Source organism: Thermomonas sp. (assembly GCF_019104945.1).
Lineage (GTDB): Bacteria > Pseudomonadota > Gammaproteobacteria > Xanthomonadales > Xanthomonadaceae > Thermomonas.
Genome location: NZ_JAHRWW010000045.1, coordinates 1 through 55,949, shown reverse-complemented (window position 1 = coordinate 55,949; position 55,949 = coordinate 1). Strand labels below are relative to the sequence as shown.

The 55,949-nt window shown below is 58.4% G+C and carries 48 protein-coding genes, 2 tRNA genes and 1 pseudogene; 35 read left to right on the top strand and 16 right to left on the bottom strand.

Annotated features, from left to right (window positions below; translation table 11 throughout):
* Window positions 1-339: 339 nt before the first annotated feature.
* The 7 genes from rimP (at window position 340) to pnp (ending at window position 9,162) form a co-directional block, all read left to right on the top strand.
* Window positions 340-957: a ribosome maturation factor RimP gene (gene rimP / locus KUL77_RS10615; protein WP_297146803.1), complete on the top strand. Its 618-nt coding sequence runs from the start codon at window positions 340-342 to the stop codon at window positions 955-957.
* 5 nt (window positions 958-962) lie between these two features.
* On the top strand, window positions 963-2,450 hold the full coding sequence (gene nusA / locus KUL77_RS10610) for a transcription termination factor NusA (RefSeq protein ID WP_297146801.1): 1,488 nt from the start codon (window positions 963-965) through the stop codon (window positions 2,448-2,450).
* Between the two features lie 65 nt (window positions 2,451-2,515).
* Window positions 2,516-5,152, top strand: coding sequence for a translation initiation factor IF-2 (infB, locus tag KUL77_RS10605; RefSeq protein WP_297146798.1), 2,637 nt, complete (start codon window positions 2,516-2,518; stop codon window positions 5,150-5,152).
* A 15-nt stretch (window positions 5,153-5,167) separates the two neighbouring features.
* Window positions 5,168-5,539, top strand: coding sequence for a 30S ribosome-binding factor RbfA (gene rbfA / locus KUL77_RS10600; RefSeq protein ID WP_297146795.1), 372 nt, complete (start codon window positions 5,168-5,170; stop codon window positions 5,537-5,539).
* Window positions 5,523-6,491, top strand: coding sequence for a tRNA pseudouridine(55) synthase TruB (gene truB / locus KUL77_RS10595; protein ID WP_297146817.1), 969 nt, complete (start codon window positions 5,523-5,525; stop codon window positions 6,489-6,491). The genes rbfA and truB overlap by 17 nt, the downstream gene beginning before the upstream one ends.
* Before the next feature lie 149 nt (window positions 6,492-6,640).
* Window positions 6,641-6,901 carry a 30S ribosomal protein S15 gene (rpsO, locus tag KUL77_RS10590; protein ID WP_297146792.1) on the top strand — a complete coding sequence of 87 codons (261 nt, stop codon included), beginning with the start codon at window positions 6,641-6,643 and terminating at the stop codon, window positions 6,899-6,901.
* Between the two features lie 161 nt (window positions 6,902-7,062).
* Entirely contained in the window at window positions 7,063-9,162 is a 2,100-nt protein-coding gene (pnp, locus tag KUL77_RS10585) for a polyribonucleotide nucleotidyltransferase (RefSeq protein ID WP_297146814.1), read from the top strand.
* 78 nt (window positions 9,163-9,240) lie between these two features.
* Here pnp and can read toward each other — a convergent pair whose 3' ends face one another.
* The 5 genes from can to KUL77_RS10560 all read right to left on the bottom strand — a co-directional run bounded on the left by can (window position 9,241) and on the right by KUL77_RS10560 (window position 15,262).
* A complete protein-coding gene (gene can, locus KUL77_RS10580) occupies window positions 9,241-9,906 on the bottom strand; it encodes a carbonate dehydratase (protein WP_297146789.1) in 666 nt (221 codons plus the stop codon).
* A gap of 48 nt (window positions 9,907-9,954) precedes the next feature.
* Window positions 9,955-12,972 carry a ligand-binding sensor domain-containing diguanylate cyclase gene (locus KUL77_RS10575; RefSeq protein WP_297146787.1) on the bottom strand — a complete coding sequence of 1,006 codons (3,018 nt, stop codon included), beginning with the start codon at window positions 12,970-12,972 and terminating at the stop codon, window positions 9,955-9,957.
* Between the two features lie 107 nt (window positions 12,973-13,079).
* Window positions 13,080-13,166, bottom strand: a tRNA-Leu gene (locus KUL77_RS10570).
* 33 nt (window positions 13,167-13,199) lie between these two features.
* Window positions 13,200-14,351 carry a homoserine O-acetyltransferase gene (locus tag KUL77_RS10565; protein ID WP_297146784.1) on the bottom strand — a complete coding sequence of 384 codons (1,152 nt, stop codon included), beginning with the start codon at window positions 14,349-14,351 and terminating at the stop codon, window positions 13,200-13,202.
* Window positions 14,352-14,437: 86 nt separating this feature from the next.
* Window positions 14,438-15,262, bottom strand: coding sequence for an inositol monophosphatase family protein (locus KUL77_RS10560; RefSeq protein ID WP_297146782.1), 825 nt, complete (start codon window positions 15,260-15,262; stop codon window positions 14,438-14,440).
* A gap of 96 nt (window positions 15,263-15,358) precedes the next feature.
* On the opposite strand from KUL77_RS10560, the gene KUL77_RS10555 reads away from it, so the two are divergent.
* The 3 genes from KUL77_RS10555 to KUL77_RS10545 are packed head-to-tail and all read left to right on the top strand — an operon-like array spanning window position 15,359 to window position 19,263.
* Window positions 15,359-16,141 (top strand): RNA methyltransferase, encoded by a 783-nt coding sequence (locus KUL77_RS10555; protein ID WP_297146779.1) that lies wholly within the window; start codon window positions 15,359-15,361, stop codon window positions 16,139-16,141.
* Between the two features lie 51 nt (window positions 16,142-16,192).
* On the top strand, window positions 16,193-17,128 hold the full coding sequence (locus KUL77_RS10550) for a phosphate/phosphite/phosphonate ABC transporter substrate-binding protein (RefSeq protein WP_297146776.1): 936 nt from the start codon (window positions 16,193-16,195) through the stop codon (window positions 17,126-17,128).
* The gene (locus tag KUL77_RS10545) at window positions 17,125-19,263 is read left to right on the top strand and encodes an EAL domain-containing protein (protein WP_297146774.1); all 2,139 of its coding nucleotides are present in this window, start codon (window positions 17,125-17,127) and stop codon (window positions 19,261-19,263) included. Before KUL77_RS10550 ends, KUL77_RS10545 begins: the two co-directional genes overlap by 4 nt.
* A gap of 6 nt (window positions 19,264-19,269) precedes the next feature.
* Here the strand turns inward: KUL77_RS10545 and KUL77_RS10540 are convergent, their stop codons facing one another.
* Complete coding sequence (locus tag KUL77_RS10540) at window positions 19,270-20,580, bottom strand: hemolysin family protein (protein ID WP_297146771.1); 1,311 nt, start codon at window positions 20,578-20,580, stop codon at window positions 19,270-19,272.
* 265 nt (window positions 20,581-20,845) lie between these two features.
* Here KUL77_RS10540 and KUL77_RS10535 point away from each other — a divergent pair, with 265 nt between their 5' ends.
* Both KUL77_RS10535 and KUL77_RS10530 read left to right on the top strand, forming a co-directional pair.
* The gene (locus KUL77_RS10535) at window positions 20,846-21,472 is read left to right on the top strand and encodes a DUF47 family protein (protein ID WP_297146768.1); all 627 of its coding nucleotides are present in this window, start codon (window positions 20,846-20,848) and stop codon (window positions 21,470-21,472) included.
* An 11-nt stretch (window positions 21,473-21,483) separates the two neighbouring features.
* A complete protein-coding gene (locus KUL77_RS10530) occupies window positions 21,484-22,608 on the top strand; it encodes an inorganic phosphate transporter (RefSeq protein ID WP_297146766.1) in 1,125 nt (374 codons plus the stop codon).
* Window positions 22,609-22,617: 9 nt separating this feature from the next.
* On the opposite strand, the gene KUL77_RS10525 is transcribed toward KUL77_RS10530, so the two are convergent.
* Window positions 22,618-23,028, bottom strand: coding sequence for a hypothetical protein (locus KUL77_RS10525; RefSeq protein WP_297146763.1), 411 nt, complete (start codon window positions 23,026-23,028; stop codon window positions 22,618-22,620).
* A 42-nt stretch (window positions 23,029-23,070) separates the two neighbouring features.
* On the opposite strand from KUL77_RS10525, the gene KUL77_RS10520 reads away from it, so the two are divergent.
* The gene (locus tag KUL77_RS10520) at window positions 23,071-23,418 is read left to right on the top strand and encodes an MGMT family protein (protein ID WP_297146760.1); all 348 of its coding nucleotides are present in this window, start codon (window positions 23,071-23,073) and stop codon (window positions 23,416-23,418) included.
* Window positions 23,419-23,459: 41 nt separating this feature from the next.
* Complete coding sequence (locus KUL77_RS10515; RefSeq protein WP_297146758.1) at window positions 23,460-24,128, top strand: rhomboid family intramembrane serine protease; 669 nt, start codon at window positions 23,460-23,462, stop codon at window positions 24,126-24,128.
* Here KUL77_RS10515 and KUL77_RS10510 read toward each other — a convergent pair whose 3' ends face one another.
* The gene (locus KUL77_RS10510; protein WP_297146756.1) at window positions 24,129-26,129 is read right to left on the bottom strand and encodes a M13 family metallopeptidase; all 2,001 of its coding nucleotides are present in this window, start codon (window positions 26,127-26,129) and stop codon (window positions 24,129-24,131) included.
* 104 nt (window positions 26,130-26,233) lie between these two features.
* On the opposite strand from KUL77_RS10510, the gene KUL77_RS10505 reads away from it, so the two are divergent.
* On the top strand, window positions 26,234-27,631 hold the full coding sequence (locus tag KUL77_RS10505) for a class II fumarate hydratase (RefSeq protein WP_297146754.1): 1,398 nt from the start codon (window positions 26,234-26,236) through the stop codon (window positions 27,629-27,631).
* Between the two features lie 8 nt (window positions 27,632-27,639).
* Here the strand turns inward: KUL77_RS10505 and KUL77_RS10500 are convergent, their stop codons facing one another.
* Window positions 27,640-28,275, bottom strand: a complete 636-nt coding sequence (locus KUL77_RS10500; protein ID WP_297146751.1) for an energy transducer TonB — start codon at window positions 28,273-28,275, stop codon at window positions 27,640-27,642.
* A gap of 94 nt (window positions 28,276-28,369) precedes the next feature.
* Between KUL77_RS10500 and serS the strand changes: the two genes are divergently transcribed.
* Window positions 28,370-29,650: a serine--tRNA ligase gene (gene serS, locus KUL77_RS10495; RefSeq protein ID WP_297146747.1), complete on the top strand. Its 1,281-nt coding sequence runs from the start codon at window positions 28,370-28,372 to the stop codon at window positions 29,648-29,650.
* Between the two features lie 9 nt (window positions 29,651-29,659).
* On the opposite strand, the gene KUL77_RS10490 is transcribed toward serS, so the two are convergent.
* The gene (locus KUL77_RS10490; RefSeq protein ID WP_297146746.1) at window positions 29,660-30,244 is read right to left on the bottom strand and encodes an NAD(P)H-dependent oxidoreductase; all 585 of its coding nucleotides are present in this window, start codon (window positions 30,242-30,244) and stop codon (window positions 29,660-29,662) included.
* Between the two features lie 114 nt (window positions 30,245-30,358).
* Here KUL77_RS10490 and KUL77_RS10485 point away from each other — a divergent pair.
* Window positions 30,359-31,276: pseudogene (locus tag KUL77_RS10485) on the top strand (LysR family transcriptional regulator); the annotation flags it as partial.
* A gap of 55 nt (window positions 31,277-31,331) precedes the next feature.
* Here the strand turns inward: KUL77_RS10485 and KUL77_RS10480 are convergent.
* Window positions 31,332-31,421: transfer RNA gene (locus KUL77_RS10480), tRNA-Ser, on the bottom strand.
* Between the two features lie 57 nt (window positions 31,422-31,478).
* Here KUL77_RS10480 and KUL77_RS10475 point away from each other — a divergent pair.
* Together KUL77_RS10475 and KUL77_RS10470 are read left to right on the top strand one after the other, a co-directional pair.
* Window positions 31,479-31,967, top strand: coding sequence for an 8-oxo-dGTP diphosphatase (locus KUL77_RS10475; RefSeq protein ID WP_297146745.1), 489 nt, complete (start codon window positions 31,479-31,481; stop codon window positions 31,965-31,967).
* Between the two features lie 16 nt (window positions 31,968-31,983).
* A complete protein-coding gene (locus KUL77_RS10470; RefSeq protein ID WP_297146742.1) occupies window positions 31,984-33,030 on the top strand; it encodes an NAD(P)-dependent alcohol dehydrogenase in 1,047 nt (348 codons plus the stop codon).
* Between the two features lie 267 nt (window positions 33,031-33,297).
* On the opposite strand, the gene KUL77_RS10465 is transcribed toward KUL77_RS10470, so the two are convergent.
* Window positions 33,298-33,963, bottom strand: coding sequence for a response regulator transcription factor (locus tag KUL77_RS10465; protein WP_297146740.1), 666 nt, complete (start codon window positions 33,961-33,963; stop codon window positions 33,298-33,300).
* Window positions 33,964-33,966: 3 nt separating this feature from the next.
* Window positions 33,967-34,776 carry a 3-hydroxybutyrate dehydrogenase gene (locus tag KUL77_RS10460; protein WP_297146737.1) on the bottom strand — a complete coding sequence of 270 codons (810 nt, stop codon included), beginning with the start codon at window positions 34,774-34,776 and terminating at the stop codon, window positions 33,967-33,969.
* Between the two features lie 109 nt (window positions 34,777-34,885).
* Between KUL77_RS10460 and KUL77_RS10455 the strand changes: the two genes are divergently transcribed.
* From KUL77_RS10455 to KUL77_RS10440, 4 genes are read left to right on the top strand one after another with little or no spacing between them, the layout of a single operon-like run.
* Complete coding sequence (locus tag KUL77_RS10455) at window positions 34,886-36,676, top strand: 3-hydroxybutyrate oligomer hydrolase family protein (RefSeq protein WP_297146734.1); 1,791 nt, start codon at window positions 34,886-34,888, stop codon at window positions 36,674-36,676.
* Between the two features lie 55 nt (window positions 36,677-36,731).
* Window positions 36,732-37,793, top strand: coding sequence for a poly(R)-hydroxyalkanoic acid synthase subunit PhaE (locus KUL77_RS10450; protein WP_297146732.1), 1,062 nt, complete (start codon window positions 36,732-36,734; stop codon window positions 37,791-37,793).
* Window position 37,794: 1 nt separating this feature from the next.
* Window positions 37,795-38,865, top strand: coding sequence for a class III poly(R)-hydroxyalkanoic acid synthase subunit PhaC (locus KUL77_RS10445; protein ID WP_297146729.1), 1,071 nt, complete (start codon window positions 37,795-37,797; stop codon window positions 38,863-38,865).
* Between the two features lie 3 nt (window positions 38,866-38,868).
* Window positions 38,869-39,315 (top strand): hypothetical protein, encoded by a 447-nt coding sequence (locus tag KUL77_RS10440; RefSeq protein WP_297146726.1) that lies wholly within the window; start codon window positions 38,869-38,871, stop codon window positions 39,313-39,315.
* Window positions 39,316-39,322: 7 nt separating this feature from the next.
* On the opposite strand, the gene KUL77_RS10435 is transcribed toward KUL77_RS10440, so the two are convergent.
* The 3 genes from KUL77_RS10435 to KUL77_RS10425 are packed head-to-tail and all read right to left on the bottom strand — an operon-like array spanning window position 39,323 to window position 43,583.
* Window positions 39,323-40,528: an acetyl-CoA C-acyltransferase gene (locus KUL77_RS10435; protein WP_297146723.1), complete on the bottom strand. Its 1,206-nt coding sequence runs from the start codon at window positions 40,526-40,528 to the stop codon at window positions 39,323-39,325.
* Window positions 40,529-40,564: 36 nt separating this feature from the next.
* Complete coding sequence (locus KUL77_RS10430) at window positions 40,565-42,937, bottom strand: 3-hydroxyacyl-CoA dehydrogenase/enoyl-CoA hydratase family protein (RefSeq protein ID WP_297146720.1); 2,373 nt, start codon at window positions 42,935-42,937, stop codon at window positions 40,565-40,567.
* Window positions 42,938-42,956: 19 nt separating this feature from the next.
* Window positions 42,957-43,583, bottom strand: a complete 627-nt coding sequence (locus KUL77_RS10425) for a TetR/AcrR family transcriptional regulator (protein ID WP_297146718.1) — start codon at window positions 43,581-43,583, stop codon at window positions 42,957-42,959.
* A gap of 207 nt (window positions 43,584-43,790) precedes the next feature.
* On the opposite strand from KUL77_RS10425, the gene ndk reads away from it, so the two are divergent.
* The 12 genes from ndk to KUL77_RS10365 all read left to right on the top strand — a co-directional run.
* Window positions 43,791-44,216: a nucleoside-diphosphate kinase gene (gene ndk / locus KUL77_RS10420; protein WP_297146716.1), complete on the top strand. Its 426-nt coding sequence runs from the start codon at window positions 43,791-43,793 to the stop codon at window positions 44,214-44,216.
* 14 nt (window positions 44,217-44,230) lie between these two features.
* Entirely contained in the window at window positions 44,231-45,457 is a 1,227-nt protein-coding gene (gene rlmN / locus KUL77_RS10415; RefSeq protein ID WP_297146713.1) for a 23S rRNA (adenine(2503)-C(2))-methyltransferase RlmN, read from the top strand.
* On the top strand, window positions 45,447-46,259 hold the full coding sequence (locus KUL77_RS10410) for a tetratricopeptide repeat protein (protein WP_297146710.1): 813 nt from the start codon (window positions 45,447-45,449) through the stop codon (window positions 46,257-46,259). Before rlmN ends, KUL77_RS10410 begins: the two co-directional genes overlap by 11 nt.
* On the top strand, window positions 46,256-47,074 hold the full coding sequence (locus KUL77_RS10405) for a helix-turn-helix domain-containing protein (RefSeq protein ID WP_297146708.1): 819 nt from the start codon (window positions 46,256-46,258) through the stop codon (window positions 47,072-47,074). Before KUL77_RS10410 ends, KUL77_RS10405 begins: the two co-directional genes overlap by 4 nt.
* Before the next feature lie 78 nt (window positions 47,075-47,152).
* Window positions 47,153-47,797 (top strand): tetratricopeptide repeat protein, encoded by a 645-nt coding sequence (locus KUL77_RS10400; RefSeq protein ID WP_297146705.1) that lies wholly within the window; start codon window positions 47,153-47,155, stop codon window positions 47,795-47,797.
* A 14-nt stretch (window positions 47,798-47,811) separates the two neighbouring features.
* Window positions 47,812-48,981 carry an outer membrane protein assembly factor BamB gene (gene bamB / locus KUL77_RS10395; protein ID WP_297146808.1) on the top strand — a complete coding sequence of 390 codons (1,170 nt, stop codon included), beginning with the start codon at window positions 47,812-47,814 and terminating at the stop codon, window positions 48,979-48,981.
* Between the two features lie 24 nt (window positions 48,982-49,005).
* The gene (gene der / locus KUL77_RS10390; protein ID WP_297146702.1) at window positions 49,006-50,403 is read left to right on the top strand and encodes a ribosome biogenesis GTPase Der; all 1,398 of its coding nucleotides are present in this window, start codon (window positions 49,006-49,008) and stop codon (window positions 50,401-50,403) included.
* 84 nt (window positions 50,404-50,487) lie between these two features.
* Entirely contained in the window at window positions 50,488-51,537 is a 1,050-nt protein-coding gene (locus KUL77_RS10385; protein ID WP_297146698.1) for a DUF2272 domain-containing protein, read from the top strand.
* A gap of 36 nt (window positions 51,538-51,573) precedes the next feature.
* A complete protein-coding gene (gene folD / locus KUL77_RS10380; RefSeq protein WP_297146696.1) occupies window positions 51,574-52,440 on the top strand; it encodes a bifunctional methylenetetrahydrofolate dehydrogenase/methenyltetrahydrofolate cyclohydrolase FolD in 867 nt (288 codons plus the stop codon).
* 34 nt (window positions 52,441-52,474) lie between these two features.
* Entirely contained in the window at window positions 52,475-53,932 is a 1,458-nt protein-coding gene (guaB, locus tag KUL77_RS10375) for an IMP dehydrogenase (protein ID WP_297146693.1), read from the top strand.
* Complete coding sequence (gene guaA / locus KUL77_RS10370) at window positions 53,929-55,488, top strand: glutamine-hydrolyzing GMP synthase (protein WP_297146691.1); 1,560 nt, start codon at window positions 53,929-53,931, stop codon at window positions 55,486-55,488. The genes guaB and guaA overlap by 4 nt, the downstream gene beginning before the upstream one ends.
* 301 nt (window positions 55,489-55,789) lie before the next feature.
* Window positions 55,790-55,949 (top strand): Arm DNA-binding domain-containing protein (locus KUL77_RS10365; RefSeq protein WP_297146805.1); only part of this gene is annotated, 160 nt, incomplete at its 3' end.

Here is a 55,949-nt window from a genome sequence, read left to right as displayed (position 1 = left end):
ATCCAGTGTCAGGCGGCGCTGCGCAAACGGTTTCTGGTGATTTGTGGCTTGCCGACTTCGTGCTAAAGCCAGAGGAGTAGGCTGGGGCGCTGGCGTATCGATATTGCATTTATCCTGTAAATACAGTACTCTTCGCGCCTTCAGTGGAGGCATTTTGCGAAAATTGCCTTCGCTGCCTTATCGATAATGCAGCGGCTGCCGTGGGCAGTAACGCGGATCGATTCGGGCTCGTGGTTTTCGGAACTTTAGAAACCCACACTCCAGCTTTATTGGAACAGGGCCCTTTGGGCCTTTTTTCGTTTTAGGTGTTCGCACTTTTTCTTTTTAAGTAGGCAAGACGTGACAGATAAGGCTGACGAAATCGCCGCACTGCTCGCGCCCACGGTGTCATCACTTGGGCTTGAGTTGTTGGGTATTGAATACCTGCCCGCCCCGGGTGGCGCCACCTTGCGTCTGTATATCGATGTGCCGCCGGCTGAAGCCGATGCGCGCTCGGTGGGCATCGAAGATTGTGAAGCGGTGAGCCGTGAAGTCTCGGCCCAGCTCGATGTCGAAGACCCGATTACCAGCAATTACACACTCGAAGTTTCATCACCCGGTCTTGATCGCCCACTATTTGGCGCAGTGCAATTTGCGCGCTTTGTTGGTGAATCGGCCAAAGTGACGCTGAAGCTGCCGCAAGACGGACGTCGCCGCTTTCAAGGCGCCATTGCGCGCGTTGACAACAATCAAATTGTGTTTGCGATTGACGGCGTCGAGTTCGTTGTGGATGCCGCCAATATCGACAAAGCCAAGCTGGTGCCCGATTGGGTGGCTTTGGGGCTAGCGCCAGCACAAGACAAATCCGGGCGCGATGCGCGGCCGGGCAAGCAGAAAAAACCTGCGGGTAAAACACCTGCGTCCAAAAAAAATCCCACCACCAAGACGGCGGCCGAGCAGTCGCCTGATGCGGAGTAAGCGGTATGAGCAAGGAACTGTTGCTAGTTGTCGATGCGGTAGCTGCCGAGAAGGGTGTGCCGGAGTCGGTGATTCTGGAAGCCATTGAAGCGGCGCTCGCCTCGGCGGCAAAGAAACGCTACATCGACCAAGACGTGTTGGTGCGCGTGCAGATCGACCCCAAGGACGGTAGTTACGAAACGTTCCGCCGTTGGGAAGTGGTGGCCGACGATGTAGTGATGGAATCTCCGGATCGCCAGTTGCGCCTGATGGACGCACTGGACGATAGCGACGAAGTGGAAGTGGGCGACTATATCGAAGAACAAATTGAAAACCCCGGGTTTGGGCGCATTGCTGCGCAGGCCGCCAAACAGGTGATCGTGCAGCGCGTGCGCGAGGCCGAGCGTCAGCAGGTGGTGGACGCGTGGAAAGACCGCGTGGGCGAGCTGGTAACAGGCGTGGTGAAACGCGTTGAGCGCGGCAATATTTATGTGGACCTCGGCGGCAACGCCGAAGCCATCATTGCGAAAGATAAGGGCATCCCGCGTGACGTGCTACGCACCGGCGACCGTGTGCGCGGCTACCTGTTTGACGTGCGCTCCGAACAGCGCGGCCCGCAGCTGTTTATCAGCCGCGCCGCGCCTGAGTTCATGATGGAGCTGTTTAAGCTGGAAGTGCCAGAAGTGGGCCAAGGCTTGGTGTCGATCATGGCCTGTGCCCGCGATCCGGGTGACCGCGCCAAAATCGCGGTGCTGGCGCACGATAACCGCACCGATCCGATCGGTGCCTGCATTGGTATGCGCGGTTCGCGCGTACAGGCGGTCACAAATGAGTTGAACGGCGAGCGCGTGGACATCGTGCTATGGAGCGATAACCCGGCGCAGTTCGTGATCAACGCGATGGCCCCGGCGGAAGTGCAGTCGATCATCGTCGATGAAGACAAGCATGCAATGGATCTGGCGGTGGCTGAAGAAAATCTTGCCAAGGCCATCGGTCGCGGCGGCCAGAACGTGCGTCTTGCTAGCCGTCTGACCGGCTGGCAGCTCAACGTAATGACCGCAGACCAAGTGCAGGCGAAGTCTGAAGCCGAGCAGGGCGCGGCGCGTAAGCTGTTCGTCGACAAGCTGGAAGTGGACGATGAAATCGCCGGTATCTTGGTGGGTGAAGGCTTCTCCACTGTTGAAGAAATCGCGTATGTGCCGGTGGCCGAACTGCTGGCAGTGGACGGTTTCGACGAAGACGTTGTGGAAGAACTGCGTTCGCGCGCGCGCGATGCCTTGCTAAACGATGCGCTGGCCGCAGAGGAAGGCTTGGAAGATCGCCAGCCCGCAGCAGACCTTCTGGAGCTGGCAGGTATGAACGAAGCAACCGCCTATGCGCTGGCCGAGCGCGGCGTTTGCACGCGTGAAGATTTGGCCGAAATGGCGACGGACGAAATCGCCGATATTGAAGACATGGGCGAAGAACGTGCCGCCGCGCTGATTATGGAAGCGCGTAAGCATTGGTTTGAATAAACCCGTCTTCCTACAATTCACATATGTTGGCCATCTTCCAAGATGGCCTAGGACAACGAAATCGAATGTCGCAGCAAACTACCATCCGCAAGCTGGCCGAACTGGTGAATACACCGGTCGATAAACTGCTCGAGCAGCTGGCTGAGGCCGGCATGAAGTTCAGTGGTCCAGATCAGGTCATCACGAGTGCTGAAAAGCTCAAGCTACACGGCTTTTTGCGTCGTGCGCACGGGAAAGCCGAGAGCAGCCCAGACGAAGCAATCGCGCCGGGTAAAATCGTTCTGAATCGCAGCCGCAAACAGGAAATTACGGTTGGCGCAGCGGGTAAGAGCGGGCGCGGTAGCAGCACGGTTGAGGTGACCACGCGTAAGAAAATCACGCTTAAACCGGGCGCTGGTAAGGCGGGTGGTTTAAGCACCGCTGAAAGGCTGGATGCTGAGCGCGCCGATGCGCTGCGTAAGCTTGAAGAATCGCGCGCGCGCAATTTAGCCGAGCAGCAAGAGCTCGCAGAAAAAGACCGTGTGCGTGCTGAAGCACAGGCCGAAAAGCGTCGTCTTGAACAAGAGGCGGAAGCACGTGAAGCCGCAAAGGCCGCAGAGCAGGTCGTAGAAGCCGAGGTTGAGGCCGAGGTGAAACTGGAGGCCGCTGCAGCAAGCAAAACGAAATCGCACGGGCATGGCCATGCGAAACCCGCAGCACCTGTACGTGAGGCCGAGCGCTCCAGTACAGCGGCGAAGCCGAAGCCGCACCGTGGTTCGCACTCAATGCAATCGGGGGCGGAAGAAAGTGATAGCGCCTCGCGTTTTGCTGGCAAGCTGCATTTAAACGACGGCGATCGTTCGCGCCGTGGTGGCGGTGGTGCGCGCGGCAAGGCGAAGCCGGGCAAGCGCGCAATGGATCAGTCGCGCACGGGTACTGGCTTCAATAAGCCAGTGGATCCTGTGGTGCGTGAAGTGGCGATCGGTGATGCGATCACCGTGGCCGATCTTGCGCAGAAGCTTGCGGTAAAGGGCGGCGATGTGGTCAAGGCGCTGTTCAAGATGGGCGTGATGGTGACCATCACCCAAACCATCGACCACGATACCGCGGTGCTGGTTACCGAAGAACTGGGCCATAAGGCGGTTGCAGCAGAAGCCAACGACGCCGAGTCCGAATTGCTGGCTTTGACTGAAGAAGTACAGGGCGATTTGACGGTGCGTCCGCCGGTAGTGACCATCATGGGTCACGTTGACCACGGTAAAACCTCGCTGCTCGACTACATTCGCCGCACCAAGGTGGCGCCGGGTGAAGCCGGTGGCATTACTCAGCACATCGGTGCGTACCATGTTGAAACGCCGAAGGGTGTGGTGAGTTTCCTCGATACCCCCGGTCACGCCGCGTTTACCCAAATGCGTCAGCGTGGTGCCAAGCTCACCGACATCGTGGTGTTGGTGGTGGCCGCCGATGACGGTGTGATGCCGCAGACGGTGGAAGCCATTCAGCACGCCAAGGTGGCGAAGGTTCCGTTGATCGTGGCGATCAACAAAATTGATAAAGCCGATGCCGATCCGTCACGCGTGAAGAGTGACCTGCTGGCGCACGAAGTGGTGTCCGAAGATTTCGGTGGCGACGTGCAGATGGTGGAGCTGTCGGCGAAAACGGGTCAAGGTGTTGACGACCTACTGGATGCGATCTTGCTGCAGGCCGAAGTGCTCGACCTCAAGGCAGTGCCGGAAGGCCGCGCCACGGGTGTGGTCATTGAATCGGCACTCGATAAGGGCCGTGGCCCGGTGGCTACGGTGCTGGTGCAGCAAGGCGAGCTCAACAAGGGCGACTATCTTGTCTGCGGCATTCAGTATGGCCGCGTGCGTGCGCTGTTTGATGAAACGGGCAGCCAAGTGCAGTCGGCTGGCCCGTCGATTCCTGTGCAGATCCTTGGTCTGTCCGGTGTGCCGGAAGCGGGCGACGATTTCGTGGTGGTGGCCGATGAACGCCTCGCCAAAGATGTGGCCCAGCAGCGTGATACCAAGCGCCGTGAGCTGCGCCTTGTTGCATCGGCAGGCAACCGCATGGAAGACATCTTGGCGCAGATGGGCGATGGTGCAAGCCAGCTCAGCCTGAACTTGGTGGTGAAGGCCGACGTGCACGGCACCATGCAGGCCCTGCGTGAAGCACTCACGGGCCTGTCGAACGATCAGATCAAGATCAACGTGATTGGCTCGGGCGTGGGTGGCATCACCGAATCCGATGCACAGCTGGCGGCAACGTCGAAGGCGGCGGTGATCGGCTTCAACGTGCGTGCCGATGCCTCGGCGCGTAAGTTGATCGAAAACAACGGCATTGATCTTCGCTACTTCTCGATCATCTATGACGTGATCGATCAGGTGAAGCAAATTGCGTCGGGCGTGCTGGGCAAGGAAGTGCGCGAAGAAATTATCGGTACCGCCGAAGTGCAGCAGGTGTTCCGTCATTCCAAGTTTGGCTCGATTGCTGGCTCGGTGGTGGTGGAAGGCGTGATCCGCAAGGGCAAGCCGATCCGCGTGCTGCGCGACGACACCGTGATCTTCTCGGGCGAACTCGATTCGCTGCGCCGCTTCCAAGACAATGTGGACGAAGTGCGCAACGGCACCGAGTGCGGCATTGGCGTGAAGGGCTACGATCAAGTGAAGCCCGGCGATAAGATCGAGTGCTTCGAGCGTATCGAGGTGCAGCGCACGCTGTAAGGCGTGGGTGAGGCTATGGCACAAAAATCTTTTCATCGCACCGACCGCGTTTCTGCCCAGCTCCGTCGTGAGCTGGGTACGTTGGTACATGCGTTCGTGCGCGAGCACGGCTTGGCTTCGTCCAGTGTGTCCGACGTTGAAGTGACCCGCGACATGGCGCATGCCAAAGTGTTCGTCACCGTGCTGCAGTCTGAGCGTGCGGCAGAAACAGTGAAGGCGCTTAAAGCACTGGCACCGGAGATTCGCTACCAGTTGGCGCGTGCAGTCAAGCTGCGGCACGTGCCGGAGCTGCACTTCCACTACGATGAGTCGGTGGATCGCGGCGAACGTATCGATAATTTGCTGCGTGATCTCGACGATCTGCGCCCCCGTGGCCAAGACGAATAATTCGCGCGAGCGTCGTTCGCGTACTGTCTTTCGTCGCTTAGACGGTTTGCTGCTGCTCGACAAACCACAAGGCTTGTCGTCTAACCAAGCCTTGCAGCGCGTGCGCCATTTATTTCGCGCTGAAAAAGGCGGCCATACCGGCAGCCTTGATCCGCTTGCTACAGGCTTACTTCCCGTGTGTTTTGGTGAGGCCACCAAAATTGCGGGTGGGCTGCTCGGTGCGCGCAAAGCGTATGAAACAGTCGCACGCTTGGGCGTTGTGACCGATACCGACGACGCCGAAGGGCAGGTGTTGCGTGAACGGCCTGTGGCGGCGTTAACGATCGATATGATCGACGCTGCGCTGCGCCAACTCACTGGGCGCATCCAGCAGCGCCCGCCGATTTATTCTGCGCTCAAGCGCGGCGGCGAGCCGCTGTACCTAAAAGCGCGACGCGGTGAAGTGATTGAAGTGGACGCACGCGAGATTGAAGTGCACCGCTTCGATTTGCTCAACGCGGCCGACCTGCTCGATGGTGATGTTCCGCAATTGCGCTTGCATGTGGAATGTGGCTCAGGCACGTATGTGCGCAGCCTTGTGCGTGATCTCGGTGAACTGCTTGGCTGCGGCGCGCACGTCGCGGAGCTGCGTAGGCTGTGGGTGGACCCATTTCGCGAGCCTAGGATGTGGACATTAGACGCATTAGAAGCGCTGCGCGAACAGGCTGGGGAGCGCGTACTAGAAGCCTGCCTGCTGCCGATTGAAGCGGGCATGGCGTCGTGGCCAGAAGTGCGTGTGAACACTGTTCAAGCGCAGCGTTTGTGTCACGGGCAAGGGCTGCGCGGGCCTTATTCGCCACTGGGCCAGCAGGTGGCGATACTGGATGAGCACGGCCGTGGTCTGGGTCTTGGCGAGGTCGATGCCGATGGCGGCTTGCGCCCGGCGCGGATGTTTCGCCCGCAGCCTGAATAGGCAACACCCAGGTGCGTTGCCCGTCTTGGCAGAGTCGCGTTATAATTCCGCTGCTCATTTGAGCACATTCAATTTTTTATCACCCCGGCGAACCGGGCGGTGCGAGGCGTTTCTTCGTTCCTGCCGGTTATGCGACTACGAGGCACAGCATGTCCATCGATACACAAAAAGTTATTAACGAACACAAGCGCGGCGACAACGACACCGGTTCGCCGGAAGTGCAGGTCGCTCTGCTGACCGCCCGCATCGAACAGCTCACCGAGCATTTCAAGGCGCATAAGCAGGATCACCACAGCCGTCGTGGTCTGCTGATGATGGTCAACCGCCGCCGCAGCCTGCTCGACTATCTGCACAAGAAAGACGCAGAGCGCTATAAGGCGCTGATTGGCAAACTTGGCCTGCGTCGTTAATCGATCTACCCACCGCGGCGCAGCGATGCGCCGCGGTTCGTTTTAGAAGTACCTGAAAATTTTATCGGCGCGGCCTAGCCGCATTTCGCATCGTGACGAGCGATGCAGCGCAGCAAGCGGGGCTTGCCTGCGTTAGCGCACCAGACATCAAGGATTCCATCGTGGCAAAGATTAGTAAAACCTTCCAATACGGCAACCATCAGGTCACCCTCGAAACCGGCGAAATCGCCCGTCAGGCTGGCGGCGCAGTGCTGGTCAAGGTTGATGGCACCGAAGTGCTGGTCACCGCCGTTGCCGCGAAGTCGGCGCGTGAAGGTCAAGACTTCTTCCCGCTGACTGTCGATTACCAAGAAAAGTTCTACGCCGGTGGCCGCATCCCGGGTGGTTTCTTCAAGCGCGAAGGCCGCGCAACCGAGAAGGAAACCCTGATCAGCCGCCTGATCGACCGCCCGATCCGCCCGCTGTTCCCGGAAGACTACAAAAACGAAGTGCAGATCATCGCCACGTTGATGTCGCTGAACCCGGAAATTGAGGGCGACGTTCCTGCGCTGATCGGCGCTTCGGCTGCGTTGGCGCTGTGCGGCACGCCCTTCCAGGGCCCCATCGGTGCGGCCAAGGTGGGCTACAAGAACGGCCAATACATCCTCAACCCGAGCGTGACCGAGCTGAAAGACTCCGAGCTAGAGCTCGTTGTTGCCGGTACCGCGAGCGCCGTGCTGATGGTGGAATCGGAAGCCAAGGAACTGTCGGAAGACGTGATGCTGGGCGCGGTGGTGTTTGGTCACCGCGAAATGCAAAAGGCCATTCAAGCCATCAACGAATTGGTAGCAGAAGCCAATACCCCCGCCAGCACCTGGCAGGCTCCGGAAAAGAACGTAGCGCTGATCGCTGCGCTGAAGGAAGCTGTGGGCAGCAAGCTGGCCGAAGCGTTCCAAGTGCGCGACAAGCTGCAGCGCCGCGACGCCATCTCGGCGATCAAGAAAGACGTGATGGAAACACTGGCGGGCCGTGCGGAAGCCGAAGGCTGGGCCTCGGCGGAACTTGCCAAAGAATTTGGCGAGCTGGAATACCACACTCTGCGCGACTCGGTGCTGTCCACCAAGGTGCGTATCGACGGCCGTGCGCTGTCGGACGTGCGTGCGATCAGCTGCAAGGTGGGCGTGCTGCCGCGCGTGCACGGTTCGGCGCTGTTCACCCGTGGCGAAACCCAGGCGCTGGTGATCACCACGCTGGGTACCGCGCGCGACGGCCAGATCATGGATGACGTGGCGGGCGAGTGGAAAGAACACTTCCTGTTCCATTACAACTTCCCGCCCTATTCGGTGGGTGAAACTGGCCGCTTTGGCGCGCCGAAGCGTCGCGAAATCGGCCACGGTCGTCTTGCTAAGCGCGGCGTGCTGGCCATGATGCCGGGGATGGAAGCCTTCCCGTACACCATTCGCGTGGTATCGGAAATCACCGAGTCGAACGGTTCTTCGTCGATGGCCTCGGTCTGCGGCAGCTCGCTCGCCCTGATGGACGCCGGTGTGCCGCTGAAGCGCCCGGTGGCTGGTATCGCCATGGGTCTGGTGAAGGAAGACAGTAACTATGTGGTGCTGTCGGACATCTTGGGTGACGAAGATCACCTCGGCGATATGGATTTCAAGGTGGCCGGTTCCGACCACGGCATCACCGCGCTGCAGATGGATATCAAGATCCAAGGGATCACCGAAGAAATCATGAAGACCGCGCTGGCGCAGGCCAAGCAGGGTCGTCTGCATATCCTTGGTGAAATGTCCAAGGCCATCACCGAAGCGCGTCCGGAATTGTCGGATTACGCGCCGCGTCTGATCACCATCAAGATCCACCCCGACAAGATCCGTGAAGTGATCGGCAAGGGCGGTTCGGTGATCCAAGCGATCACCAAGGAAACCGGCACCCAGATCGATATCCAAGACGACGGTACGATTACCGTTGCCTCGGTCAATGCTGCTGCTGGCCAAGCCGCGAAGCAGCGCATCGAACAGATCACCTCCGACGTTGAACCGGGCCGCATCTACGAGGGCAAGGTTGCCAAGATCATGGACTTCGGCGCGTTCGTCACCATCGCACCGGGTAAGGATGGTCTGGTACACGTGTCGCAGATCTCCAGCGAACGTGTGGAGAAGGTCTCCGATGTGCTGAAGGAAGGTGATCTGGTCAAGGTCAAGGTGCTGGAAGTGGACAAGCAGGGCCGCATCCGCCTGTCGATCAAGGCTGTGACCGAGGGCGAGGGCGCGTAAGCGCTCTTTCCTTCAAGCATAAAAAAGCGGGCCTTGCGCCCGCTTTTTTTGTCTCTGTAAATGGAGACTTAAAGGTGATTAAAGAGTAATTCCACGGCGTTTGCCGACTTCTGCAATCGCATTGGTATATACCGATCTCAATGTCTCGGGGGAATCGACGTCCATTGCGAGCTCGCGCACGATGCCGTCTTTCAGGCTATACACCCAGCCGTGGATGGCGAGCTGCTGCCCGCGCGCCCAAGCATCGCTAATGATGGTGGACACGCAAACGTTCGAGGCTTGATCAATGGCATTGAGCTCACACAGTGCGTCATGGCGCTGGTCTTCTGGCAAAGCGTTCAGTAGATCAGAGTGCTTTTGCTTCACATCGCCAACGTGGCGGATCCAGTTGTCGGCAAGGCCTAACCTTGTACCGTGCAGAGCTGCACCGACGCCGCCGCAACCGTAATGGCCTACCACCAAGATATGCCGCACCTTGAGCACGTCCACGGCAAATTGGATGGTGGACATGCAATTGAGGTCGGTGTGCACCATTACATTGGCGATGTTGCGGTGTACGAATACTTCGCCCGGAACAAGATCAATGACTTGGTTCGCCGGTACGCGTGAATCGGAGCAACCGATCCAAAGGTACTTAGGTGCTTGCTGCTTAGAGAGTTGCTCGAAAAAATCAGGATGTTCGAGCGTGACGCGTTCTGCCCAGTCGTGGTTTTTACGCAGCAGAGTTTCGAGTTCTTTTTTCATGATTCGCTATTCTAGCGCGGATCTTTGGTTGACTGCACGTAGAGGCGCTTATGCCGTGCAGATACGATCGCGGCCATCACGTTTGGCTTGATAGAGCGCGGCATCGGCGCGGTCCATAAGCTGTTGTGGGTTTGCATCACCAGTACTTAGGCGCACAAGTCCGGCGCTAAATGTAACCTGAAGCCCTTCAATATCAGCCCAGTTCTGGGTGGCGTGGAAATTTTCGCGCAGGCGTTCGCACATTGTTTGCGCGTCTTCAATGCGATCATCGTTTAGTAGAACCGCAAATTCTTCGCCCCCCACGCGGGCGGCAAAATCCGATTCGCGCGCGACGTTTTGCAACAACTGGCCAACGGTTTTCAATACAAGATCGCCGATGGCGTGCGAGTAGGTGTCGTTAATGCGCTTGAAGTGGTCGATATCGAGTGCAACAAAACAAAGTGGTTGGTTGTTGCGGTGAGCATTGGCAAATTCGCGGGCCAGCACCGTGTCGAATGCGCGGCGGTTGGGTAGCCCTGTGAGTGCATCTTGGTAGGCTTGGCGCTCAAAAAGCTCAGCTTGTTCGCGCAGGCGTTCGGCAAGCGTGCTCTTTTCTTCATTGGCGTGCTGCAGCGCAAGCGTTTGCCGCTGTAGGTCGGATGTGCGCTCGCCAACGAGCAGTTCAAGCCGTTCTGCGTTGCGGTGATAACTGCGCATGCGCAGACGATAGATAAACCAAATGGCGAGCAGTAAAACAAGCAAGGCGATGGCTTGTACCGTTGTGCGTTGCCACCAGAACGGTTCAATTTGAAAGTGCAGCACAGCGGCTTGCCCCATGCTGCCGTGATCGCCGATCGATGCTTCTACCCTAAAGGTATAGTGGCCTGGCCCAAGTGCAGTAAATTCGGCTAAGTGTTGGTTGCCGCGCGCGGTCCATGCGTTGTCGTAGCCTTCAAGCTGCGTGCGATAGCGGATGCTTTGCGGTGAAACAAAGTTCAGGCCCGCCCACGTAATCGCAATACGGCGCGTCCCAGCGGGTAGATTGACGCTGCCTTGCTCGGGGATAGGGGTATCGGTGCCGTCCACCAGCAGCCCTTCTACCACCGTCGCAGGTGCCGACTGGGTGCGGTAGTGGAGGAGCCGCTGCGGCTGTACAGAGGCTGCGCCTTCGGCTGTGGCAAACCAGACGCGGCCATCGTGCGTGAGCAATGTGCTGGTGCCTGCGCCGCCGTTGACTTGCGCGTTGCTCATGCCGTCGCGGTTGTCGAACACTTCAGCATTGATGCGCGGCGCGGTGCCATTGGCTACTTCACGCAGTTGCAGATAGCTCAGGCGCAAAACGCCACGATTGCTACCGATCCACGCAGAACCGTCGTTGTCTTGCGCCATTTGGAACACGGCATCGATGGGAAGCCCTTGTTCAATACCGATATGGCTAATCTTTTGATTAAGCAGGCGCCATAGCCCGCGATCGCTGCTAACCCATAGCGCACGATTCGTGGGGTTGAGGTAGAGCGCAAGCGCACGGATGGGTTCACCTGCATCACCCAGCGGAATTTTGGAGGCACTTCCGTCTGCGTAGCGGTATAGCCCCGACTGCGCACCGATCCAAAGTGCCCTGCCGCTATCGAGTAGGGCGTGAATGAGCGTGCTTGGCATGCCGGGCGTGTTCAGTGATTGAATCACCCCGTCGCGCAGTTGAAATACGCCCTGCCGCGTGCCGATCCAGAGGCTGCCGTCGGCCGCCCTTGCCAATGCGCGCACGTGGTTGCTTAACAGCCCGTCTCGGCGGCCGTAGCGACGTACCGAAACGCCGTTGCGAAGCTCGTATAAGCCATCCCCATAGGTGCCCACCCAGAGCGTGTGGCCATCGGCAAGAAGAGACAAAACGGAAACATCACCTTGCTTGTCCGTGCTGGGCTGGAGTGGGATGTGGCGGATGCTGCCAACAGGGTTCATGGCATCTAGGCCGCCGCTGCCACCCAGCCATAAGGTGTGCTGGGCGTCTTCCGCAAGCGTGCGGACAAAGGCATTGCTTAGCCCAGTCTGCAGGCCAACCGTACTGAACAGCGCTTCGCGCAGGCGATACAAGCCGCCATTGGTGGCCGCCCAAACATTGTGTTCTTGATCTTCGATCAGGCTGGCGATACGCCCTTCGGGTAGCCCCATCTTGGCGCCCACTGTTTCAAGGCCGTGTTCGCTTAGGCGCAAAATGCCTCGGTTCTCCGTGCCCAACCAGAGCGCGCCGTAGTGGTCTTGCAAGAGCGCGGTAACGCGTAGCTCCGGAGGAAGCGTGTGGATATGTTGAAGCCGGGTATCGTTCAATTGATAGAGCTGGTTTCCTGCAACGATCCAAATTGTTCCATCCGGTGCTTGGTATGGCCATGCAACGCCGGTGGGGAGATTAAATGCAGCCGGTGCGGGCAGCAGCTTATTGCCTTCCACGTATAAAAGCCCTTGCAGGCTGCCGACCCATAGGCGACCTGTACGATCTAAGGTTGGGCGGATGCCAACAAAGTTTTGCGTATGGTTTTGCGGCTGGATGAGTTTAAATTGGCTTGCCGTGGGGGTGAGCCGTCCCAAGCCGAGGCCATTGAAGGTGATCCAAACATCGCCATTTGCGGCTTCAAAAATGCCGTCGATTCCTGCGTCGGGGAGGCCTTCTGGTTTGCCCCAATAGCGAATCTGATTGCCGGGGCTCCAGCGGCCTAGGTTGCCGCGCGTATCGGCAAACCAAAGCACGCCTTTTTGGCCTGTATGTAAAACCACTGTTGCGCTATCGCGAAGCGCGGGCTGGCTATTGCGGTCGAATACTTTGAAGGTACTGCCGTTATACCGCGCGAGCCCCTCCCAAGTGGCGAGCCACAAATAGCCTTCTTGGGTTTGGGCGATGCTCAAAATAGTGTTGTGCGGAAGCCCGTCGTGCGCGGTCCAAACGCGGTGGGAATAGTCCACCAGCTTGGGCGAGGTACCCGCGGCATATGCGCAGGTACTTATGAGCAGCAACAACAACGACTTGATCAGTAGTTGACCAAGCAAACCCAGCAAGAAACCGGGGTGTTGACATTGACGGCAGGATTGCTTCATTCAAGTGCTTATTCAGCTTCGTCCCGATACTAACTCAAGGGAGCTGTAATAAATTCGTCAATGCATAAAAAACGGGCTCGCATTGCTGCGAACCCGTTAGTAAAACTTGGTGCCGAAGGTGGGACTCGAACCCACACGCTTTTAAGGGCGGCGGATTTTGAGTCCGCTGCGTCTACCGATTCCGCCACTTCGGCGTGGAAGCTGGCTAGTATAGCGGGAAGTTTGGATTACGCCACCATTTCTGTAATGAAATTTTCATTTGGGAGTACGCGCAGGAACCCGGCGACGGCGGGAGCGAAGCGTTCTTCGTCCACTAAGAAGGCGTCGTGGCCCTGTGGGGACGGCATGGGGAGAAAGCGTGTATCGCATCCAGCGTTGCGCAGGCCCGCGGCGATTTCCTCCTGCTGCTGGATGGGAAATAGGATGTCGGTTTTAACGCCAATAACGAGCGCGCGCTGCACGCCGTGGATGGTGGCAAGCCCGGTAAGCGTGTCGCCTGCATGGGGCTCACCAAGGTCGAACCAATCCATCGAGCGGCTGAGATAAAGATAGGTATTGGGGTCGTAGCGGTGCACGAAGCGGCGGGCATGGGCTTCGAGGTAACTTTCGACCTCGAACTCCATGCCGAAGGGCTCATCGTCGTCGCGGCGTTCGGAATCTAGCCGCACGCGGCCAAAGCGTCCATCCCATTCCAATGCTGAGCGGTAAGTAATCACCCCCAGTTTGCGCGCCATGCGCATACCGTTTTCCGGATAGTCTTCTTCGCTGTACTGGCCATTATTCCAATGTGGATCAAGGCGAATGGCTTCGCGCTGTAGCGAGCGAATGGCAATCGAAAACGGCAGGGCGCGCGCGGCTCCGCAGATATTGATATGGCTGCGGGCAATGGCTGGGTGGCGCGCAAGCAGGGAGAGCGCGGTCATGCCGCCCATCGAGTTGCCCACCACGCAGGCCAGTTGTTCGATGCCAAGCGCATGTACAACGGCGGCGGCCGCGTCTGCGCCGTCTTCGATGGAAAGATCGGGGAAGTCGAGCCGGTAGAGGTCGCCCGTGCTGGGGTTCACTGAGGCAGGCCCGGTGCTGCCTTTGCAGCTGCCAAGCGCATTGACGCAGATGACGAACCAACGGTTGGTGTCGATCGGCTTGCCGGGGCCGATCATCCATTCCCACCAGCCCGGCGCTGGATTCTCGGCGCTGCTGGCGGCGTGGGCATCGGGGGACATGCCGGTGAGAACGAGCACTGCATTGCTCTTGCCTGCGTCGAGCTGACCCCAGGTTTCATAAGCCATGCGGGCGCTAACCAGCGCACCGCCGCGCTTCATCGGAAACGGTGAGGGAAGATGCAACCAGCGGGTGCCGGGGGGGGTGTATTCGGCCATGACGCCATCTTCGCGCGCATGGGCTTGCTGCGTGATGCCTTATCGCCATAACGGCATGGCGATAAGGGCATGGTGGAAGTGGGAGCTTAGTTGAACGCGGCGGCGAAGCCCGACTGCACCACAACGTTTTGTAGCTCAGCGCTAATTTTCTGGTTGGCCGCGATGATTTGGCGGCCATGAATGCCGCGTGCGTCCATTGGGCCAGTCTGGCTGCCCTTGAAGTCACATACGCGGCCACCAGCTTCGCGCACCAACAGCACGCCAGCAGCGATATCCCAAGGCTTTAGGCCCGCTTCAAAGAAGGCATCGCTGCGGCCGCAGGCCACGTAGGCGAGGTCAAGTGCAGCCGAACCGGTGCGGCGAACGTCTTCGGCGCTGCGTAGCAGTTCGCGCAGGCATTCCAACTGGGCCGGGGCGCGATCGCGCTCGCGCGGTGAGAAGCCGGTGGCCAGCATGGCGCCGTTCAAGTCTTTACGCTCAGCCACGCGAATGCGACGGTCGTTCAGCACAGCGCCGCTGCCACGGCTGGCGGTAAAGAGTTCGTTGCGCAGTGGGTCAAAAATCACGCCGTGCTGGACTTCACCCAATTCAACAAGGGCGATCGAAACGCACCAGTGCGGGAACCCGTGCAGGTAGTTGCTGGTGCCGTCGAGCGGGTCGATCACGAACAGCATATTGCTGCCTTTGCGTCCCTGAATGCCGCTTTCTTCCCCCATAAAGGCGGCATCAGGGTAAGCGCGGCGCAGTTCTTTGATCACCGCTTGCTCGGCCTGCTCGTCCACTTCGCTGGCGTAGTCCAAGCGATCTTTTTCGATCACATTGATAGCGTCGAGCCGGTTCATATTGCGCAGAAGCACGTTACCGGCGGAGCGGGCTGCCTTGACCATGACGTTGACGACGGGTTTTTGCATGGCGAAAGCACCTCAAAGCTGAAAGAGGAAAGGGAACGAGTGGCGGAAAAGAACAGATCCGACGCAAGGGTCGGCAGGAAAGTTTACCATTTGCACATGAATGAACCATCTAATGGCGTGCAAGAAATCGCCAAGAATTTACGGATTGTGCTGGTTGGCACGCAGCATCCTGGCAATATCGGCTCCGCAGCGCGGGCGATGAAGACGATGGGGCTGTCGCAGCTGGTGCTGGTGGCCCCGGAAAAAGCACCCAATCACGACACGCAGGCCATGGCCGCAGGGGCCGATGATTTGGTTGCAGCTGCGCCGGTGTTTGCAAGCTTGGCCGAGGCGGTGGCCGACTGCCGCTGGGTGCTGGGGGCAACGGCGCGCAATCGGAAAATCCAACTAGAACCGCTGCACCCGCGTGATGCGGCGCAGCGTGCGGTGCTGGCGGCCGCAGGTGGGCCGGTGGCGCTGGTTTTTGGGCGCGAGCGCACTGGGCTTGAAAATGAGGAGCTACAGCTTTGCCATGCGGCTGTGCATATTCCTTCGGACCCGGCGTTTAGCTCGCTCAATCTCGCTGCGGCGGTACAGGTGCTTAGTTACGAGCTGCGCTGCACCTTGCTGGGGCATGCTGCGCCGCAGGTGGATGTACGCACGCCGCCGCCTACCGAAGTGGTGGCAAGTCACGCGGAGCTAGAGGGGTTCTTCGGGCAGTTGGCCGACACCTTAGAGCAAATCGACTTCCATAAAGGGCGCGCCCCCGAGTCTGCGATGCGTAAGCTGCGACGGCTTTATTTGCGCGCCAATTTAGACAGTGCCGACGTGCGCCTGTTGCGCGGCGTGCTGGCGGACGCGCAGCGGATGGCAAGATTGGCCGGACAGTCCCTGGAATGAGAGAAATCGGTTAGCCTAGTGCAAGGGGATTAGCGAGGGCTGTTGCCAGTAATGCGTCATTTCTTGTTTGTATTGGCGTGTGTGGCCAGTCTATTGCTTGCGAATGGGCCGAATGCCAGTGCCCAGGGTTCCAGCCCGCAAGACGAAGCTAGCGTGCTGGTGCTGGGGCGGGTGAGTGACGACCCAAAAGCGCATTACGAACAGCTCAAGCCGCTGCTTGATTATGTTGTGCCCAAGATGGCACCCGTGGGGATTCGCAGCGGGCGCATTTTGATGGCCAAAGACCTACAGCAGATGACCAGCTATCTGCGGCGTGGCCGGGTTGATTTATTGAATGAAACGGCGGGCAATGCGGCGGTATTGGAATACCGCAATGTCGCACATTCGTTTTTGCTGACCGAACGTGACGGGGTAACCCACTATCACGGCGTGTTCTTCGTTCGCAACGACAGCCCCATTCAATCCCTGCAGGATTTGCGCGGCCATCGGGTCGCCTTCCAATCACCGTATTCAACAAGCGCCTATTACCTGCCAGCGGCCTATTTGCTGCAACAAGGCCTAGGGTTGGAGCAGCTGCTTTCGCCTATTGATATGCCAGCGAATGATCGCGTGGGCTACGTGTTTGCGCGCACAGAGCTCAATATCAGCACATGGGTGCATAAGCGGCTGGTGGATGCGGGCGTGGTGAGTAACGTGGATTGGCTCAGCCCGCAGCGTGTGCCGCCTGGCTTCCGTCACGATTTTCGAGTAATTGGCACCACCGAGGCTGTGCCGCGTGCACTAATGATGGCGCGCAATGGTTTAGCCCCAGAGGTGGAAAGGCTGTTGAGCAAGGTATTGCTAGAGGCGGCGCAAGACCCAGTCGCCGGGGACGCACTGCGTAAATTTATGGGGACGGCCCATTTTGTGCCGATTACCCAAGCAGACCGTCGCGGCTTAGATCAGTTGGGCAAAGGCGTGCAGCGTGTGCGTTTGGAGGTTGAATGAAACGCCTCCGGTTGAATTTGCAATCCAAGTTTCAGATTTCAATTGCTCTGCTGCTGGGTATCGTACTGCTGATTTTAGCGCTGCTTTGGCAGCGCCAGCGACAAAGCCAGAGCGAGATGGTGGAGGTGTCCAGCCAAAGCACGCACGTCTTGCTGCTTGAGCAGTTGCGTAGCAGTAGTGATGCGCAAGTACGCCAGCTTGCAGATGCGTTAACGAATCCGCTGTATTACTTTGATTTGGATGCCGTAGGGGCACTGGCGCGACGCGCGCTGCGCGTGCCTGACGTTGACTACGTGCTGGTGTACGACACGCAAGGCCGCATTTTGCATGATGGGTCTGGCGATATCGCATCGTACGGCCGGCTGATGGACGACCCGTTGGCCAAACAAATTATTTCGGCATCGGAGCCGCGCTCACTGAAGTTCGGTGAAGTGCTTGATGCCTCTAGTCCCATCATGATCGGTGAGGAGCGGCTTGGCGGGGTGCGCATTGGCTATTCTTTGGCCCCAATGGCGCGCGCTGAAACTCATGTACTGAGCGAGCTGCGTGAGCGTTTACACGAAGTCAATCAGCACAGCCGAGCTTGGATGTTGGGGCTTAGCCTAGGGCTTGCGCTGCTGTCATTAGGTGCAGCGCTGCTGGTGCAGCGGCAACTGGTGAAGCCGATTCGCATGCTGGGGATGGCGGCCAAGCAAATTGAAGCCGGTGACTTTGCTTCACGGATTCCTGAGACAAACCGTACCGATGAGGTTGGCGATCTCGTGCGCGCGTTTGATCGCATGCGTGCGGGTGTGGCAAGGCACGATCGTGATATTCGTCGCGTGGCCTATAGTGATTCGCTCACTGGCTTGGCCAATAGGCTTGCGTTCCGTGAATCATTAGACCGGCGTTTGCGCGAACTGCAGGGTGCAGGGCGGCAGCTCGCGCTGTTGTTCACCGACATTGATGACTTCAAGCAAATCAACGACACATTAGGGCACGAAGCGGGTGACGAGGTGCTGTTGCAGGTGGCAATGCGCATCCAGCGTGCGGTGCAGTCTTTGCCTGATGTGGATGCACTGGTGGCCCGCTTTGGTGGCGATGAGTTTGTTATTTTGCTGCAGGCGGGTGCTGCGAACCCGGAAGGCAATGTGCGTAACCAAGTGGTGCGCTTGGCTGAGCGCTTGGTGCTAGAACTCAGTGAGCCTTTGTTGCTGTACGGGCGCCAGCTGCAGTTAGGCGCATCCATTGGTGCGGCAATCTTTCCCGAAGATGCGAGCAATGCTTCGCTGCTGATGAAACACGGCGATATCGCCATGTATCAAGCCAAAATGGCGGGCAAAAATTGCTACCGTTTCTATAGCCGGTCGATGGATTTGGCGATTGAGCGGCGCGCGCGAATGGAGCACGATCTGCGCGGCGCTTGGGAGCGCGGGGAATTGAGTCTTGCCTACCAGCCCATCCATCGTGCGTCAGATAAAACGTTGATGGGGGCAGAATCGCTGTTGCGCTGGAATCACCCCAGCGAAGGCCCCATTCCACCGTCTATTTTCATTGAAGTGGCCGAGCAAAGCGGTTTGATTGAAGTATTGGGGCTGCGCGCGCTTCGCCAAGCCTGTATGGACGCGGCCACGTGGCCGGCGCTACCGGGTAGTGAGGGGCGTCCTTTCGTTTCCGTCAATGTGTCTGCGCGCCAGCTGCGTAGCGGTGCATTACTCGAACAAGTCACCACGGCGCTTGCGCAAAGTGGGCTAACGGCCGATCGCCTGCATCTTGAGTTGACGGAAACGGCGGTGCTGGATAACGAGTCTGGAACCAATGAGCTGTTGATGAAGCTGCGTCAGCTGGGTGTCAAGATTTGGCTCGATGATTTTGGCACCGGCTATTCCAGCCTTAGCCATTTGCGCCGCGTGCCGGTGGATGGCTTGAAAATTGATAAGAGCTTTATTTCCGGCCTGTTGTGCAACCCCGAAGACCTATCACTGACCAGCGCGATTTTGTCGATGGCCGGTTCAATGGGTATCACGGTGGTGGCCGAGGGTGTGGAACTGCCCGGCCAGTTCGAGTTGCTGCGTGAGCGTGGCTGCGACTTGATCCAAGGCTTCTGGATGGGGCATCCACTGCCTGCCGAAGAATTTTCCGAACTGTTGAGCTAAGCCAAATCAAACGTCGGGTTCGAGCTGTGTTTGCGGCGCACGCTGCAGCAAGAGTTTGTCGATACGCGGGCCGTCTAAGTCCACGACTTCGATACGCCATTGGCCGATATAAAAGTATTCGCCCACATGCGGAATACGGCCAAAGTGGGTAATGACCAAGCCCGCTGCGGTGTGGAAGTCGTGCTCTTCGGCATCGGGCAAACGCTCGCCGGTGAGTTCGCGCAGCTCTTCGATATGCAGGCCACCATCGACAAGTAGAGAGCCATCTTCGCGCGCAACCACCAGCGCTTCGTCTGGGTCGGTGTCGGCGCCTGCCTGCAGGCGGCCAATCACGGCATCAACGATGTCACTGATGGTAACAAGGCCCTGGATGTCGCCATATTCATCCACCACCAGTGCTTGTGACTGCTGCTCTTCACGCAAAATCTCCAGCAGCTTCATGGCGTGCGTGGATTCGGAAACAAACAATGCAGGGCGCAGGTGTTGAAAGAGATTGGGCTTAGGTTTGCCGAGTTCATCCAGCAGGGTTTTGACTTCTAAAATTCCTGCAACATCGCTGTCATTGCCGCGATACACCGGATAGCGCGAGAAGGCTTCTTCCTGCATTGTGGCAAGGTTTTCAGCGGGGGACGCTTGGGTGTCGAGCCAGGTAATGCGCGTACGCGGTGTCATCAGGCTATCGGCGGTGCGGTCGCCTAGGCGCAGAACCCGGTTCATCATATTGCGCTCGTCGAGATCGATCACACCCTGTTCGTGGCTTTCACTCACCAATAGCTGAATTTCTTCTTCCGTCACCTGCGCATCGGAATGGCCGTTGATGCGTAGCAGCTTCAAAAAGAGCCGCACAGTGGCGCTGAGTAACCACACGACGGGGCTAGCCATTCGCGATAACCAGTGCATGGGTACAGCGACCCAAGCGGCGAGGCTTTCAGGCGCGAGTAGGGCGAGCCGCTTGGGCAGAAGTTCGCCCAGTGCGATGCTTAAATACGTGATGAGACTTACGGCGAGCACCGTGCCTACGGTGCCCGCGTGCCGCCCCATATTGGGGAACACTTCACTCAGCCAACTGCCGATGAGCCCACCGATTGCCTCGCCGCCGTACATGCCGGTGAGGATGGTGATTAGGGTGAGCCCCACTTGCACCGTAGAGAGAAAGCGTTCCGGGTGTTCGGCAAGATCCAGTGCGCGCCGCGCGCCACGGCTGGTTTCTGCACGCTGTTTCAGGCGCGCTTTGCGGGATGTGACAACGGCCATTTCGGCCAACGCAAAGAATGCGTTGAGCAAAATCAGGGCAAGGACAATCAACAGTTCCAGCACGAGGGCTTCACCGGACGTAGGCTATGGGGGGGAAGGGGAATTGGACAGCGCCAGCCGTCCCAGTAGTATGGGCGGGGCGGTAAGAGCGGCAGTGAGTGCAGGGCTGTATGTCCATGAGGTGCGCCGGAGCGCAGGGGCATCATAACAGGGCCGCGGGCGTGGGGCGATATTTAGAAAAATGACGTTAAGAAAGAATGGGGTGGGTTTGTCACTAAATCGTCACAATTCGCGTTTATTGTGGCGCAGCCATTTCTAGGATTCGATCATGTTCTCACTGCAAACCATTTTTGGCTCGGGCACGCAGTTCTATACGCTGCTAGACGAAGCGGCGGCCGCAGCGCTTGATAGCGCGAAGGCGCTGCACGCCATGATGAAAGAAGCCGACCGTCAGCCGGCACTGGATGCGTTCAAATTAGCGCGTCTGCGTGAGCGCAATGCGGCAGAAAAAATTAGCCAAGCATTGGTGGATAGCTATATCACCCCCATTGAGCGTGAAGATATCGAAGCGCTGGGCTCGGCGCTGCACAAAATCCCCAAACAGGTGGAGAAATTTGCAGACCGCTATGCGCTTGCAACGCAACACCTTGAGCAGATCGACTTCGCGCCGCGCGCCGCCATGTTGGAGCAGGCCGCCGAAGTAGTGGTGCAAATGGTGGATCAGCTGGAGCATATGAATCTGGATCGTATGACCGCGCTGAATGAAAAGCTGCGTTCGATTGAAAACGAAGCCGATCGATTGATGCTGGAGCTGTATCGCGAAATCTATTCCGGCAAGCTCGATAGCCTGCAGATGTTTTTGCTAAAAGAGTTTTTCGAAATTCTGGAAAAAGCCATCGACCGCTGCCGTGAGGCGGGCGTAGTGGCCTACCAGATCGTGCTGAAAAATTCGTAAGAGGGCGCGCGATGCTGACGCTCGTACTGGTGGTGATCCTTGCTGCACTCGTGTTCGAGTTCATCAACGGCTTTCACGACACCGCAAACTCGATTGCCGCCTCGGTGGCCACCAAGGTACTTACACCAGGTAAAGCGGTGAGCTTGGCCGCGGTAATGAACCTTGTGGGCGCACTTACCGGAACCGCAGTGGCCGCCACCATTGCCACGGGGATCGTGAATACTGAAGTGGTCACCGCAACTTCGCAGCTGGTGCTGTGCGCACTTTTAGGCGCGATTGCGTGGAACCTATTGACCTGGTGGCTGGGGCTTCCGTCCTCGTCTTCACATGCACTGATCGGCGGGCTGTGCGGCGCGGCGCTGTCGGCATCGCACGGTAACTGGAATTCGCTGCTGTGGATCGACACAACCGTAGAGTGGACCAAGAGCAAAGGCCTTGTGTGGAAAGTGCTAGTGCCGATGGTGTCTTCGCCGGTGGTTGGGTTTTTGCTTGGCCTAACCCTGATGGTGCTGCTGTGGGCGCTGATCTCGGGGATGGAGCGCGCGGGTGGTGTGCTTAAACGCATTGCACGGCCGCGCTGGATCAACGCCGGTTTTGGCAAAATGCAGATCATGTCGGCCGCGTATATGGGCTATGCCCACGGCCATAATGACGCGCAAAAAACCATGGGCATCATTGCGTTGACCTTGGTCGGTGCGGAAGCCTCAGGCGCGCTGAATGATCTTCCCGATATTCTTGCGTTTATGCACCCCGATCAATCGATTGTGGGTAATGAAGTTGCGACCTGGATTGTGGTGACGTGTGCGCTGGTAATGGCGGCAGGGACGGCCTCTGGAGGCTGGCGCATCATTAAAACGCTGGGCCACAAAATGGTGAAGCTGCATCCGCTTGACGGTTTTGCAGTAGATACCAGTTCGGCCACGGTGCTGATGACGGCGGCGCACTTCGGTATGCCGGTGTCCACTACGCACACCGTTTCAACGGCGATCATGGGCGTAGGTTTTGCGAAGAACCCGCGGCGCCTCAAAATGCGCACGATTGAGCGCATCGTATGGGCGTGGATTCTAACGATTCCGGCCTCTGCGGGTGTGGCGTGGCTGTTCTACCGCGGGATGATGCTGCTGGGCTGGGCGTAAGCCCACCCGCTACAACAAATCGCCTCCAGCCGACAGGCTGCGCTCCATTTCATCGCCGGTGCCGCCAATTTCCAGCACGAGGCGATCAATTTCGGCCGGGTGCAGGCAGTCATACGGACGGTTTTCGCAAAGCTGCAAATACGGCACGCCGTCGAGGTTGCCCACGCCGAGGTAACCCACGCGGCTGTGCCAGTTGAACGTCAATGCCTTGCGCGCGTCCATGCCGGTAGTGGGGGCCACGGCGGTGCTGACGCGAAGGTAATTGCGCCCGTCGTCGTCTTTGATTTCAGCCAAAAAAATCGACTGATGACGGGTGCCTTGCACCAGCGAAAGCTCGACGCAAACCATATACGGCTCTTGTAGCGTCAGCCGATAGCCGCTGGCGGTGAGGTGCTGGCGAACCTGCTCGAAATTGTCCATGTGGAAATCACTGCAGTAGGGCTTAGCGCTATGCTAACCCGAATGATGAAGTCAGCGGACACTCCACTTACGGCAGAGCAGCGTATCGTTGCGGCGATACGCGCGGTTCCGCGTGGCCAACCGACCAGCTATGGTGCAGTGGCGCGCCGCGCGGGGCTACCGGGGCGCGCGCGCCTAGTGGCGCGAATACTGGCGCATTCGGAAGGGGCTCACCTACCGTGGCACCGCATTTTGCGTTCCGACGGACGGATTGCCTTTCCAGAGGGTTCGGAGGCCTATCTAGAACAATGCCAGCGTTTGCGGGCGGAAGGGGTGGACGTTCGCAACGGGCGGGTTCGCTTGCTGCAGGATGAAGAAAGTTTGGATAGCGCCGTTTGGGCCCCTCGCTAAACGGCTATGATGCACTGCAGCGAATTCGGAAATTTGCACGGATGCCATTCAACCTTCCCAAAATGACCAAAATACTGCTGATCGCGAATGTGATCGGCTTTTTGCTGCAGGCTGTGGCGGGCAATGAGGCACTTGTCAGTCTCATGCTATGGCCTTGGGCCGATACGGTGTATGCGGCGGATATGGGCGGTGCGCCCGCGTTCTTGCCGTGGCAGCTGGTGAGTTATAGCTTCTTACACGGTGGATTCATGCACCTTGCCTTCAATATGTTGGCCTTGGTGATGTTTGGCTCGCCGCTGGAATATACGTGGGGCGAGCGCCGTTTCCTTACGTTCTATTTGGTCTGTGTTGTGGGTGCGGGCCTGTGTCAGTTGGCGGTAGGTTCGTATGCGGTGGCCAATGGCGCGGATCCGTATCCAACAATCGGTGCTTCGGGCGGCGTGTTCGGTCTGCTGCTGGCCTACGGCATGCTGTTTCCAAATCAGCGCGTGATGCTGCTGTTTCCGCCGATTCCAATGAAGGCGCGCACCTTGGTTATTCTTTATGGTTTGTTTGAATTAGGCGCTGGTTTTAGCGGCTTGCAGCCGGGGGTGGCGCATTTCGCCCACCTTGGTGGGATGCTGTTCGGCTGGCTACTGATCCGCTATTGGCGCGGCCAGCCGCCCTTTGGCAAGGGCGGGCGTGGGCCGCGCATGCGGATCGTGCGCTGATTAGTCAAATAAACGCACTTGTTCTTTAGGCCGCATCGCGGCACCAATTCGGCAACCGTAGGCTTCCCCAAATGCCGGCTGCTGCATCAGCGGGATGTTTGTGCGCAGGAGGCCCGGCGCACGAACGTCTTGCTGGCTGCGCGCCTCGGCATCGGCATGGGGTACTTGCTGCGCCCATAGTTGCGCCCAGCCGGTATAGAACTCTTTATGCCGCTGCGCGGTTGCGGTATTGGCGGCGTCTGCAGCGGTTTTAGCAAGCTCCAGCCCGGCTAAATCGGCAAGGTTTTCATTGCGGGTTAGATCGCTATTGAGCTTGACATCTTTCAAGCCCGGGTATGGAAGGTTGCTGTACAGCGCGGTGACCTTTGCGGTCACAGCATCCCACGCGCTCACGTCGCTGGGCTGCCACCAATCACGGATGTTGCCGTCGGCGTCGATGTGCCTGCCCAAACCATCCACGGCGTGGCTCAGCTCATGCCCCACCAGTGCACCAAATGCGCCGTAGCGGTTGCCCTGCGGCATGGATAGGTCAAGTACAGGCGTTTGCAGCATTGCCGCCGTTACGATGAGGCGATTATGGGCAAGGTCGTAGGCAAGCGCGGGTTGCTGCGGCAGCACGTCCCAGCGGCGCGCGGCCCCGCTCTTGCCGATGCGCTTCATTTCTTGCGTGTGGCGCCAGGTAGAAGCGATCAGGATGTTGCTGCCAAAGCTGCCGCGCCCCATCGGCTGCACGCTGTAATCGAGGTCATAAGGTGGTGTGCCGACTTCGATTTTCAGCTTGCCAAGTTTCTTGCTGGCTTCGGCTTTGGCGGCTTCGCTGAAGCGCGTGCTGCTGGCGATGCGGTCTTTCAATACGGTTAGCACTTGGTCGGCGATCTGCTCGGCCTGCTTGCGGCTGGCGTCACTGAGATAAGACGCGGCATATTCGCGGCCTAGCATGGGGCCTGCGGCAAGATTGATGGCGTCTAAAGTCTGCTGCCAAAGTGGTGCGGGCGCGCTTTTCCCAAGCAGTATTTTGCCGCGGAAACTAAACGCCGCATCGCGCCAGGGTTTGGAGAGAAAAGGCGCCATCGCATCGCCGATACGCCAGCGTAAATACGCCTGCCATTGCACGGGCTTCAAACGCGTAACCAATTGGTCAAGCTCGGTGAGCATGGCGGGGTTAGCGATGGAGACAGTATCGTCGCTCACGCTCTGCGTCTGCAAAAATGCGTCTAAGCGCAAGTTTTTATACTGCTTGCCAAGCTCGGCGGTGGCTACTGGGGCAAAGTTATTACGAGGATCGCGCAACTCAGCAAGGGGCTTGGCCTTGGCGGCGATGCGCTTTTCTAGGTCTAGGACTAAGGCCGTTTGAGCCTCGATGTCTTTCGCAGGCACGCCAGTAAGCGCAAGAATTGCGCGGATGTAATCGGCATAACGAGCAATGAGCGCCTGCGTATCGGCGTCGTTGCGCGTGTAATAAGCCGGGTCAGGAAGGCCAACGCCGCCTTGACTGAAGTAGCCGAGATGCCGGTTAAGGTCGCGCAGGTCAACGTCTGCGCCAAACTGGAAGGCCACCGGAATGCCTACTTGGTGGAGTGCGGCAATGGCAGGCGCAACATCGCCAGTTTTACGCATGCTGTCGATGCGTTTTAGCAGTGGGGCGATAGGCGCTGCGCCGTCGCGCTCAATCGCGGCTTCGTCTAGGCCGCTGGCCCAAAAATCACCCAGTAATTTTTGCACGTTGTTTTGCGGCGCACTTGCGGCTTTTTCTAATAAGTCGCGCTGCTGCTGCAGCGAGCGTGCAGACATCTGCCCCAGTGCCGAGACCGAGCCATGCTCTGGCAGAGGGTTGGCAATAAGCCAGCCTTTGTTTGCCTCTGCGTAGAAATCCGTACAGGCCGACGCGTGCGGCGCGGTCTTCTTTGCGGCAGGCTTTTTAGCTGCATGTGCGGGGGTGGTAAGGAATCCTGCGCTCAGAACGGTGAGCAACGCTAGGGCGAGTGGGCGCGGTGTCAGCATGCGGTTGAACTCGTTGCAAAAGAAACGTCCGAGTTTACCAGTACTTCACAGCGTTCCTCATGTAACTTCGCTACGCTATGCCCAACTCAATGGAGGCTGTAACAATGGCGACGAAGAAAGCGTCTGGTTTTCGGGTGGAACACGACAGCATGGGCGAGCTGCAGGTGCCGAAGCAGGCGCTGTGGGGCGCACAAACGCAGCGGGCAAAGGATAATTTTCATATCTCAGGGCGGCCGATGCCGGAAGCGTTTGTCCGCGCGCTGGCACTTGTTAAAGCCTCGGCGGCGGTGGTGAATGGGCATTTGGGTTTGCTTGATGCCGCCCGCGCCGACGCCATTGTGGAGGCCGCTACGGCGATTGCTGGTGGCGCTTATCAGGAACATTTTCCAATCGACCGTTATCAAACGGGTTCGGGCACTTCCACCAATATGAATGCCAACGAGGTGATTGCCCACGTTGCCAGTGCGGCCGCAAAAATCACCATTCATCCCAATGATCATGTGAACCTTGGGCAGAGCAGTAACGACACCATTCCTACTGCACTGCGGGTGATGGCGGTACGTGAAACGGAAGGCGCGCTGCTGCCGGAATTAGAACATCTGCGCAACACCATCGATGCCCAAGCCAAGGCAATTGGCGGCGTGGTGAAAACCGGGCGCACGCACTTGATGGACGCGATGCCACTGACGTTTGCGCAAGAATTTGGCGCGTGGTCGGCGCAATTAGTATCGGCGCAGGCGCGTATCGAAGACAGCTTAAAGCGCGTGTCTAGGTTGCCGATTGGCGGTACGGCGATTGGTACCGGGATCAATGCGCATCCGAAGTTTGGTAAGGGCGTGGCGAAAGCGTTGAGCACCGCCACTGAATTGCGCTTCGAGCAAAATAACAATACGTTTGAAGGGCTGGCGGCGCAGGATGACTTGGTCGAACTTTCCGGCCAGCTCAGTGCGCTGGCGGTGGCGTTGATGAAAATTGGCAACGATCTGCGCTGGATGAACTCAGGCCCACTGGCGGGGTTGGGGGAGATCGAGTTGAAGGCGCTGCAGCCGGGGAGCTCCATTATGCCGGGCAAGGTAAACCCGGTGATTCCCGAGGCACTGGTGATGGTGTGCGCGCAGGTGATTGGTTTGCATCAAGCCAACACGGTGGCGGGGCAGAGTGGCAATTTCCAATTGAACGTGATGCTGCCGCTGCTGGCGTGCAATTTAGATGAAGCCGTTGGTCTTTTAGCCAACGCCATGCGCGAACTGGCGGACAACGCTATTGCCACGCTGAAAATTCGCAAAGAACACGTTGCCCAAGCGCTCGATCGCAACCCTATTTTGGTGACAGCGTTGAACCCGGTGATTGGCTATGAGAAGGCCGCCAAGATCGCCAAGCGTGCCTATGCAGAAAACCGCCCGGTGCTCGAGGTTGCTTTAGAAGACAGTGGGCTTACAGAAAAACAACTGCGCAAGCTGTTAGACCCTGCGGCGCTCACCAAGGGTGGAATTAAAGGCTAATCGGAGCATTAGCCGTTGATGTCGAATGAAATAGGCACCACAACATCCGCGCTGACCGGCTGGCCAGCGCGTGTTGCGGGCTGAAACCTCCAGCGTCGTAGCGTTTCCAATGCGGCGCGATCCAGTGAGCGGTTACCGCTGGTCTCTACAATGTCGAGCTGTTCCACGCTGCCGTCCGCAGCCACGGTTACTTTTACGCGTACAGTGCCCCCCACACCGCGACGCATGGCGTCGGAGGGGTAGCGCGGTGGTGGTGCGCTGATCGGTGTTGGCTGGCTTGTATTGGCCACCGGAGCCACAGGTTTGGGGGCAGGGGGCGGAGGCGGCGCAGTAGGTGCTTCGATTACCTTGGGCGTATCCGTCGTATTCGTGTTGCTTGTACCGGGCTGTTCGATCACGGCCTGCAACCCACTTGCGTTGTTGCCGCTGGCCACGTCAGCGGGTAATGGCGCGGGCAGGGTGTCTTCTTGCTGGGCGGTGGGGTCGGCCACATCAGCCTTGTAGAAGTCATAACTGTGGCGCGAACGCAGCCAAACCACCAAAAATAGCAGAAGGCCCGCGATAAACGCGGCGGCCATGAGCTTCAAAAAATACGGAGGAAGCAGTGGTTTTGGCGTTTCGGTGTGCGGATCAGGGGTGCTCATATTCCGCATTCTTGCACAGCCAGCGCCGGTTGCCGCCACGGAAGCCCTCAGCTGCGCGATAATGCCCATTCATATCGAAATATGTTGACCGTCCATGCTTGATCCAGCCCTGTTGCGTAGCCAGCCCGCCGAACTTGCCGAACGCCTGCGCGTTAGCCGTGGTTTTGAATTGAACGTCCCCCAATTGGAGGCGCTTGAAGCCAGCCGCAAACAAATTCAGGTGCGCACGCAAGAGCTGCAAAATCTGCGCAACACCCGCAGCAAGCAGATCGGCATGCTGAAGGCCAAGGGTGAAGATGTAGCCGCAGTGATGGCCGAAGTGGCTAGTTTCGGCGAAGAATTAAAGGCTTCCGAAGTAGAGTTGGACCGTATTCGTGGCGAACTGGAAGCCATCGCGGCGGGGATTCCCAATCTTCCGGATGATTCAGTCCCGCTGGGTAGCGATGAGTCCGGCAATGTTGAGCAGACGCGCTGGGGCAGCCCGCGCACGTTTGATTTTGCAGTAAAAGACCATGTAGAGCTGGGCGCACGCAACGGCTGGCTAGACGGTGAAACTGCGGCCAAATTGTCGGGCTCGCGCTTTACCGTGCTGCGCGGTCAGCTGGCGCGCCTGCACCGCGCACTTGCGCAGTACATGCTGGACTTGCACACCAATACCCACGGTTACGAAGAAACCAATGTGCCGGTAATTGTGAATGCCGATTCCATGCGCGGTACCGGCCAACTCCCTAAGTTTGAAGAAGACCTGTTCTCCACCCAACTTGGCGAGCACAAACGTTATTTAATCCCCACCAGCGAAGTGCCGCTGACCAATATCGTGCGCGATGAAATTGTGGATGCCGAGCGCCTGCCGCTGCGCATGACCGCGCATTCGATGTGCTTCCGTGCCGAAGCCGGGGCGGCAGGGCGCGATACGCGCGGCATGATTCGCCAGCACCAGTTTGAAAAGGTTGAGCTGGTGAGTATTACCAAACCGGAAGACTCCGCCGCCGAGCACGAGCGTATGACGCGCGCCGCTGAGGCGGTGCTGGAAACACTGGGCTTGCCCTACCGCCGCATGTTGTTGTGCAGCGGCGATATGGGCTTTGGTGCCACCAAAACGTTCGACTTGGAAGTATGGCTGCCCAGCCAAAATACCTATCGCGAAATTTCGTCGTGTTCCAACTGTGGCGACTTCCAAGCGCGCCGCATGCAGGCGCGCTGGCGAAACCCCACTACCGGCAAGCCTGAGCTTGTGCACACCTTAAATGGCTCCGGTGTGGCGGTAGGGCGCGCGCTGATCGCAGTGATGGAAAACTACCAGAACGAAGACGGCAGCATTACCGTGCCGGAAGCGCTGCGGCCCTACATGGGCGGGGCCGAACGCATCGGTTAAAGTGTTTCCTTAGGCGGCCAGCTGAAGCACTTCGCCGATGCTGGCGTGGGCACTGTCCATCGCTTTAGTGCGCAGGTCGGGCGAGATGTTCAGGCCTTCGGCGCTGATAAAGCTCACATCATCAATCCCTAAGAACGTGAATACTTGGCGCAGATAGGGCTCAACAAAATTACGCCCTTCCGCGAGCGGATACAGCCCACCATAGGTGGCGGCAACGATCACCTTTTTGCCGCCAGCCAGCCCCTCAGAACCGGAGGCCGCGTAGCGAAATGTCTTGCCCGCCACGGCGATGCGGTCGATCCAAGCCTTGAGCTGGCTTGGGATGCCGAAGTTGTACATGGGGACGCCCAGCACCACGACATCGGCGTTCAAAAACTCTTCTAACGCACGTGCTGAGCGCGCGGCTTCTTCTGGGTCGGCTTTAGCCAGACTGGCACCGTCGAGATGGGGGAGGGCGTGCTCTGCTGTCAGGTCGCGATGGCTTACCTTGAGCCCCGCGTTATTTTGCTGCCACTGGGCCACGATACTGGCTGAAAGCGTGCGGCTGGCCGAATTGTCGCCAAGAATGCTGGAATCAAGATGCAGTAATTTCATAAGGCTTAGATGCTGAAGAAGCGGCCCTGCCGCGATGGGGTGTACTTTAATTTGTTGCTTTTTTGGGATAAAGGTATTCAAATACCACTCATCGTTCCATATTTGGAATTAGGCATGCAAGACCTCAACGATCTCTACTATTTCTCTGCCGTGGTCGATCACGGCGGCTTCGCGGCAGCAGAGCGCGCTTTGGGTATTCCCAAATCGCGCCTCAGCAGGCGCATCAGCGCATTGGAAGCGGAACTTGGTGTGCGTCTATTGCAACGCTCTACGCGCCGTTTCGCCGTGACCGATGTCGGTACGAGCGTGCACCGCCACGCGCAGGCGATGCTGGCAGAAGCGCAGGCGGCCCGCGAAGTGGTAGATCGGCTGAGCGCCGAGCCGCGCGGCAGTGTGCGCGTCAGCGTGCCGGTGTCGATGGCGCAGCAGCAGATGTCGAAACTGCTGCCGGAATTTATGGCGCTGTATCCAAAAGTGCGGGTGCAGCTTACCGTTAGCAATCGCCGCATTGATGTCATCAACGAAGGCGTGGACGTGGCTATTCGCGTGCGCAGCAAGCTGGATGAAGATGGCAGCCTCATCATGCGCAGCTTCGGGCAGATCCAAGAGCTATTGGTGGCCAGCCCCGAATACCTCAATCGCGTCGGCCGGCCGGTGACACCCGATCAGCTGGCCGAGCACGTGACCTTGAGCGTGAATGAAGACGAGGCGCGCCAGCGCTGGGAACTGCACGGCCCCAATGGTGAGGTGCGTCGCGTAGAGCTGCAGCCGCGCATTACAGGGTTTGATTTCCCAATGATGCTGGCGATGGCCGAAAGCGGTGTGGGCATCACCCTTGTCCCTGAAACCATTTGCGCAGATGCCGTGCGCAGTGGCCTGTTGGAAGTGGTGCTGCCAAACTGGCGCCTGCCGCAGGGGATTGCCCACGCAGTCTTTGCTTCGCGGCGCGGCATGCTGCCCGCAGTACGGGTGTTTATCGACTTCTTGGCGAAGAAAATGCCGCCCCTGCTTGAAATGGCGCGGCTCGAGTGCAGTGAGCCGGAGTGTTTCAAAGCGCTGGCGAAAAAGAGCGGTGAAATGCGCTAGATGGCGGAAGCGGTGAGATTCGAACTCACGGTGGTATCGCTACCACGCCGGTTTTCAAGACCGGTGCCTTAAACCGCTCGGCCACACTTCCGTTAGGGGCGACATCATCGCACAACAAAGGCAGGCTGGGAACTGGCACACTATGCAAATGCCATACACACCTATTATTGCTACGTTGGGGTACGTTCTTTCGCCGGACCGTACCAAGGTTTTGATGATCCATCGCAATGCACGCCCGGACGACTTGCACCTTGGCAAGTACAACGGCTTGGGTGGAAAGATGGAGCCGAACGAAGACGTGCTGGCCTGCATGAAGCGTGAGATTCGCGAAGAAGCCGGGGTCGAATGCACTTCGCTTACGCTGCGCGGAACGCTGAGTTGGCCTGGCTTTGGCAAACAAGGCGAAGATTGGCTGGGCTTTATCTTCATCATCGACAATTATACCGGCACGCCGCTGAAGAAAAACCCGGAAGGCACGCTGGAATGGGTAGAGCGCGATCGCCTGCTCGATCTGCCGCTATGGGACGGCGACCGTCTTTTTGTGCCTTTGGTATTCGATAACGATCCGCGTATTTTTCACGGCGTGATGCCATACCGCGACGGCAAAATGCAGTCTTGGCAGTATTCAAGAATTTGAACAAAGGAGCTTTGCAATGAACGTAAAAGCATGGGGCGCCAACGCCGCCAATGAACCATTGCAGGGGCTTGCGATCGAGCGTCGCGCGGTGGGTGAGCACGATGTGCAAATTGAAATCGCCTATTGCGGGGTCTGTCATTCAGACCTGCATACCGTGCGCGCGGAGTGGGGCGGAACGCGCTACCCCTGCGTGCCAGGGCATGAAGTAGTGGGGCATGTAAGCGCTGTCGGTAGTGCCGTGACGCGCTTCAAGGTGGGCGACGTAGTGGGCGTGGGCTGCATGGTTGATAGCTGTCGCCATTGTGCTTCCTGCGCAGAAGGCTTGGAGCAATACTGCGAAACCGGTGCAACCTACACCTATAACAGCCCTTGCGAAGAAGCACCTGGCCACACGCTGGGCGGGTATTCGCAGCGCATGGTAACCAATCAAGATTTTGTGCTGAAGATTAGCCACCCCGCAGACCAGTTGGCCGCTGTTGCGCCGCTGCTATGCGCGGGCATTACCACCTATTCGCCACTACGCCACTGGCAGGCTGGCCCCGGTAAAACCGTGGGTGTTGTCGGAATCGGCGGGCTTGGGCATATGGGGATCAAAATTGCGCACGCGATGGGCGCGCACGTCGTAGCGTTTACCAGTAGCCCCAATAAGCGCGAAGCCGCACTTGCGCTTGGGGCCGATGCAGTTGTGGTGTCAAGTGATGCCGCGCAAATGAAAGCGCAGCGCAATCGCTTCGACTTAATTTTAGATACGGTTGCGGCAAGCCATTCGCTGGACGAGTACACCCGTTTGCTGCGCCGTGACGGTACCTTGGTGCTGTTAGGGCTACCAGAACACGCGCATCCTTCACCCAACGTGGGAAGTCTAATCAACGGGCGTCGTGCGATTGCAGGTTCGTTGATTGGCGGCATCGCCGAAACCCAAGAAATGCTCGATTTTTGCGCACAGCACGGCATCACATCGGATATCGAATTGATTGCGGCCAACGGCATCAATGAGGCTTACGAACGCATGCTGAAAAACGATGTGAAGTACCGCTTCGTGATCGATATCGCATCGATGTGAATAAGGCCGCTGTTTTCCACAATTGCTGTGGATGAAACTCGTATAACCATGTGGATAACGCGCTGAGCGCTTTGTTTTATGCGGCTTTCAATGGTGTTGGTGAAAAAATAAACAATTGATTTTGCGTGTGCATATCGTGCGGGCGTGCATGTTTTCCACAGCCGTTGTGGATGAAATTCGTATAACTATGTGGATAACCACCTCTCCGCGTTACGTGGCGCGGCTGTCAACAGATGTGGTGAAAAAATAGCCAGTAGGGTGTTGAAATTAACTTTCTATTTGCCGCGCCGGGTCGGAGAGTTCTAGCTCGCGCAGCACAACGCTGGCCTGCGTGCGGTTGCGCACGCCGAGGCGCTCAAAAATCGCGGTGAGGTGGGCTTTGATGGTGCGCTCTTGTACGTCGAGACGGTCGGCGATTTGTTTGTTGAGCAAACCTTCGGCCACCAGTGAGAGCACGCGGAACTGCTGTGGCGATAGACTCGCCAAACGTGCAGCAAGGTCGGCATCGGCGGGTGCGCTTTGCGCGCGCGACACGCTAGCGCGTAGCGAAGGCGGTAGCCACGTCTCACAGGCAAGCACACTACGGATGGCGTCGCGCAGCTCGTCTAGGCCCGTGCTCTTGGGTAAGTAGCCAGCAGCGCCATGGTCCAATGCGCGCCGCACTACGCGCGGGTCATCATTGGCGGAAACCACCACCACAGCCACGCCGGGGAACTGCGCGCGAATAGCCGCAAGCCCCGCCAACCCGTGGTTACCCGGCATGTGCAGGTCTAGCAGCACCAGATCTACCTGCGGCTGCGCTTCCAGAAGCTGTAGCGTGTCGTCCAGAGTGCCGGATTCAAACAATTCCACTTCACTCAGCGCGTCGCGCGCCGCCTGTTTGAGTGCGGCGCGAAAGAGTGGGTGGTCGTCGGCAATCAGCAGGCTAGGCATGGCTTATTGTGCCGTCCAACCACCATCTACGGGAATGGCGCTACCCGTCATATTGTGCGCTTCACGGCGGCACAAAAAGACCGCGAGTGCGGCGATTTCTTCAGGCAGGGTCATGCGCAAGCTGGGTTGCTTTTCAGATAGCAAACTGCGCACGCCGTCGTCGCGGCTGCCGCCGTTGCGACGCGCGTCAATTTGCGGCTCGATCAACGGCGTTTCCACCCAGCCCGGGCAAATGCAGTTCACGGTAATGCTGCCAGAGTCGCGGCTGCCTTGCGCTGCGTATTCAAGTGCCGCCACCTTGCTCATGCCCACAATGCCAAACTTGCTGGCCACATATGGAGCTTTGTCTTTTGAAGCCACAAGGCCGTGCACGGATGCAATATTGATCACGCGTCCATAGCCGCGCTGCGCCATGGCGGGCATGGCCAGGCGCATGGTGTGAAAGGCAGAGGAGAGATTGATCGCGATGATGTCATTCCACTTGGCAACGGGCATTTCATGCAGCGGTACTGCGTGCTGAATGCCAGCGTTGTTCACCAAAATATCCACGCCGCCGTTCGACCACTGTGCTAAATCCTGCATCATGGTTTCGATTGCATCGGGGTTGCGCAGGTCGGCGTCAAAATGTCGCGTTGCGCCGTTTCCAGCCGCATCCACCTCGGCGCGTGCATTGGCAATTTGTTCGGCCGCTCCAAGCCCGTTGATGGCTACGCGCGCGCCTGCTGCGGCCAGCGTCTTGGCAATGGCAAGGCCGATGCCAGAGGTGCTGCCGGTAACAAGGGCGGTGCGGCCTTGCAAAAACGCATCAGTCATGGCGAATTCCAAGTTTTCAATAGACGCTATACGCTAACAGGAAGCGCGGCCGTGCTGCTTGGTACGAAGGTACGATGCAAGGCGAAGAGGATCCGGTTAATGTCGTGGAATGAAGACTCTCCAATACTGCGCCTTCTTGGCATCGACACTTGTACTGGCCAGCTGCGCTAGCCAGCCTGTTTCTCATCAAGGAGCCGCCGCGATGTTCAGCCAGCCACAAAGTAGCGAGCATCGCGGCCAAGACGATTTACTGAGCGCAGGTTTAGGCCTCGCCGGGCTGCAGGTCATGTTGCCCCCCGCGTTCGCCGATGCCGAACATCCCACCTCGGCAGAATTGCGCAAGCGCGCGCTGTGGAGCAATTGGCGCGGCATTGCCGACCTTGCACCCGGCGGCGGTTATGGCAGTCTTTACGGTAGTCTAGAGAGCGTGCCGGGGCGTGAGTTCAGCGCATTTGCAACATTGCCGGGGGCCAAGCAACCACACCGCGTGCTACTGCAGTTACCGGATCAGTTTGATGCACACAAACGCTGCGTGCTGGTGGCGCCGTCTTCGGGCTCGCGTGGGGTGTATGGCGCCATTGCCGTTGCGGGCGCATGGGGGCTACCACGCGGCTGCGCTGTGGTTTATACCGATAAAGGCACCGGCTCTGATTATTACGATTTAGATGCAGGCCTCGGCTTTGATGCAAACGGCCAGGTGGCCGGAGAGGGCGCACTGGCATTCAAACCTGAGCCTGCAAGTGGCTCGGGTGTGGCCTACAAGCACGCCCATTCGCTGGATAACCCCGAAGCCGATTGGGGTAAGCACGTCAAACAGGCGGCAGAATTCGCATTAAGCACGCTCAACACGCAATTGCCGCAGCAGGCACCGTTTACGTTTGAAAACACGCGCGTCATTGCCGTTGGTATCTCCAATGGCGGCGGCGCCGTACTGCGTGCGGCGGAAGACGAAACACCGTGGCTCGATGCCGTAGTGGCAGGGGAACCCAATATCCTAGCCAGCGGGCATGGTGCGCGTAGCCTGTATGACTATGGCACCGAAGCCGCGCTGCTGATGCCCTGCGCATTGCCGCTATTGGGAATCCCGGCAGCGCCAGGTTTGGAATTGAAATGCGCCGAACTCGCTAAACGCGGTGTATTGGCGGGCGATACGCTGCAAGCGCAGCAACAAGATGCACTCGCTAAGCTCCACGCCACAGGCTGGACCGATGCAGCGCTGCGCGCTGGCGCCATTTCCGTAGGCTTTGATCTCTGGCGCGCGGTGACCGTGGGCTACGCCTCGGCGTATGGCCGCTACACGCATAGCGCACACCCGTGCGGCTATCGCTACGCGGCGATGAACCCGGATTTCAGCGTACGTGCGGCGACGGCGGCCGAGCGTGCAGCGTGGTGGAGCGACGCCAGCGGCATTCCACCGGGCAATGGCGTGAATATCATTGATGCGCAGCCAATAACGGATATGGGGCTCACCGGCCTGCAGTGCCTGCGCGCCCTGTGGACGCAAGACAGCGCCGACGCACAGCGCGTTAAAAAAGGTATTGAAGAAACCCGCAGCCAGCTGCCGCGTGCAGGCCTGCCGGTGGTGGTGGTGCACGGTACCGACGACGGCCTTGTGCCGCAGGCGTTTTCTAGCCTGCCTTATGTGACAATGGCAAAGGCCGCAGGACGCGATGTGCGTTATTGGCAGGTGCGCCATGCGCAGCACTTCGACGCCTTCCTCGGCCTTCCACATATGGCGGCTGCCTATCTTCCGCTTTTGCCATACGTGTATGAAGCCTTGAGCCGAGTCGATGCGTATTTGGATCAGCAAGGCGCACTGCCAAGTGATGCCACCATCAACACCGTGCCGCGTATGGGGCAACCACTTACGGCAGAGCATTTAGCGATTCCGAATGGCTAAATGATGGCGCTCTCACACGCACGTTGCTAGGATCTTTACGACTCACGGAGGATCTATGGCCAACGCTTCCAATGATTTTGCGGCGCTTGCGCGCCAGTACTGGGACTTGTGGGGTGATGCGCTGCGTGGTGCAGCCCCGCAAACGGGTTTTGAAGGCGGTTTGTCGGGCGTGCGCAGTAGCCTAGACGATTGGATGAGACAGGCGGGCGGGCAAACGGGGTTTGGCGGTGTCTTAGAACACTTCAACCGACAAAGCCGTGATTGGTTTGCGCAAATGCAGCAGGTGGCCGCGCAGTTTGCCGGGCGCGATCATCGCGCAAGCGACGTAGCACAGGCCTGGCGCGATGCGTTTGGCACGAGCCATCCATTTGATGGCTTGCTGCAGGGAATGCGCGGGCCGGGTCTTGAAAATTTCATGCAGTGGAGCGAAACCACCGCGCCGTGGCTGGCTGGAATGCGCAGCGAGGCCATGAACGCGTTAGGTCTTCCTGCATTTGGGTTTGCACGCGAGCACCAAGAACGACTGCAGGCGTTAGGCAAAGCGCAAATTCGCATGCAAGAAGCGCAGGATGCCTATGCCACCTTGCTAAGTAAAATTTCCAAAGATGCGTTCGATGTATTTGAACTCAAATTAGCCGAACGCGAAGAACCGGGGCGGCAGATCACCAGCGTGCGTGCGCTGTTTGATCTGTGGGTGGATGCGGCCGAAGAAGCGTGGGCTGAGAATGCGCTTTCCAAAGAGTATCGGCATGTGTTTGGCGATCTTGCGAACGCGCAAATGCAGTTGCGCGCCGCCGCGCAGGCCATCGGTGAACAGTCGGCGCAAACGCTTGGTATGCCGGGGCGAACCGAACTGGATAGCGCACACCGCAAAATTGCTGAATTAGAGCGCCAGCTGCGCCGCGTGCAGCGTGGCCAAACGGAAGCCGCGCCAGCGCCCGTTGCGCGCGCGCAGGCAAAGCCTGCAGCCAGCAAAGTGGTGGTAAAAAAGGCTGCGGCAAAAAAGGCTGTGATTAAAAAAACTGCCGCCAAAAAAACTGTTGCTAAAAAGGCAGTGAAGCCCGCAGTAAAGGCGCTGAAGTCAGCAGCAAACAAGTCAGCTACGAGGAAGCGTTGAGATGAACGGGCCACTCAATATCACCGCAGAATCACTGGCAGAAGAAACCGAGAAGCTGCAGCGCAAACTCACCGCTGGGTTGCATACCTTGCGCGAGATGAACGACGTGGATTTTGGCGTCACTCCGCGTGAAGAGGTTTGGCGTGATGGCAAGGTTGTGCTGTACCGCTACAAAGGCGAGCGCCCAGCCACAGCAAAAGTGCCGATTCTCATTTCCTATGCGCTGGTCAACCGCCCTTATATGGTGGACCTTCAGGAAGACCGTTCGCTTGTAAAAGGCCTGCTTGCACGCGGCGAAGATATTTACATTATCGATTGGGGGTATCCCGATCGCTCCGACCGCTATCTCACGCTTGAAGACTACATCGAGCGCTTTATTGGCGGCGCGGTGGACTATTTGCGCAAAGCGCGTGGGCTTCCCGCCATCAACCTATTGGGTATCTGCCAAGGCGGTGCATTTTCACTGTGCTATGCGGCGCTGCATCCTGAAAAAATCAAAAATTTGATCACGATGGTGACGCCGGTCGATTTCCATACGCCAGACAATATGCTGTCGAATTGGAACCGCGAAATCGACGTTGATTTGTTGGTGGATACACTCGGCAATGTACCTGCCGATATGATGAATTTCACCTACCTCATGCTGAAGCCATGGCGCCTGTTTGCACAGAAGTACGTCGGCATGGTGGACATCTTGGACGACAAGAAAGCAATGGAAGATTTCTTGCGCATGGAGAAATGGATTTTCGATTCCCCCGATCAAGCCGGTGAAGCATTCCGCGAATTCAGTAAGCAGTTCTTCCAGAAAAATCGCTTTATCAACGGTGGCGTGCGCATCGGCGAACAAGAGGTTGATTTAGGCATGGTGGATATGCCAATTTTGAATATCTACGCCGAGCAAGATCACTTGGTGCCGCCGAATGCCTCGCGTGCGCTGCGTAATGTCGTAGGCAGCGAGGACTACACCGAACTGTCGTTCAAAGGCGGGCATATCGGCATTTACGTGTCCGGCCGCGCGCAGAAAGAGGTGCCGCAGACGATCCACGACTGGCTAAGCAAGCGTTCGCGCTAAGTGATGCCTGTTTTCGGTTTGCGTGTACTGCAGGCGTTAGGCATGGTTTGGGCGCTCCCTGTGAGCGCCCTTGGTCTGCTTCTTGCGGCCGCCGCAGTTTCCATGGGGGCAACGGCGCGAATTAGCCGCAAAGATTTCGCATTGGTTGTGCAGAAATTCCCATGGGGGCCGGGTGGGGCGATCACGTTTGGAAACGTGATTTTGCACACCGGCGCAGATTTAGACTGCGCATGCACAACCTACGCGCACCGCGCCGGGCTATGCCAAGACGCCCCAATTATCTTGGCCGACCACGAACGCGCCCATGTCTATCAATATATGGTGCTTGGTGTGTTGTTTCTGCCTTTGTATCTGTTGTGCGGCGGCGTGAGCTACCGCAACCGGTTTGAACAAGCGGCCGATCGCTATGCGCAGACCGGCCGCGGTTGGTGGCCTTGGGCCAACTTTTAAGCGGTTCTTACAGCGCCTCAAAAATCCCCGCAGCGCCCATGCCAGTACCAATACACATGGTCACCATGCCGTACTTCTGTTTGCGGCGACGCATGCCATGTACCAGCGTGGCAGTGCGCACCGCGCCGGTAGCACCCAGCGGGTGGCCCAGCGCAATGGCGCCGCCCAGTGGGTTGATCTTGTTGGGGTCGAGCTTGCAGTCGTGAATCACCGCGAGCGATTGCGCAGCAAAGGCTTCGTTGAGTTCGATCCAATCCAACTGATCTTGCGTCATCCCGGCCTGTGCCAATGCTTTGGGAATGGCAGCGATTGGGCCAATCCCCATCACTTCCGGGCGCACGCCTGCCACACTGAAGCTGACAAAGCGCGCCAGTGGGGTGAGGCCAAATTCTTTCACCGCGCGTTCGGACGCGAGTAGCACCGCACCTGCACCATCACTCATTTGTGATGAGTTGCCAGCGGTTACGCTGCCGCCAAATTGGCCGTTACGGAATACAGGACGCAGCTTGCCGAGGCCTTCTAGCGAGGTGTCGTGACGCGGGCCTTCGTCGTTTTCCACCAGCAACTTTTTCAGGCGGATGGTATTGCCCGCAAGGTCGGGTTGATGGCTATTGACTTCATACGGGCTAATCTCATCGCGGAATTCGCCCGCGGCTTGCGCGGCCAACGCTTTTTGGTGTGAGGCAAGGGCGAAAGTGTCTTGCGCGTCGCGGCTGATTTTCCACTCTTCCGCTACTTTTTCAGCGGTAATACCCATGCCATAAGCAATGTTGACGTGGTCGTTATCAAATACCGACGGTGCCAGCGCCACCTTATGTCCCATCATCGGCACCATACTCATCGACTCGGTACCGCCGGCCAGCATGAGGTCGGCATTACCCAAACGGATTTCATTTGCAGCCAGTGCCACGGCCTGCAAGCCAGAGGAGCAAAAACGGTTGATGGTCTGGCCCGGTACCGAGTTGGGCAGGCCCGCAAGCAGCGCACCGATGCGCGCCACGTTCATGCCTTGCTCGGCTTCGGGCATGGCGCAGCCTACGATCACATCGCCAATGCGTGTGGGGTCAACGCTAGGGGCTTGCGCTAACACCGACTTCAGCACAAAGGCCAGCATGTCGTCGGGGCGGGTGTTGCGGAACACACCGCGCGGCGCTTTGCCCACAGGGGTGCGGGTGGCGGCAACGATGTAGGCGTCTTGAATTTGAGTGCTCATTGATAATCTCCAAACAGGTTTAGACGGGGCGTTGGCTTAGTTGCGAAGAGGTTTGCCCGTCTTCAACATGTGCGCGATGCGCGCCTGCGTTTTTTCTTGCTGCGCCAGCTCAACGAAGTGCTGCCGTTCTAGTTTGAGCAGCCAGTCTTCATCCACCAGCGCGCCGCGGTCGATCTTGCCGCCGCACAAAATAGTGGCGATACGTTCGGCAATTTCGTAGTCGTAGTCGCTGATAAAACGGCCTTCCAGCATATTGACCAGCATCATCTTGAACGTAGCGATGCCCACATCACCGGCAACCGCGATCTTGCGCGCAGGCAGCGGCGGGCGGTAACCCGCATCGGCCAAGGCACGTGCTTCGGCCTTGGCGGTGTGCAGCAGCTCATAGGCGTTGAATGTGACCTTATCGCCGGCGCGCATCAGTCCTAGTTCTTTTGCATTGACCGCCGAGTTAGAGACCTTGGCCATTGCCACGGTTTCAAACACTTTCTTGAGTTCAGCAAATATGTCACCACCGGGGCCGGCCGCCGCTGCGGCGCGCACGGCAAACTCTTTCAGGCCGCCGCCTGCCGGCAGTAGGCCCACACCTGCTTCTACAAGGCCAATGTAGCTTTCCAAATGCGCCACGGTTTTTGCGCTGTGCATTTGGAACTCGCAACCGCCGCCCAGCGCCAAGCCGCGTACAGCAGCTACTACCGGCACGAGGGCATATTTGATGCGCTGGCTGGTGGCTTGGAAGTTGGCCACCATCGCCTCAAATTCGGCGATCTTGCCCGCCTGCAACGCCCCCAGCGCACCGGCGAGATCGGCGCCCGCAGAGAACGGTTCTTTCGGCTGCCACAATACGAGGCCAGCAAAGTCGCGCTCTGCGCGCGATACCACTTCCTGCAGGCCATCGAGTACAGCATCGGAGACGGTGTGCATCTTGGTTTTGAAGCTGACCACGGCGATATCGTCGCCGTCGTGCCACATGCGCAGGCCGTCGTTTTCAAATACGGTTTCGCCCGGCGCGAAGCGTTCACCCAAGACCGGGTCGGGGAAGCGCTGACGCTGATACACCGGCAGATTCGAACGTGGTTGCAGGGCATTGTGCGACGGGCTATAGCTGCCTTCTGCTGCATGCACGCCGCTGCGTCCGTCGGTGACCCACGCGGGCAAGGGCGCGGTGCTCATGCTCTTGCCTGCAGCGATGTCTTCGGAAATCCACTGCGCAATCTGCTGCCAATCGGCCGACTGCCAAGTTTCAAATGGGCCCTGCGCCCAGCCGTAGCCCCAACGGATGGCCAAATCTACATCGCGTGCGGTGTTGGCAATGTCAGCCAAGTGGAAAGCGCTGTAGTGGAACAGATCGCGGAAGCAGGCCCACAGGAACTGTGCCTGCGGGTGCTGGCTTGCGCGTAGTTTGGCGAATTTTTCTGCCGGATTTTTGAGTTTGAGAATTTCCACCACTTCCGGCGCAGCGGCACGGTCGGCGGCGCGATAGTCTTGTTTTTCAAGGTCCAGTACAACGATGTCCTTACCAACCTTACGGAAAATCCCCGCGCCAGTTTTCTGCCCCAGCGCACCCTTGCCAATCAGCGCCGATAGCCACACCGGGCTTTGGAAAAATGCGTGCCACGGGTCATTGGGTAGGGTGTCGGCCATGGTCTTGATGACATGCGCCATCGTGTCCAGCCCCACCACGTCGGATGTACGGTAGGTGGCCGACTTCGGGCGGCCTAACAGTGGGCCGGTGAGGGCGTCCACTTCATCGAACCCAAGACCAAAGGCGTGGGTATGGTGGATGACCGAAAGAATTGAGAACACACCGATACGGTTGCCAATGAAGTTGGGCGTGTCTTTGGCGATTACCACACCCTTGCCGAGAGTGGTGGTGAGGAAGGTTTCCAAACCCTCAAGCACATTGGCATCGGTGGTGTTGGCGGGGATAAGTTCGGCCAGATGCATATAGCGTGGTGGGTTGAAAAAGTGCACGCCGCAGAAACGATGGCGCAGCTCTTCTGGCAGCACGCTGGCCAGCGTATTGATGCCAAGGCCGGAGGTGTTGCTGGCTAATACGGTGTGCGCTGGCACGAAGGGCGCAATCTTTTTGTATAGGTCTTGCTTCCAATCCATGCGCTCGGCGATGGCTTCGATGATGAGGTCGCAGTCCTTCAATAGCGCCAAGTCGTGGTCGTAATTGGCAGGTGTAATGACATCCGCCAAAGCTTTACTGGCCAGCGGCGCGGGGCTGAGTTTGCCCAAATTGGCCAGCGCTTTGAGCACGACGCCGTTTGGCGCGCCTTCTTTGGAGGCGAGGTCAAACAGCACGGTATCCACACCGGCATTGGTCAGGTGCGCGGCGATTTGTGCGCCCATCACCCCAGCACCGAGCACCGCAGCGCGGCGAACAAGTAGTTTCTGTGTCATCAGTCGTTCTCCTAGGAAGTTACGCCGCGTCGGCCTGGAAGCCAGCGGCAGCAAATTGAATCAGGGCCTTGGCCGCACGCTGGCGGTGGACGGCTTCGGTGGTACCGGATGGGCGTTTAATTAGGCCAAAATCGGCCATGGCATAGGTCAGTGCACCGGCAAGGAAATCCAGCCGCCAATACAGTTCTTCTTTGCTCAGTGTCGGCACGCAGGGCGTAATCGCCTTGGCAAACTCCCGCAGCACATAGCCGTATTGATCGGATAGAAATTTACGTAAGCCTTCATTGCTTTCGGCGTAAGCACGCGCAATAACACGGATAAATGCAGTGCCGCCGCTGCGGTCTTGCGATATGGCAAGCGCTGGTTCAACGAACGCCGCCAGAATTGGTTCAAGCTGGCCTGGCGCGTGTTCTGTGGCCTTGCGCAGTGCGGTCATGCGCTGCTGGCTCATTACATCCATGCGGCGGCGAAAGACCTCGTTGATTAAATTGTCTTTGCTGCCGAAGTGGTAGTTGACGGCGGCGATATTGACGTCGGCAAGGCTGGTCACTTGGCGCAGCGACGTGGCAGCAAAGCCCTGCTGGGCGAACAGGTCTTCTGCGGCGTGCAGGATGCGGTCTTTGGTTGAAAAATGTTTGTTTTCCATACGCGACCTTCAATCAAACGATTGTTTGAGATTACGGCTGAAACGGCCAAGCCGTCAACAAGGTTTAGCGCGGAGTGTGCTTACGCCCCGTGAAACAGGTAGAATTAGCTCCAGCCATATCGGCCAAACCCGCGTCTGTACGCGGGTTTTTTCTGTTATCCTCGGGTGATCCGGCCAAGGACGCCCGCCAATTCCGGAGATTTTCCCATGGCGCTAGAGCGCACACTTTCCATCATCAAGCCCGATGCCGTTGCCAAGAACGTGATCGGTGAAATCTATTCGCGTTTTGAAAAGGCTGGCCTGAAAGTTGTGGCCGCCAAGATGGCGCACCTGTCCAAGGCCGAAGCCGAAGGCTTCTACGCGGTGCACCGTGAGCGCCCGTTCTTCGCTGCGCTGGTCAACTTTATGATCTCCGGCCCGGTGATGATCCAAGCCCTAGAAGGCGAGGGTGCGGTGCTGAAGAACCGTGAGCTGATGGGCGCCACCAACCCGAAGGAAGCTGCGGCGGGCACCATCCGCGCTGACTTCGCCGATAGCATCGACGCCAATGCCGTGCACGGCTCCGATTCGCTGGAAAATGCGGCGATTGAAATTGCCTATTTCTTCCCGGCAACTGATGTTTTCAACCGCTGAGTTAAGTTAAGACCATGAGTGATACGCAAGCCCCTTTCCTGACGATCATTCCGGCAGACGGGGATGCTGTCGCTTCCGGGGCTGCGTCGGCGCAAGCTGGCGCAGTACCCCTGACGAATATTTTCGACTTCGATCGCGCCCGCTTAGAGCGTTTTTTTGAAGAAGAATTGGGCGAAAAGAAATTCCGCGCCCATCAGGTGATGAAGTGGATTCACCACCGTTACGTCACCGATTTTGCAGAGATGACCGACCTCGGCAAAGCCCTGCGCAGCAAGCTGGAAGCGCGCGCGGTGGTGCATGCGCCGCAGGTCATCTTCGAAAAAAAATCCAATGACGACACCCAGAAATGGTTGCTCGGCATGGATGCCAAAAATGCCATTGAAACGGTATATATCCCCGATAAAGGGCGCGGCACGCTGTGCGTGTCCTCGCAAGTGGGCTGTGCGCTGAATTGTTCGTTCTGCTCCACCGGCGCACAGGGCTTTAATCGCAATCTTTCCACCGCCGAGATCATTGGCCAAGTGTGGGTGGCCGCGCGTGCGCTAGGCAATGTGCCGCATCAGCAGCGCCGCCTCACCAACGTGGTGATGATGGGCATGGGCGAGCCTCTGGCCAATTTCGATAACGTTGTCCGCGCCATGAGCATCATGCGTGATGACCTTGGTTACGGCTTGGCGAATAAGCGCGTCACACTGTCCACGGCGGGCATGGTGCCGCAGATCGACCGGCTAGCGCAGGAGAGTGACGTGTCGCTGGCGGTATCGCTGCACGCGCCGTTCGATGAGTTGCGCACCCAGCTGATGCCAATCAATAAGAAGTATCCGCTGGCCGAGCTAATGGATGCCTGTGTGCGCTATGCGCTGCGCAAGAAGGGCGAGTCGGTGACGTTTGAATACACCCTGATGAAGGGGGTCAACGATCAGCCAGAGCACGCCCGCGCACTTGTCGCGCTAATGAAAGATTTTGACCGCCGTGTGCAGATGAAAGACGCGGCCAAGATCAACCTGATTCCGTTCAACCCGTTCCCGGGGACGCAGTTCCGGCGCCCGGACGACGTCACCATTCGTTCGTTCCAAAAATTGCTCAATAACGCGGGCATGATCGCGCCGGTGCGGCGCACCCGTGGTGACGATATCGACGCCGCCTGCGGGCAGTTGAAAGGCCAAGTGGCCGACCGCACGCGGCGTTCCGCCACCATTCGCAAGCGGCAGGAGTCCCAAGGAGGAGTGCGTGCAGGGTAAAGCTTGGTTGTGGTTGGGTGCTCTGGTGGTGCTGCTCTCCGGCTGCTCGGCGATGGAGCGTTTGACGTTAATTCGGCCGAGCGCCAAAGTGCGCGGCTATACCCAAGTGGCGCCCAGCTACGATGTCAGTGGCAAAAAGGGGACGCACGGCCAAGACCCGAAGATGCTGTTGATTTCAGCCAGCGATCTGTACCAAAGCGGTGATTTGCAGCAGGCCGAAACCTTGGCCCATAGCGCACTCAAGATGCAGCCCGGTTCCGCCGATGCCAACACGCTGCTAGGGCTCATTGCCCAAGCGCGCGGCGATCAACGCCAAGCTGGGGCGTTTTTGAAAAAGGCTGTCGATACATCGCCGCAAACCGGGGCCTATGCCACTAACTACGGCAACTGGCTGTGCACGAATGGGCGCGCAGCGGAGTCGTTGGAGTGGTTCAACTGGGCGCTTCTCGACGTGAATTACGCTTCGCCAATCGTTCCTCTGGTAAATGCGGGGAACTGTGCCAGCCAAACCGGGCAATCGGCGCAAGCCGAGGCTTATTGGCGCAAGGCGCTAGACCTGCAGCCCAAGCAATTAGCGGCGTTAGCGGGGATGGCGCAGCTTATGGTGGGGCAAAAAAACTACTTCGAAGCCCGTGCGTTTGCTGAACGCTGGCTGGCAGAAACGCCCACCGATGTCACTGGTTTGCAACTTGCGGCAGAAATTGAGCAAAAACTAGGCGACAACGTGTCCGCTTCGCGCTATCTTTCACGTATTCGTACTCTTTCCTCCGGTTCAGCTACGGTGCAGCCAACCCCGCAATGACCGCCACGCCACATTCCCAACAGAATCATCAGGAGTTCGCCGGTTGCGGCGATCGTTTGCGCCGCGCGCGTGAAGCGGCGGGCCTGTCGCTGGACGATGTGGCCAGTCGGCTAAAAATGCCGGCGCGGGTGGTGAAATCACTTGAGGATGAAGACTGGAGCCGTTTAGGCGCACCAGTATTTGTGCGTGGGCAGGTGCGTAGCTACTCGCGCCTGTTGGGGCTAGCTACAACTACCATGATGGACGCGCTGCCGGTGGCTCCGGTGGAGCCGGCCAAATTGGTCAGCCGCGTGCACACCCCTAAATTGCAGTGGTGGGCCGAGCAGCTGGGGCGGCGTTTGGTGTATATCGTGCTCACGTTGTCTTTGGCCATCCCTGCTTGGGTCGCCACCCAGCAGCACCTTTCGCGCGATGTAGGCACCGTGGCCGCGCTCGATACGCCGGTCGATCAGGCTGAATTACGCAAGGCGGCAGCGCAGCCCGCACCGCCGCAAACGCTGGTGGCCTCGATGGCACCGGTTGCTGCGGCAGCGCCAGCGCCTGTCGCAAAATCGACCGACATTGTCCTGCGCGCCAGTGACAAAACATGGTTAGAAGTGATCGCTCAAGACGGCAGCATTCTTGAAAAAGGGCTGCTTTCGGAAGGGGATCTGCGCCGCTATCCGGCGGCTCAGGTGCAGCGAATCAAGGTGGGCAATCTGCCTGCCGTCACCCTAGAAGATCGGAACGGGCCGGTGCAGGTTTCTGCCAAAGCACATACGAATGTCGCCCGCTTTACTGTATCCTCCGACGGTTCGCTTGTAGCGGCAGACTGACATTTGCCGCTTCTCAAGCAAAAATTAACAATTTCTATGAATTAACGGCTCCTGCTTTCAAAGCGGGCGAGAGGCAGTATGGCACTCGACGAAGTAATGAACGACCACGAACAAAGTGAACAGGTACGCAGCTGGCTGAAGGCCAATGCGCCTGGTTTGATTGGTGGTGTTGTGCTAGGTATGGCGGTGATTGCGGGCTGGCAGTGGTGGCAGAGCAAGCACCTGCAAGGCAGCATGCAGGCCAGTGCAAATTATTCTGCAGCGGTGGAAGCCATTGCTGAAGGCAAGGTGGCACCAGATAAAGCGCAGGCCGTGATTGCGCAAATTGACCAGCAAAACAGCACGCTGGGTACGCTTGCCGCACTGGAGCTGGCGAAGTCTCAGGTGGATGCCGATAAGCCGCAGGATGCGATCAAAACGCTGCGCGGTTTGAAAAATGTGGATGGCGATTTGGGCCCCGTGGTGCAGCAGCGCCTCGCGCGCCTGCTGATTGACACAGGTAAGGCCAAAGAAGCGCTGCCGCTGCTGACCGACGAGCGCGACGCGGCCATGCTTGACGTGCGCGGCGATGCGCAGTTTGCGCTAGGGCAGCGCGACAAGGCGCAGGAGTCCTACCGCAAAGCGCTGGCGCTGGTGGATGTGGCATCACCTCAGCACCGCTTGATTGCAATGAAACTGGTGGAAGCAGGCGGCACACCGCCGCATAGCGGGGAGCAGGGCTAATGACGGGAGCACGTATGCACACTACCGCCAAACTGCTGGCAACGGCCATTATTTCGGTGACCTTGGTCACTGGCTGCAGCAGCGTCAAAAACCTGTTCGGCGGGAAGAAGAAAGATAAAACCGGCGAGCCTGCCAAGTTGGTGGAGTTCACCCCAGTTGCTAGTGTCAGCAAACTGTGGACGGTATCCGTTGGTAAGGGTGAAAAACTGCTTGGCATTGGCCAGCATCCGGTGATCAACGGCGATCATGTCTTTGCGGCCGCCGTCGATGGCGGCGTTACCGCACTGGATCTGCATTCAGGTGCGACGGTGTGGACGTATCCCTCCAAGGCACGCATCAGCGGCGGGCCGGGTGTGGGTGAAGGCTTGGTGGTGGTTGGTGGGCTTGAGGGCGAAGTGATTGCGCTGGATGCCTCTGACGGCAGCGAGAAGTGGACGGCTAAAGTCAATAACGAAGTGCTGTCTGCACCAGCGATTGGGAATGGCATGGTGTTTGTGCATTCCAACGACGGCCGCGTGACAGCGTTTGATTCCAACACAGGTGAGCGCCGCTGGTTCCATAGTGTCGAAGTGCCCGCGCTGACCGTGCGCGGTACCGGCGGCATTACGCTTGGCCCCGGCATTTTGTTTGTCGGCGGCGACAATGGCAGCCTCACTGCGATGAATATGAACGACGGCAATGTGCTGTGGACAACGCCTGTGGCCGAACCCGATGGGCGCACCGAATTGGAGCGCATGGCCGACGTGGATGCAGCTCCGGCGCTGGACGGCACGACGCTGTATGCCTCGAGCTATAAAAATCACACGGTTGCCATCGACGGGCCTTCAGGGCAGATCATGTGGAATAGTGATCACGGCGGCGCGCGCGGCGCAAGTCTGAGCAATTCGGCTGTTGTTGTTACCGACAAAGACGGCAATGTGTTCGGTTTGGATAAAAACAGCGGCGGCAGCCTCTGGCAGCAGCCTGGTCTATTGAACCGCGGCGTCACCGCGCCTGCGGTGCAGGGCGACTACGCGGTGGTCGGTGATTACGAAGGCGTGTTGCACTGGCTGCGCCTGAATGACGGTGCCTTTGCTGCGCGTAGTAAGCTGGGCGGTGTCATTGTGGGTAAGCCGGTATCGGCCGACAACATCGTGATTGTGCAAAATAATGAGGGCAAGCTGTCGGCGTTCGCGCTGCAGTAAGCATTCGCTGAAAAGGTTTGATGCATGCTTCCCTTAGTTGCTTTGGTGGGCCGTCCGAACGTCGGTAAATCCACCCTGTTCAATGCGCTAACGCGCAGCCGCGACGCATTGGTACACGATGCGCCCGGCGTTACGCGTGATCGTAATTACGGCGTATGCCGTTTGAACGAACAGCGCCCCTTTGTACTGGTGGATACGGGCGGCATTGCCGGTGAAGATACAGGGCTTGCTGGGGCAACGGCGAAGCAGTCGCGTGCGGCTGCAGAAGAAGCCGATGTTATCTTGTTCGTGGTCGATGGCCGCGAAGGCGCATCGGCACTGGATGACGATATTTTGCGCTGGCTGCGTAAGCTGGATAAGCGCGCTCTGCTGATTGTCAATAAAACCGACGGTATCGACGTGCGTGCGGCCATGGCCGAGTTTGCGCGCTACGGTTTTTCTAACGTCTTGCCCGTTTCCAGTGCACACCGCACAGGCTTGGACGAGTTACTGGCCAAGGCCGTGTCGCTGCTGCCGGAAGAAGGCGCGGCCGAGGTGCTGGACGATGACCCCGAGCGTGTGCGCGTGGCTTTTGTGGGCCGCCCCAATGTGGGTAAATCCACGCTGGTGAACCGCATCTTGGGCGAAGAGCGCATGATCGCTTCCGACGTTCCAGGGACTACCCGCGATTCAATCGCGGTAGATCTGGAGCGTGATGGCCGCAAGTACCGGTTGATCGACACCGCAGGCTTGCGCCGCCGTTCTAAGGTGGAAGAGGCGGTTGAAAAGTTTTCTGCGGTGAAAACCCTGCAGGCGATCGAGCAATGCCAAGTGGCGGTGCTCTTGCTCGACGCTAGCGAAGGCGTGACCGACCAAGATGCCACCGTACTGGGAGCAATTCTAGATGCTGGCCGCGCCTTGGTGATTGCGCTCAATAAATGGGACGGCCGCACCGACTATGAGCGCCAGCAGGCCGAAGCACTGCTGTCTCGTAAGCTCAATTTTGTGGAATGGGCGGAAAACGTACGCATCTCGGCGCTGCACGGCTCAGGTCTGCGCGAATTGTTCAAAGCAGTACATCGCGCCCACGCCTCTGCGACCAAACCGCTGGGTACTTCAGAGGTGACGCGTGCGCTTGAGGCGGCCTATACCGCTAACCCGCCGCCAGTGGTGCGCGGGCATGTGGCCAAGCTGCGCTTCTGCCACCCGGGTGGTGAAAGCCCACCTACCTTTGTGGTGCATGGCAGCCGCCTGAAAACGCTCAGCCCAACCTACCACCGCTATCTGGAAAACTTCTTCCGCAAGCGCTTCAAGCTGGTGGGTACGCCGGTGCGGTTTATTTTCAAAGAAGGCGCAAACCCCTACGAGGGGCGTAAGAATGAGCTCAGCGAGCGCCAAGTGGCGAAGAAACGCCGCTTGATGCGCCACGTCAAACGCAGCTAACTACGCGTCGACTCGCCTCTTAGAGCTTGCACCGAAGGGCGCTATGTGGATACATAGCCCTTCTGAATGCTCAAGGACCGCTTGATGTCGACTTACGCTTGGACGCGTTGCTTACTTCGCATTAGTCTTTTCAGCTTGCTGCTATGGGCCGGGCGCGCGGCTGCGGCCGACCCTTGCGTTGCGCTGGCGCAGCAGCAAAGCGATGCGCAGGTAGCCACCCGCCTTGCAGCGGTAGCGTGTGATGAATACCTGCGCTGGAATCGCCCGTTTATCGACCAAAATGGCCGCATGGCCAGCGCCAGTGTGTACGAGGCGGAAGGCAGCGGCCTGAAAGACGGCGGCGCGCCGTGGCGACGCGTGGCGTTTTACTGGTATTCCAGCGGGCTGCTGGGGCAGTTGGCATTCAAGTCGGGCGCGAGCGACTGTACTTATGCGGCGATGAGCGCGGCTTATCCGGGGCTGGGCTGCAGGGGCTTTGTAATTGATAACCCGTGGTCTGCCGCGTTTATTAGCTGGGCCGAACAACGTGCGGGGGTGCCCGGGTTTACCAGCTCGGCCAGCCATTTCGACTATGTGCGCGCCGCGTTCAAAGATAGTGGCAAGAACCCCTACCGCTACGCCGACTTATTGACCACATCGCTCAGCATGGGCGATCTTGTGTGCTATGCGCGCAGCGCGCAGGTGTTTGGCTCTGCAGGCGTGTTGAAGGTATTGCAAGACCGTAAAAACACCGGCCTACCGATGCACTGCGATGTGGTGGTGGGGGTTCACGATGGGATGGCCTACGCCATTGGTGGCAATGTGCAGCAGGCGGTCACGATGCGCCTGTTGCCGGTCAATGCGCAGCAGCGCTTATGGGGGCTGCCGCAGCGCACGAATGCTGACCCCGTGTGTTCACCTGAGATGCCAGAGATCTGCAGCTTTAACCGGCAAGATTGGGTGGCCGTGCTCAAACTCAAATCACAAGCGGAGCTGGCCGCAATTGGCCCGGTCACGCCGCCTGGTAGCCTGCTACAGCCGCCTACAGCGCCAACCTGCTGCATTAACTGCGTGCTGGGTTCGGGTGTGCCGCGTTGCCCAGCGGAAGGCACTTTGCCGCCGCCCACGCAAAGCCCAATGCAAGGCACAGATTGAGCGATAATACGCGCACTACCGTACCGCGTGACCTGCATGACTGCCAAGATTCTGGATGGAAAACGTATTGCCGATGAACTGCTTGATAGCCTGAAAGCGCAGGTGGATGCGCGCTTGGCCGCTGGCAAGACGCGCCCAGGTTTAGCGGTGGTATTGGTAGGGGAAGACCCCGCCTCGGCGGTGTATGTGCGCAACAAAAAGCGTGCAGCGGAGAAGGTGGGCATTCAGGCTTTCGACTACACCTTGCCAGCCGGAACCACCGAAGCCGAACTGCTAACACTGATCGACTCGCTCAACGCCAACCCGGATGTACACGGCATTTTGGTGCAATTGCCTCTGCCCGGGATTAGCGATGCCACCGCGCTGATCGAACGCATTCACCCGAACAAAGACGTGGACGGCTTTCACCCGGAAAACGTGGGCCATCTTGCGCTGCGTCAGTTTGGCCTGCGCCCGTGCACGCCGCGCGGAATCACTACGCTGCTGGCATGGACCGATCGCCCTGTGCGCGGGCAGAGCGCCACCATTGTGGGCGTGTCCAACCACGTCGGCCGGCCGATGGGGCAGGAGCTTTTAATTGCCGGGTGCACCGTCACCAGCTGCCATAAATTCACCCCGATGGACGTGCTCAAACGCCACGTCGGCGAAGCTGATATTTTGGTGGTAGCCGCCGGTAAGCCCGGCTTGATTCCGGGGGAGTGGGTCAAGCCCGGTGCGGTGGTGATTGATGTGGGCATCAACCGTTTGGACGATGGCCGCCTCGTGGGCGATGTAGGGTTTGATGAGGCCGCCAAGCGCGCTAGTTGGATCACGCCGGTACCGGGCGGGGTGGGGCCAATGACTGTGGCTACCTTAATGCAGAACACACTTGAAGCAGCGGAGCTGGCAGATCGCGTGATATAATGCCGCGCTTCCCCACTTCCTCTTGGGACTGCCGATGCTCCGCATTCAGGCTGAAGCACTGACGTACGACGACGTTTCTCTCGTTCCCGCGCATTCCATCGTTTTACCGAATCAGGTATCACTGGAAACGCGTCTCACCCGTGACCTGCGCATTCGCCTGCCTATTGCCTCTGCGGCCATGGATACGGTGAGTGAAGCGCGCCTCGCTGTAGCGATGGCGCAGCTGGGCGGCATTTCCATCATCCATAAAAACATGACCGCCGAAGCGCAAGCCGCGCAGGTGGAATGGGTGAAAACCTTTGAATCGGGCGTCATTCGCCGTCCGTTCACGGTGGGGCCGGAAACCAGTATTGGTGAAGTCTTGAAACTCACCCGCGCGCGCAATATCTCCGGCGTGCCGGTGGTGGATGAAAGCGGCCACCTCGTGGGTATTGTGACCGGGCGCGATATGCGCTTTGAAAAGAAGCTCGACGATCCGGTGCGCCACGTCATGACCAAGCGCGATAACTTGGTGACGGTGAAAGAGGGCGCCAGCGATGACGAAGTGATGGGTCTGCTGCATAAGCACCGCATCGAAAAAGTGCTGGTGGTCAACGATGACTTCGAACTACGTGGCCTGATCACCGTTAAAGATATTCAGAAAAAATCCGACAACCCCAATGCAGCGTATGACACGCATGAGCGCCTATTGGTAGGCGCGGCAGTGGGCGTTGGCGGTGATACCGAAAAGCGTGTTGACGCGCTGGTGGCGGCTGGTGTGGATGTGATCGTGGTGGATACCGCGCACGGCCATTCGCAAGGCGTGATCGAGCGCGTGGCTTGGGTGAAGAAACGCTACCCGCAGGTGCAGGTGATCGGTGGCAATATCGTGACTGGCGACGCTGCGCTGGCGCTGATGGATGCCGGTGCCGACGCGGTGAAGGTGGGCGTTGGCCCCGGTTCGATCTGCACCACGCGTATCGTGGCCGGTGTGGGCGTGCCGCAAATCACCGCCATTGATATGGTGGCCAGTGCGCTGCAAGACCGTATTCCGTTGATCGCCGACGGTGGCATTCGCTACTCGGGTGATATTGGTAAAGCGTTGGTGGCGGGTGCCTCCAGCGTAATGATCGGTGGCCTGCTGGCGGGTACTGAAGAATCTCCGGGTGAGATCGAGTTGTTCCAAGGCCGCAGCTATAAGAGCTATCGCGGTATGGGCAGCTTGGGTGCGATGGAAAAGGGCAGCAAAGACCGCTACTTCCAAGACGCCTCCGATGCCGACAAATTGGTGCCAGAAGGCATCGAAGGCCGCGTGCCGGTGCGTGGGCCGCTGTCGGGCGTGGTGCATCAACTGATGGGCGGCCTGCGCGCCACCATGGGCTATGTGGGCTGCGGCACGATTGAAGAAATGCGCAAACAGCCGCAATTTGTAAAGGTCACCGGCGCAGGTCAGCGCGAAAGCCACGTTCACGACGTCCAAATCACCAAAGAGCCGCCGAACTACCGCGTATGAGCAATATCCATTCCGACAAGATCCTCATCCTCGACTTCGGCGCGCAGTACACCCAACTGATCGCCCGCCGTATCCGCGAGATCGGCGTGTACTGCGAAATCTGGGCTTGGGATCACAACCCAGACGAGATCGCCGCATTCGGTGCCAAAGGCATCATCTTGTCGGGTGGGCCAGAGTCCACAACCGAAGTCGGTTGCCCGGCCGCGCCGCAACAAGTGTTCGATGCGGGCGTGCCGATCTTGGGGATCTGCTACGGCATGCAGACGCTGGCTAAGCAGCTTGGTGGCGCCACCGAAGCGGGCAACCAGCGCGAGTTCGGCCACGCCGCGCTCAATATCATCGCCAATGATGCGCTGCTGGCCCCGGTGGCCACCAGTGACGCGCTGCGTAACGTGTGGATGAGCCACGGCGACCACGTTTCCGCCGCGCCGGAAGGATTCACCGTTACCGCCAACACCGATCGCCTTGGCATTGCCGCCTTCGCCAACGATGCGAAGAAAATTTACGGCGTGCAGTTCCATCCTGAGGTCACCCATACGGCTGCGGGCGAAGCTCTACTGCGTCGCTTTGCGGTAGATATCTGTGGTTGCGCCACGCTGTGGACGCCTGCGCATATTATTGAAGACCAGATCGCCCGCGTGCGCGAACAAGTGGGCAGCGATGAGGTCATTCTCGGTCTGTCCGGTGGGGTCGATTCCTCGGTAGTCGCCGCGCTGTTGCATCGTGCCATCGGTACACAACTCACGTGTGTGTTCGTCGATACCGGCCTGCTGCGCTTCCAAGAAGGCGATCAGGTCATGCAGATGATGGCCGAGAATATGGGGGTCAAAGTAGTGCGCGTGAACGCCGCGCAGCGCTATTTCGACAAACTCAAAGGTGTTACCGACCCGGAAGCCAAACGTAAAATTATCGGCAATCTCTTTATCGAAATTTTCGATGAAGAATCCAATAAGCTGAAAAATGCTAAGTGGTTGGCGCAAGGCACCATCTACCCCGATGTGATCGAATCGGCCGGTAGTAAGACCGGCAAGGCCCACGTCATCAAGAGCCACCACAATGTCGGCGGTTTGCCCGAAGACATGAAGCTGGGGCTGGTAGAGCCGCTGCGCGAACTGTTCAAAGATGAAGTGCGTAGGCTCGGTGTCGAACTTGGGCTGCCGCGCACGATGGTCTATCGCCACCCGTTCCCCGGCCCCGGCCTTGGTGTGCGCATCTTGGGTGAAGTGAAGCCCGAATACGCGGAACTGCTGGCCAAGGCCGATGCAATCTTCATCGAAGAGCTGCGCAAGGCCGATCTGTACGACAAAACCAGCCAAGCCTTCGCGGTGTTCTTGCCGGTGAAGTCGGTGGGTGTGGTGGGTGATGCGCGTGCTTACGAATGGGTCATTGCTCTGCGCGCGGTCGAAACTATCGACTTCATGACCGCGCACTGGGCGCACCTGCCGTATGACTTTCTCGGCACCGTGTCCAACCGCATCATCAACGAGCTGCGCGGCGTCTCGCGCGTGGTCTACGACATCAGCGGAAAACCACCGGCGACGATTGAGTGGGAGTGAATTGACGTCTTTCGGGGACTATCGCCAGCTATCGAAAAACTTCTGTAACGTATTGATTTTTAAAAGAATGCGTTGCGAAAGCTATCGGTGACTATCGTCGGCCAGCAGAATGGGTTGACGATAAAACTGACGGTAAGAACCGGGGGGCGGATTAAGACCCTCCCGTTTACTATTGAGACCAAATCGGTCTTTGACGGTAAAACGCTTCCCTGGAAAGCTTGTTTCATGCGGCTTTCCGGGCATCGACGGGTCTCCTGGCCCTTGACGGTAAAAGCCGTCACGCAACAGGAGGAATACCTCGATGCTTACCGACACCGCACTGCGGAACTTGAAGCCTAAGTCATTGACTTACAAGGCTTCTGATAGAGATGGAATGTACGTGACGGTATCGCCAGCCGGTACTGTCACCTTCCGCTATGACTACCGTCTCAACGGACGCCGCGAGACCCTGACCATCGGGC

What these genes read in the sequence shown, in the direction of transcription:
- nusA (WP_297146801.1), top strand. Translation starts at nt 963, where the DNA reads ATGAGCAAGGAACTGTTGCTAGTTGTCGATGCGGTAGCTGCCGAGAAG.
- infB (WP_297146798.1), top strand. Translation starts at nt 2,516, where the DNA reads ATGTCGCAGCAAACTACCATCCGCAAGCTGGCCGAACTGGTGAATACA.
- rbfA (WP_297146795.1), top strand. Translation starts at nt 5,168, where the DNA reads ATGGCACAAAAATCTTTTCATCGCACCGACCGCGTTTCTGCCCAGCTC.
- rpsO (WP_297146792.1), top strand. Translation starts at nt 6,641, where the DNA reads ATGTCCATCGATACACAAAAAGTTATTAACGAACACAAGCGCGGCGAC.
- can (WP_297146789.1), bottom strand. Translation starts at nt 9,906, where the DNA reads ATGAAAAAAGAACTCGAAACTCTGCTGCGTAAAAACCACGACTGGGCA.
- KUL77_RS10575 (WP_297146787.1), bottom strand. Translation starts at nt 12,972, where the DNA reads ATGAAGCAATCCTGCCGTCAATGTCAACACCCCGGTTTCTTGCTGGGT.
- KUL77_RS10565 (WP_297146784.1), bottom strand. Translation starts at nt 14,351, where the DNA reads ATGGCCGAATACACCCCCCCCGGCACCCGCTGGTTGCATCTTCCCTCA.
- KUL77_RS10560 (WP_297146782.1), bottom strand. Translation starts at nt 15,262, where the DNA reads ATGCAAAAACCCGTCGTCAACGTCATGGTCAAGGCAGCCCGCTCCGCC.
- KUL77_RS10555 (WP_297146779.1), top strand. Translation starts at nt 15,359, where the DNA reads ATGAATGAACCATCTAATGGCGTGCAAGAAATCGCCAAGAATTTACGG.
- KUL77_RS10550 (WP_297146776.1), top strand. Translation starts at nt 16,193, where the DNA reads ATGCGTCATTTCTTGTTTGTATTGGCGTGTGTGGCCAGTCTATTGCTT.
- KUL77_RS10545 (WP_297146774.1), top strand. Translation starts at nt 17,125, where the DNA reads ATGAAACGCCTCCGGTTGAATTTGCAATCCAAGTTTCAGATTTCAATT.
- KUL77_RS10535 (WP_297146768.1), top strand. Translation starts at nt 20,846, where the DNA reads ATGTTCTCACTGCAAACCATTTTTGGCTCGGGCACGCAGTTCTATACG.
- KUL77_RS10530 (WP_297146766.1), top strand. Translation starts at nt 21,484, where the DNA reads ATGCTGACGCTCGTACTGGTGGTGATCCTTGCTGCACTCGTGTTCGAG.
- KUL77_RS10525 (WP_297146763.1), bottom strand. Translation starts at nt 23,028, where the DNA reads ATGGACAATTTCGAGCAGGTTCGCCAGCACCTCACCGCCAGCGGCTAT.
- KUL77_RS10520 (WP_297146760.1), top strand. Translation starts at nt 23,071, where the DNA reads ATGATGAAGTCAGCGGACACTCCACTTACGGCAGAGCAGCGTATCGTT.
- KUL77_RS10515 (WP_297146758.1), top strand. Translation starts at nt 23,460, where the DNA reads ATGCCATTCAACCTTCCCAAAATGACCAAAATACTGCTGATCGCGAAT.
- KUL77_RS10510 (WP_297146756.1), bottom strand. Translation starts at nt 26,129, where the DNA reads ATGCTGACACCGCGCCCACTCGCCCTAGCGTTGCTCACCGTTCTGAGC.
- KUL77_RS10505 (WP_297146754.1), top strand. Translation starts at nt 26,234, where the DNA reads ATGGCGACGAAGAAAGCGTCTGGTTTTCGGGTGGAACACGACAGCATG.
- KUL77_RS10500 (WP_297146751.1), bottom strand. Translation starts at nt 28,275, where the DNA reads ATGAGCACCCCTGATCCGCACACCGAAACGCCAAAACCACTGCTTCCT.
- serS (WP_297146747.1), top strand. Translation starts at nt 28,370, where the DNA reads ATGCTTGATCCAGCCCTGTTGCGTAGCCAGCCCGCCGAACTTGCCGAA.
- KUL77_RS10490 (WP_297146746.1), bottom strand. Translation starts at nt 30,244, where the DNA reads ATGAAATTACTGCATCTTGATTCCAGCATTCTTGGCGACAATTCGGCC.
- KUL77_RS10475 (WP_297146745.1), top strand. Translation starts at nt 31,479, where the DNA reads ATGCCATACACACCTATTATTGCTACGTTGGGGTACGTTCTTTCGCCG.
- KUL77_RS10470 (WP_297146742.1), top strand. Translation starts at nt 31,984, where the DNA reads ATGAACGTAAAAGCATGGGGCGCCAACGCCGCCAATGAACCATTGCAG.
- KUL77_RS10465 (WP_297146740.1), bottom strand. Translation starts at nt 33,963, where the DNA reads ATGCCTAGCCTGCTGATTGCCGACGACCACCCACTCTTTCGCGCCGCA.
- KUL77_RS10460 (WP_297146737.1), bottom strand. Translation starts at nt 34,776, where the DNA reads ATGACTGATGCGTTTTTGCAAGGCCGCACCGCCCTTGTTACCGGCAGC.
- KUL77_RS10455 (WP_297146734.1), top strand. Translation starts at nt 34,886, where the DNA reads ATGAAGACTCTCCAATACTGCGCCTTCTTGGCATCGACACTTGTACTG.
- KUL77_RS10450 (WP_297146732.1), top strand. Translation starts at nt 36,732, where the DNA reads ATGGCCAACGCTTCCAATGATTTTGCGGCGCTTGCGCGCCAGTACTGG.
- KUL77_RS10445 (WP_297146729.1), top strand. Translation starts at nt 37,795, where the DNA reads ATGAACGGGCCACTCAATATCACCGCAGAATCACTGGCAGAAGAAACC.
- KUL77_RS10440 (WP_297146726.1), top strand. Translation starts at nt 38,869, where the DNA reads ATGCCTGTTTTCGGTTTGCGTGTACTGCAGGCGTTAGGCATGGTTTGG.
- KUL77_RS10435 (WP_297146723.1), bottom strand. Translation starts at nt 40,528, where the DNA reads ATGAGCACTCAAATTCAAGACGCCTACATCGTTGCCGCCACCCGCACC.
- KUL77_RS10430 (WP_297146720.1), bottom strand. Translation starts at nt 42,937, where the DNA reads ATGACACAGAAACTACTTGTTCGCCGCGCTGCGGTGCTCGGTGCTGGG.
- KUL77_RS10425 (WP_297146718.1), bottom strand. Translation starts at nt 43,583, where the DNA reads ATGGAAAACAAACATTTTTCAACCAAAGACCGCATCCTGCACGCCGCA.
- ndk (WP_297146716.1), top strand. Translation starts at nt 43,791, where the DNA reads ATGGCGCTAGAGCGCACACTTTCCATCATCAAGCCCGATGCCGTTGCC.
- rlmN (WP_297146713.1), top strand. Translation starts at nt 44,231, where the DNA reads ATGAGTGATACGCAAGCCCCTTTCCTGACGATCATTCCGGCAGACGGG.
- KUL77_RS10405 (WP_297146708.1), top strand. Translation starts at nt 46,256, where the DNA reads ATGACCGCCACGCCACATTCCCAACAGAATCATCAGGAGTTCGCCGGT.
- KUL77_RS10400 (WP_297146705.1), top strand. Translation starts at nt 47,153, where the DNA reads ATGGCACTCGACGAAGTAATGAACGACCACGAACAAAGTGAACAGGTA.
- bamB (WP_297146808.1), top strand. Translation starts at nt 47,812, where the DNA reads ATGCACACTACCGCCAAACTGCTGGCAACGGCCATTATTTCGGTGACC.
- der (WP_297146702.1), top strand. Translation starts at nt 49,006, where the DNA reads ATGCTTCCCTTAGTTGCTTTGGTGGGCCGTCCGAACGTCGGTAAATCC.
- KUL77_RS10385 (WP_297146698.1), top strand. Translation starts at nt 50,488, where the DNA reads ATGTCGACTTACGCTTGGACGCGTTGCTTACTTCGCATTAGTCTTTTC.
- folD (WP_297146696.1), top strand. Translation starts at nt 51,574, where the DNA reads ATGACTGCCAAGATTCTGGATGGAAAACGTATTGCCGATGAACTGCTT.
- guaB (WP_297146693.1), top strand. Translation starts at nt 52,475, where the DNA reads ATGCTCCGCATTCAGGCTGAAGCACTGACGTACGACGACGTTTCTCTC.
- guaA (WP_297146691.1), top strand. Translation starts at nt 53,929, where the DNA reads ATGAGCAATATCCATTCCGACAAGATCCTCATCCTCGACTTCGGCGCG.